The sequence below is a fragment of the Mesorhizobium sp. WSM4837 genome (assembly GCF_055811435.1).
On sequence record NZ_JBVVQE010000032.1, the window covers coordinates 1 to 57,671 of the forward strand.

Annotated in this window: 34 protein-coding genes and 14 pseudogenes (1 of these 48 running past the window's edge); 20 read left to right on the forward strand and 28 right to left on the reverse strand. The window is 61.9% G+C overall.

The window, feature by feature from the left end:
- Nucleotides 1-345 precede the first annotated feature (345 nt).
- The 7 genes and pseudogenes from phnF (AC0L3D_RS19310) to AC0L3D_RS19340 all read right to left on the reverse strand — a co-directional run bounded on the left by phnF (AC0L3D_RS19310) (nt 346) and on the right by AC0L3D_RS19340 (nt 10,449).
- Nucleotides 346-1,047, reverse strand: a complete 702-nt coding sequence (gene phnF / locus AC0L3D_RS19310) for a phosphonate metabolism transcriptional regulator PhnF (protein ID WP_473645495.1) — start codon at nt 1,045-1,047, stop codon at nt 346-348.
- Between the two features lie 43 nt (nt 1,048-1,090).
- Nucleotides 1,091-2,317 (reverse strand): alkaline phosphatase family protein, encoded by a 1,227-nt coding sequence (locus AC0L3D_RS19315; protein WP_473645497.1) that lies wholly within the window; start codon nt 2,315-2,317, stop codon nt 1,091-1,093.
- Nucleotides 2,318-2,492: 175 nt separating this feature from the next.
- Nucleotides 2,493-4,571, reverse strand: coding sequence for a dipeptide ABC transporter ATP-binding protein (locus AC0L3D_RS19320; protein ID WP_473645498.1), 2,079 nt, complete (start codon nt 4,569-4,571; stop codon nt 2,493-2,495).
- A 12-nt stretch (nt 4,572-4,583) separates the two neighbouring features.
- A complete protein-coding gene (locus AC0L3D_RS19325) occupies nt 4,584-5,468 on the reverse strand; it encodes an ABC transporter permease (protein ID WP_473645500.1) in 885 nt (294 codons plus the stop codon).
- 35 nt (nt 5,469-5,503) lie between these two features.
- On the reverse strand, nt 5,504-6,457 hold the full coding sequence (locus AC0L3D_RS19330; protein WP_473645502.1) for an ABC transporter permease: 954 nt from the start codon (nt 6,455-6,457) through the stop codon (nt 5,504-5,506).
- Between the two features lie 76 nt (nt 6,458-6,533).
- A complete protein-coding gene (locus AC0L3D_RS19335; protein ID WP_473645503.1) occupies nt 6,534-8,156 on the reverse strand; it encodes an ABC transporter substrate-binding protein in 1,623 nt (540 codons plus the stop codon).
- 1,068 nt (nt 8,157-9,224) lie between these two features.
- Nucleotides 9,225-10,449 (reverse strand): annotated as a pseudogene (locus AC0L3D_RS19340) (IS3 family transposase).
- Nucleotides 10,450-10,964: 515 nt separating this feature from the next.
- Between AC0L3D_RS19340 and AC0L3D_RS19345 the strand changes: the two are divergent.
- The 4 genes from AC0L3D_RS19345 (at nt 10,965) to AC0L3D_RS19360 (ending at nt 16,960) form a co-directional block, all read left to right on the forward strand.
- A complete protein-coding gene (locus tag AC0L3D_RS19345; protein WP_473645505.1) occupies nt 10,965-11,576 on the forward strand; it encodes a CDP-alcohol phosphatidyltransferase family protein in 612 nt (203 codons plus the stop codon).
- A 19-nt stretch (nt 11,577-11,595) separates the two neighbouring features.
- Nucleotides 11,596-12,510, forward strand: a complete 915-nt coding sequence (locus AC0L3D_RS19350; RefSeq protein WP_473645507.1) for a class I SAM-dependent methyltransferase — start codon at nt 11,596-11,598, stop codon at nt 12,508-12,510.
- A 25-nt stretch (nt 12,511-12,535) separates the two neighbouring features.
- Nucleotides 12,536-14,428, forward strand: a complete 1,893-nt coding sequence (gene asnB, locus AC0L3D_RS19355; RefSeq protein ID WP_473645509.1) for an asparagine synthase (glutamine-hydrolyzing) — start codon at nt 12,536-12,538, stop codon at nt 14,426-14,428.
- A gap of 828 nt (nt 14,429-15,256) precedes the next feature.
- A complete protein-coding gene (locus AC0L3D_RS19360) occupies nt 15,257-16,960 on the forward strand; it encodes a pyridoxal phosphate-dependent aminotransferase (RefSeq protein ID WP_473645511.1) in 1,704 nt (567 codons plus the stop codon).
- A gap of 225 nt (nt 16,961-17,185) precedes the next feature.
- Here AC0L3D_RS19360 and AC0L3D_RS19365 read toward each other — a convergent pair.
- Nucleotides 17,186-17,975 (reverse strand): annotated as a pseudogene (locus tag AC0L3D_RS19365) (transposase); the annotation flags it as partial.
- 124 nt (nt 17,976-18,099) lie between these two features.
- Nucleotides 18,100-19,029, reverse strand: coding sequence for a TauD/TfdA dioxygenase family protein (locus AC0L3D_RS19370; protein WP_473645513.1), 930 nt, complete (start codon nt 19,027-19,029; stop codon nt 18,100-18,102).
- 1,526 nt (nt 19,030-20,555) lie between these two features.
- Here AC0L3D_RS19370 and AC0L3D_RS19375 point away from each other — a divergent pair.
- The 4 genes from AC0L3D_RS19375 (at nt 20,556) to phnF (AC0L3D_RS19390) (ending at nt 24,233) form a co-directional block, all read left to right on the forward strand.
- Entirely contained in the window at nt 20,556-21,038 is a 483-nt protein-coding gene (locus AC0L3D_RS19375) for a GNAT family N-acetyltransferase (RefSeq protein ID WP_473645514.1), read from the forward strand.
- 1,010 nt (nt 21,039-22,048) lie between these two features.
- Nucleotides 22,049-22,285 (forward strand): hypothetical protein, encoded by a 237-nt coding sequence (locus AC0L3D_RS19380; RefSeq protein WP_473645516.1) that lies wholly within the window; start codon nt 22,049-22,051, stop codon nt 22,283-22,285.
- 159 nt (nt 22,286-22,444) lie between these two features.
- Nucleotides 22,445-23,221 (forward strand): class I SAM-dependent DNA methyltransferase, encoded by a 777-nt coding sequence (locus AC0L3D_RS19385; RefSeq protein WP_473645518.1) that lies wholly within the window; start codon nt 22,445-22,447, stop codon nt 23,219-23,221.
- Between the two features lie 265 nt (nt 23,222-23,486).
- On the forward strand, nt 23,487-24,233 hold the full coding sequence (gene phnF / locus AC0L3D_RS19390) for a phosphonate metabolism transcriptional regulator PhnF (protein WP_473645520.1): 747 nt from the start codon (nt 23,487-23,489) through the stop codon (nt 24,231-24,233).
- Nucleotides 24,234-25,470: 1,237 nt separating this feature from the next.
- On the opposite strand, the gene AC0L3D_RS19395 is transcribed toward phnF (AC0L3D_RS19390), so the two are convergent.
- The 4 genes and pseudogenes from AC0L3D_RS19395 to traA all read right to left on the reverse strand — a co-directional run bounded on the left by AC0L3D_RS19395 (nt 25,471) and on the right by traA (nt 31,132).
- Entirely contained in the window at nt 25,471-26,076 is a 606-nt protein-coding gene (locus tag AC0L3D_RS19395) for a TraH family protein (protein WP_473645522.1), read from the reverse strand.
- 14 nt (nt 26,077-26,090) lie between these two features.
- A complete protein-coding gene (locus tag AC0L3D_RS19400; RefSeq protein ID WP_473645564.1) occupies nt 26,091-27,245 on the reverse strand; it encodes a conjugal transfer protein TraB in 1,155 nt (384 codons plus the stop codon).
- A 168-nt stretch (nt 27,246-27,413) separates the two neighbouring features.
- A pseudogene (locus AC0L3D_RS19405) lies at nt 27,414-27,776 on the reverse strand (S26 family signal peptidase); the annotation flags it as partial.
- On the reverse strand, nt 27,773-31,132 hold the full coding sequence (gene traA / locus AC0L3D_RS19410; protein WP_473645524.1) for a Ti-type conjugative transfer relaxase TraA: 3,360 nt from the start codon (nt 31,130-31,132) through the stop codon (nt 27,773-27,775). The gene traA and the pseudogene AC0L3D_RS19405, both read right to left, overlap by 4 nt.
- Before the next feature lie 250 nt (nt 31,133-31,382).
- Between traA and traC the strand changes: the two genes are divergently transcribed.
- From traC to AC0L3D_RS19435, 5 genes and pseudogenes are all read left to right on the forward strand, one after another.
- Entirely contained in the window at nt 31,383-31,679 is a 297-nt protein-coding gene (traC, locus tag AC0L3D_RS19415) for a conjugal transfer protein TraC (RefSeq protein ID WP_473645526.1), read from the forward strand.
- On the forward strand, nt 31,654-31,899 hold the full coding sequence (gene traD, locus AC0L3D_RS19420) for a type IV conjugative transfer system coupling protein TraD (protein ID WP_473645527.1): 246 nt from the start codon (nt 31,654-31,656) through the stop codon (nt 31,897-31,899). Before traC ends, traD begins: the two co-directional genes overlap by 26 nt.
- A gap of 4 nt (nt 31,900-31,903) precedes the next feature.
- The gene (gene traG, locus AC0L3D_RS19425; RefSeq protein ID WP_473645528.1) at nt 31,904-33,811 is read left to right on the forward strand and encodes a Ti-type conjugative transfer system protein TraG; all 1,908 of its coding nucleotides are present in this window, start codon (nt 31,904-31,906) and stop codon (nt 33,809-33,811) included.
- A gap of 509 nt (nt 33,812-34,320) precedes the next feature.
- Complete coding sequence (locus AC0L3D_RS19430; protein WP_473645566.1) at nt 34,321-34,704, forward strand: thermonuclease family protein; 384 nt, start codon at nt 34,321-34,323, stop codon at nt 34,702-34,704.
- An 85-nt stretch (nt 34,705-34,789) separates the two neighbouring features.
- Nucleotides 34,790-35,050, forward strand: a pseudogene (locus AC0L3D_RS19435) (WGR domain-containing protein).
- Between the two features lie 67 nt (nt 35,051-35,117).
- On the opposite strand, the gene AC0L3D_RS19440 reads toward AC0L3D_RS19435, so the two are convergent.
- Nucleotides 35,118-36,296 carry an MFS transporter gene (locus AC0L3D_RS19440; protein ID WP_473645530.1) on the reverse strand — a complete coding sequence of 393 codons (1,179 nt, stop codon included), beginning with the start codon at nt 36,294-36,296 and terminating at the stop codon, nt 35,118-35,120.
- A gap of 103 nt (nt 36,297-36,399) precedes the next feature.
- Between AC0L3D_RS19440 and AC0L3D_RS19445 the strand changes: the two genes are divergently transcribed.
- The gene (locus AC0L3D_RS19445; protein ID WP_473645532.1) at nt 36,400-37,281 is read left to right on the forward strand and encodes a LysR substrate-binding domain-containing protein; all 882 of its coding nucleotides are present in this window, start codon (nt 36,400-36,402) and stop codon (nt 37,279-37,281) included.
- A 63-nt stretch (nt 37,282-37,344) separates the two neighbouring features.
- Here the strand turns inward: AC0L3D_RS19445 and AC0L3D_RS19450 are convergent, their stop codons facing one another.
- The 4 genes from AC0L3D_RS19450 to AC0L3D_RS19465 all read right to left on the reverse strand — a co-directional run bounded on the left by AC0L3D_RS19450 (nt 37,345) and on the right by AC0L3D_RS19465 (nt 40,263).
- Nucleotides 37,345-37,746 (reverse strand): single-stranded DNA-binding protein, encoded by a 402-nt coding sequence (locus AC0L3D_RS19450; RefSeq protein WP_473645533.1) that lies wholly within the window; start codon nt 37,744-37,746, stop codon nt 37,345-37,347.
- Between the two features lie 779 nt (nt 37,747-38,525).
- Nucleotides 38,526-38,798: a DNA -binding domain-containing protein gene (locus AC0L3D_RS19455; RefSeq protein ID WP_473645535.1), complete on the reverse strand. Its 273-nt coding sequence runs from the start codon at nt 38,796-38,798 to the stop codon at nt 38,526-38,528.
- Between the two features lie 105 nt (nt 38,799-38,903).
- The gene (locus tag AC0L3D_RS19460) at nt 38,904-39,830 is read right to left on the reverse strand and encodes an ArdC family protein (protein ID WP_473645537.1); all 927 of its coding nucleotides are present in this window, start codon (nt 39,828-39,830) and stop codon (nt 38,904-38,906) included.
- 247 nt (nt 39,831-40,077) lie between these two features.
- Nucleotides 40,078-40,263 (reverse strand): hypothetical protein, encoded by a 186-nt coding sequence (locus AC0L3D_RS19465; protein WP_473645539.1) that lies wholly within the window; start codon nt 40,261-40,263, stop codon nt 40,078-40,080.
- 686 nt (nt 40,264-40,949) lie between these two features.
- On the opposite strand from AC0L3D_RS19465, the gene AC0L3D_RS19470 reads away from it, so the two are divergent.
- Together AC0L3D_RS19470 and AC0L3D_RS19475 are read left to right on the forward strand one after the other, a co-directional pair.
- Nucleotides 40,950-41,225, forward strand: coding sequence for a hypothetical protein (locus tag AC0L3D_RS19470; protein ID WP_473645541.1), 276 nt, complete (start codon nt 40,950-40,952; stop codon nt 41,223-41,225).
- Nucleotides 41,162-41,323: a GNAT family protein gene (locus tag AC0L3D_RS19475; protein ID WP_473645568.1), complete on the forward strand. Its 162-nt coding sequence runs from the start codon at nt 41,162-41,164 to the stop codon at nt 41,321-41,323. Before AC0L3D_RS19470 ends, AC0L3D_RS19475 begins: the two co-directional genes overlap by 64 nt.
- Nucleotides 41,324-41,480: 157 nt before the next feature.
- Here the strand turns inward: AC0L3D_RS19475 and AC0L3D_RS19480 are convergent, their stop codons facing one another.
- The 9 genes and pseudogenes from AC0L3D_RS19480 to AC0L3D_RS19520 form a co-directional block, all read right to left on the reverse strand.
- Nucleotides 41,481-42,068 carry a hypothetical protein gene (locus AC0L3D_RS19480; RefSeq protein ID WP_473645543.1) on the reverse strand — a complete coding sequence of 196 codons (588 nt, stop codon included), beginning with the start codon at nt 42,066-42,068 and terminating at the stop codon, nt 41,481-41,483.
- Between the two features lie 471 nt (nt 42,069-42,539).
- Entirely contained in the window at nt 42,540-42,872 is a 333-nt protein-coding gene (locus AC0L3D_RS19485) for a hypothetical protein (protein ID WP_473645544.1), read from the reverse strand.
- Nucleotides 42,869-43,739, reverse strand: a pseudogene (locus AC0L3D_RS19490) (DUF7007 domain-containing protein). Before AC0L3D_RS19490 ends, AC0L3D_RS19485 begins: the two are co-directional and overlap by 4 nt.
- 15 nt (nt 43,740-43,754) lie before the next feature.
- Nucleotides 43,755-44,213: pseudogene (locus AC0L3D_RS19495) on the reverse strand (hypothetical protein); the annotation flags it as partial.
- Between the two features lie 91 nt (nt 44,214-44,304).
- Entirely contained in the window at nt 44,305-45,993 is a 1,689-nt protein-coding gene (locus tag AC0L3D_RS19500) for a ParB N-terminal domain-containing protein (protein WP_473645546.1), read from the reverse strand.
- Nucleotides 45,994-46,342: 349 nt separating this feature from the next.
- A pseudogene (locus AC0L3D_RS19505) lies at nt 46,343-51,441 on the reverse strand (N-6 DNA methylase).
- Nucleotides 51,442-51,527: 86 nt separating this feature from the next.
- Nucleotides 51,528-51,926, reverse strand: a pseudogene (locus AC0L3D_RS19510) (DUF3085 domain-containing protein).
- Nucleotides 51,927-51,936: 10 nt separating this feature from the next.
- Nucleotides 51,937-52,535: pseudogene (locus AC0L3D_RS19515) on the reverse strand (DUF1419 domain-containing protein).
- 140 nt (nt 52,536-52,675) lie between these two features.
- Nucleotides 52,676-53,835, reverse strand: a pseudogene (locus AC0L3D_RS19520) (DUF3991 and toprim domain-containing protein); the annotation flags it as partial.
- Nucleotides 53,836-53,908: 73 nt separating this feature from the next.
- Between AC0L3D_RS19520 and AC0L3D_RS19525 the strand changes: the two are divergent.
- The 3 genes and pseudogenes from AC0L3D_RS19525 (at nt 53,909) to AC0L3D_RS19535 (ending at nt 56,742) form a co-directional block, all read left to right on the forward strand.
- Complete coding sequence (locus AC0L3D_RS19525) at nt 53,909-54,709, forward strand: hypothetical protein (protein ID WP_473645548.1); 801 nt, start codon at nt 53,909-53,911, stop codon at nt 54,707-54,709.
- Nucleotides 54,710-55,043: 334 nt separating this feature from the next.
- Nucleotides 55,044-55,432, forward strand: a pseudogene (gene repC / locus AC0L3D_RS19530) (plasmid replication protein RepC); the annotation flags it as partial.
- A gap of 351 nt (nt 55,433-55,783) precedes the next feature.
- Nucleotides 55,784-56,742 (forward strand): annotated as a pseudogene (locus tag AC0L3D_RS19535) (IS5 family transposase).
- Between the two features lie 12 nt (nt 56,743-56,754).
- Here the strand turns inward: AC0L3D_RS19535 and AC0L3D_RS19540 are convergent.
- Nucleotides 56,755-56,934: pseudogene (locus AC0L3D_RS19540) on the reverse strand (class I tRNA ligase family protein); the annotation flags it as partial.
- Here AC0L3D_RS19540 and AC0L3D_RS19545 point away from each other — a divergent pair.
- Nucleotides 56,931-57,671: pseudogene (locus tag AC0L3D_RS19545) on the forward strand (ISKra4 family transposase); its annotated part runs 19 nt beyond the window's last position; the annotation flags it as partial. The pseudogenes AC0L3D_RS19540 and AC0L3D_RS19545 overlap by 4 nt on opposite strands.

The following is a 57,671-nucleotide window of genomic DNA, read 5'->3' on the forward strand; positions in this document are numbered from 1 at the left end:
CAAGAACAAGGCCGCTCTCCGCCGGTCGCAGGCAGACGTAGTCGGGCGCATTCGGCAGATCCAAATACGCCTGTTCAAGCTCCTGGCAGCTCGCACGCGCGAGGGTCGCCATCCATCGCTGCCGTCTTTCAACATCGTTTCGCACTTTGTGGTCACCGCTCTGGTCATCGACTTCACGCCGCACCGTTTGTCACGGTGTCACATAGATGTCTAGGTATCTTGATGCTTTGATACATAACGGTTGCGACAGTTTGATGACAAGCCATTGAGCTTGCCCGGTGAAATCAGCAAAAAAACCGCTTCGCGTGCTGCGAAAGCCCGACAAGCCGAAACGACCGTCGCGCCTCAGCTGTCGGCTTCGATCAGGTATTCGTACCTGTCGCTTCGGATCACGCTGAACGCGTATTTTATCGGTACGCCGTCCGGAGTGACGTCGACATTGGTCTCATAGAGAACGGGGCTTGACGACGATATCCGTAGTAGCTGAGCTTCCTGCTGCGTCGGCCGGCGCGCCGTAATCCGGGTCCACTTCCGTTTGTATTTAGTTATCCCGCAGCGTTTCAGGGCCGCGGTAAAGGAGTTTGATCCCTCAAAGGCAGCCGCGAGACCTGGGACCCTATCGGCAGGATGATAAGCCGCTCCAGTCGCCAGAGGCCAGTCATTGATGAACGAGATCGATTTGACTTCGGTGACCAGCGCAGACGGGGCGATCTTAAGATGTTTGGCAATCTCGGGCTCGACCGAGACCTGGGCGATCGACAGGATCTCGCGCTTAACCGACTTGTTCTGGCCAAGAAGTTTGTAGGTAAATCTTGGGTCGGTGTCCAATTTGTGGGACACGAAATCTTCCGCAACGAAAGTGCCGACACCGTGTTGAACCCGCAGAGCACCTTCGGATTCAAGCGCCTTGATCGCGTTTCGGACGGTGTGGCGATTGACGCCAAACCGCTCTGCCAACACGAGATCGCCGGGGAGGCGCCCATTCTCGAACGCACCCGCATCGATATCACTGAGGAGAGAGGAGCGAACCAATTCCCAACGCTTCATTGATCACCACTGCCCTTGTAGACTCGCCGAGTCATGCTGACTGTCAAAACAGCGGGCGATCGGGGAAAGTGTCAAGTGGAAGTCCAAGCACGCGCGCAAGCGTCGGAGCAAAGCGAGTCGGCTCAGCCTTGTCTACGACCGCATTTGGAATGCCCGGCCCGGACATTATGCAGACGCGATCGTCCGCAGGCATGCCCGGCCGGAACCCATGAGTGGACCTATATTTGGGCTGGCCGAGCGGTTGGTCTGCTGGATGATGGGCCGGTGTCTCCTCAAAATCATGTCCTGCGGGCGCCACGAACGTAGCGATGCGTTCACGAATCTGAATGGGCAAATGGGAATCGGTCCAGGGTTCAGCGCCAAATCGGGCCAACTGCTCCGTCACCTCTTGGCGATCGATATCGTTCTCGACCAGAACATGAAGTGTTGCACCTTCGGATTGCCACACCCTTCCCGGAATAATCAGATCCGGCAAGATCGATGTTTTGATGTTGCCGTGCCCGTGATCGCTGACGATCGCGATCGTGTACTCGTCGCGCCTCCCAGCTCGCCGCAAACTGTCAAGGCAAAGACCGACGAGAGAATCGGCCAATGCAATCGCGAAATGGGCCTCCTCGCTCTCATAACCGAAGTCGTGCTGGAACGCATCCGTGGCGTTGATCTCCGTCACGACAACATCAGGCGGCTCCTCCGAACCGATCAAGTTGGCTGCCGCAGCGATGGTGAGTTGGTCGCCGATCAGCGTCTTCGTAAGGCGGGACACTTCATCAGGCTCCATGGACTCGGGCGTATAAGAGGGTAGCGGGAAAGTCACCAGCCGACCCTGCGGATCCTTCACCTTCAGCAATGGCGGGAGGGATCCGTCCGCGGGGATCTTCGTGAAGCCTGGGCCCCGCAGCCAGCACGGCGGAATGTAAACGGACGTATCTTCCGGGTTAATTAGCGCGTGGCCGATGCATGCCACGTCGTAACCGGCGCGAGAGGCCAGCGTTGCAATGGTGGGGACGAGGACATGTTCGGCCTCGGCGGCGACGAAGGTTCCGTCACTCAAGATCCGGTTGCCAAACACACCGTGTGCCTCGGCTCCGGTCCCTGTAAGGATCGAAGCGCGGCCCGGCATCGAGGTGCCCGGCACGGCAGACAGCAGCCGCCGAACCAGATATCCTTCCTCTGCCAACGACGACAAGGCTGGAAGGCGACTACGGTATTTCTCGAAATAGTCTGCGCTCAAGCCGTCGATCATGATCAAAAGAAGTTTGCGATGTGTCATTTCAGAAAATGTCCCTTCAGATTGAGCGGTTCACGTTTGATACATGCGATCTGACGGCTGACCGTACCTGCCGATGATCTCGCACCGCCGCCAAACACTCCGCGCGAGCAACCGGGCATCATGATCACTCGCATGCTTGAGTTCGATCCTCGAAGGTTCCCCGCGCCGGCGCTCATCAGTCAGACGGGGACGCCTGCACGAGTGACTTCATCTCGTCGTCCGCCGGCCGACCAGCTGTCGCCAGCAATTCCGCCATCGGTCGGTGGCACCAGAGCGCGTGACGCGCGGGATGTCCCTGCAATGGCGGGCGAACGGTCCCGCAAAGGTCGGCGACCCTCCTATGACAAGCGTCGTAAAAGGCGCAGCCCTCGCCTGCGGGCGGCACTTCGGTGCTCGCTGAGACGCCTCCCGGCGCCGGCTGCGGCGCAAGGTTGCGGGCCGCGTCGAGAAGAGCATGTGTATAGGGATGGAATGGCGGGCGGTAGAAGAGATCGGCCGTTCCCGTCTCGCAGGTCCGGCCGCGATAGAGCACGAGCACCTTGTCGGCAATCGCCCGGACCACTGCCAGATCGTGGGACACGAAGACCAAAGCCAGGCGCCGCTCACGCTCTATGTCGGCAAGAAGCTCCAGCACAGCGGCTTGCACCGACACGTCGAGCGCCGAGGTGACCTCGTCGCAAAGCAGCACATCGGGCTCGGCTGCGAGCGCTCGCGCCAAGGCAACACGCTGCTTCTCGCCGCCCGAAAGCTGTCCGGGCAGACGATCCAGATAGCGCAGCGGAAGTCTCACTTGGCGCATGAGATCGGCGGCCTGGACGCGAGCGCGCGCTCCCGTCACCCCGAAATAGAGGCGCAACGGCGCTGCGATGATCTCCGCTACGGTCTGCCGGGGATTCAGCGAGGCGTCGGGATTCTGAAACACGAGTTGCATGCGTCGACGGGTTTCCAGACTTCGAAGCTCGACCTCTCCCGCGAGCCGGACGGGCGCGCCTCCGTCGCCAGCCGCGAGCGCAGCACCCCCGCCGCTGGGGCGGACCAGGCCCGCGATCGCTTTTAGAAGCGTCGATTTGCCGGACCCGGATTCCCCGACCAGCCCGAGGGTCTCGCCGGCAAAGAGTTCAAAGCTGGCCTCCCGCAGGGCGATAGCGGGCAGCGGCGACAGGCCGAGACGGCGCGCCAATCTGCCGGAGCACCCATAGACCACACTGAGGCCTTCTACACGCAGTAGCGGGCTGGCGGTTGGAGCAGCGGCGCTTGAATGGAGAGCAATGGCAGGCAGCGGCTCCGGCGCGCATTCCAGCGCGAAATGGCATCTGGCCTGCCCTGTCCCCTGCGGCAGGACCTGCAAGCTGGGCCGTGTCGTATTGCAGAGTGCTTCAACGCGCCCGCAGCGCGGCGCGAAGCCGCAACCGTGCATCCCCTCCAGGGGCATTGCTTCAGCTGGAGCTGGAGGAATGCCCGCCCCATCCAGACGGGGGATCGAAGCCAGAAGGGCGCGCGTATAGGGGTGTGCCGGCATGGTCAGCAGGCGGTCCACGGGCCCTTCCTCCACGATCTGGCCCCCATAGAGCACCACCACGCGTTGGGCGAGACGGGCGATCGCGCCGATATCGTGACTGACGAGCACCATCGTCAGCCCGGCGGATCGCCTCAGCTCGGCGAGAAGTCCCAACAGATGGCCTTGGGTGGTGGCATCCAGGCCGGTCGTCGGCTCGTCGAGAAGCAGCACATCCGGCTCGGCAGCCAAGGCGAGGGCAATGCAGACACGCTGCTGCTGACCCCCTGAGAGCTCATGGGGATAGCGGCGCAGCATCGTCGGGGCATCGGGAAGGCGAACCTGGCGCAGCAGCTCCAGCGCACGGCATCGACCGCCTTGCATGCCGCGCCCGGCCTGAAGGTTTATCACCTCCTCGAGAAGCTGGCCGACCCGGCGGTTGGGCGTGAGCGAGAGACTTGCACCCTGCGGCACCACCGCGAGCCGGGAGGCGCGTAGCCGCCGGAGGGTCGGGGCGGGCAGTCGTAGGAGGTCCTGCCGGTCGTAGAGGACGGAGCCAACCGTTGCATGCAGGCCACGCTTCAGATGGCCAAGCATGGCCAATAGCAAGGTGCTCTTGCCGCTCCCCGATTCCCCCACGATGCCGAGAACCTCGCCCCGTCTGACCTCGAGCGTGACCTCACTCAGCACCTCTCGCGGGACGCGGCCGGCGGTCGCGCTGACAGTCAGATTCTCGATCCGGATCGCAGTGATGGTCAATTGCGCCTCCAATCAGACCGGCGTGTGAAGCATGCGATCGAGACCCAAGGCCTTGCCCAGAGCATCGCCTAGCAGATTGATGCCGATGACCAGGCTTGAGAGCGCGAGACAGGGCCAGAGCACGACCCAGGGCGTGATGCCCAGATAACCACGGGCCTCGGCAATCATCGCACCCCAGTCTGGGGTTGGCGGCGTCACGCCAAAGCCCAAAAACGAGAGCGAGCTGAAGACCAGGAGCATCCAGCTCCACCGCATGGCCCCTTCCACGAGCAGGACATCGCGGATGTTGGGCAGAAGATCGTGCCAAACGATGGCCAGTGGGTGATGCCCGCGGGCACGGGCGGCTGTTACATAGTCCTGGGCGACCACGGACAGCGTGGCTGCGCGAACGACCCGGGCGAGAGGAATGCCATAGAAGAAGGCGAGAAGCGGGATCAGCACCAAGAGGCTCCCGTCGCTGGCGCTGGCAGCCAGAAGCAGGAAGAGGAGCCAAGGTAAGGCGAGGCAGGCGTCGATGAGCCGCATGGCGCTCTCCTCAATGCGCCCGCCGAGAAAGCCGATCGTGATTCCCAGCGCGCCCCCGCCCAGCACCGCCAGAAGGGTCGCCAAGCCTGTGATGACGATCGCAGCCCGCCCGCCCATCAGTGTGCGCGAGAGAACGTCGCGCCCGAGCTGGTCCGTCCCGAGAACATAATCACCGCCAGCCACCTGAAGGGAGGCGGCCGGATTTTGGAAGATGGGGTCATGGGGCGCCAGCCAGGGCGCCAGCAGCGCCATCAGAAGCTGCAGGACGACGATCGCCGCCCCGATGGCGCCGGACGGCCTTGCCAGGATGGATCGAAAGACCCGCCCGAAACGCAAGGGCCAGGCCGGCGGCGCAATATCCTCCACCAGCATCGTATCGTCCTCCCGCGGCATCGTATTCGGGGCACTCATCGGACCTGCTTCCGGAGCCGTGGATCGAGCGCAAGCGCCAATAGGTCGGCCAGAAGATTGACGGCGATATAGGTCACGACGAAGATCAGCGTGATCGTCTGGATCAGCGCCAGGTCCCGGTCGTGGATGGCCTGGATCATTAGGGTCCCTACGCCGGGGTAGTTGAAGACCTGCTCGATGATCACCACCCCGCCAAGCAGCCAGGCGAGTGTGAGTGCAGCGAGGTTGAGCGTGGGGATCAGCGCGTTGGGCAGCACATGGCGCAGCAGGAGAGGAAGCATCGGCAGTCCACGCAGGCGTGCGGCCTCGACATAGTCGCTGGCCATGACTTCGATAACGCTGGTCCGCGCGATGCGCAGGATATGCGCCGTCATTACCAGCCCCAGCGTGACGACCGGCAGCACGATATTGGGCAGGAATTCGCCGATCGGTGCACTTGGCGGTAGAACGGTGACCGCCGGAAGCCAGCGCAGCCAGATGGCAAAGACATAGATCAGCAAGGTGGCAGAGACGAATTCGGGCACTGTCATCGCGAAAAGGGCGATGCCGGAGATCGCCAGGTCGCTCGGCCGCTCGCGCCGAAGTCCGGCAACAATCCCCAGAACAATGGCGACCGGGATGCCGACGAGGGCGGCGGCGCCACCCAGGAGCGCCGTATTCCGCAGGCGCGGTCCCAGTATGTCGGCGACGGACTCGCCGCGAGATAGCGTGGTCCCAAAATCGCCCCGCAACAACGATCCCAGCCAATGCGCGAAGCGAAGCAAGGCGGGCTGATCGAGCCCAAGCTCACCCCGGCAGCGGGCCAGCGCCAGAGCGTCCCCCTGCTGCTGGCCCAGCATCGCGGTGCAGGCGTCTCCAGGCAGGGCCTGCAAGCAAACGAAAACGACCACGGCCGCAAAGAGAAAGGCGAAAAGAGCACCCATCAGCCGGCGCAGGATCAGCGTTAACACAATGTCCTCCTTACAAGAAACAGCGTGGAGACCCGACCGGCTTTCACGCCCAGCCGGGCCTCCCGGAGTCGCCCGGCTACTCCGCTTTCGCCACCTCGTTCCAACGGATCGAGAAGTCCTGCACCGGCGGAAGCCCGCTGACCTGCTTCGCCGTGACGCGGAAGTTATTCTTCGTGAAGGGGACCATCGTTCCGCCCTCCTCGTAGAGCATGCGCTGAGCCAGAGTGTAGAGTTCTTTGCGCTGGTCGAGGTTCATCTCTCGCCGAGCGGCATCCAGCAGCCAGTCGAAGAAGGGATGGTCGAATCCGGATTCATTCCAATCGGCCTTGGAGCGAAAGACCTCGTTCAAGACCTGGTCTGCCGGCCGCTGCGACCAATCCGTGAAGCAAAAGGGCACCTTGGTCCACACTTTCGTCCAGTAGCCGTCAGCCGGCACGACCTTGATGTTGACCTTGACCCCGATTGCAGCCGCCTGCTGCTGATAGATCTCGGCCATTTGGATCCCGGGGGCGGCCACGTCGGAGGTGTAGAGATCGACCTGCAGCCCGTCGGGATACCCGGCCTCGGCCAGAAGCTTCTTGGCCGTTGCGGGGTCGGCTGGGCAGTCGATTTCGGAACGATAGGGGTCGCCGCTCCAGATCGGGTGGTCGCAAGTGATCGTACCGCCCTCGGCGCCGGCCAGAAGCTGGCGCATGGCCTTGCGGTCCACCAGAAGTCGAAGTGCGCGCCGCACCCTCACATCATCGAAAGGCGGCATGTCGTTGCGCATCACCAGTCCTGACCAGTCGCCGGTGGCGACGCTCTGGACGACAAAGCCCGGCCCTTTGAACAGGGGCAGCTTGGCGTATTGCACCGAGCCCAGCAAATCGATCTGGCCAGCGAGCAGTGCCTGCACCTGGGCGTCATCGCTGGGAATGGCGATGATCTCGATGCGGTCGAGCTTGGGTTGACCTTCCCAATAGCCCGGGAAGGCTTCGACGACGGTCGTACCGGCTGCATCAAGCTTCACCAATTTGAAGGGGCCGGTCCCAATTCCTGTCTCGTTGAGCTCGTCCAGCTTACCCTCCCGCCCCCGCGAGGGAAGGATCCGGGCCCGATAGTCCATCAGCAGGAACGGAAAATCGGCGTCAGGGTTCGCCAGCGTGATCTTCACAGTCGAGTTATCGATCGCCTCCGCCTTGTCGATGAAACCAAGGACAGATCGGGTAGGGCTTGCAATCTTCTCACTCTTGATGCGCATTAGAGAATAGACGACATCCGCTGCCGTGAAGGCCGTTCCGTCGTGGAAGGTAACCCCCTGGCGCAGCTTGAAGGTCCACTGCCTCGCATGGTCCGAGGCGGACCAGGAGACGGCGAGACCTGGCGTCGGCTCTCCATGATCGCCTTGGCGCAATAGGCGATCGTACAGAAGCTCATTCAGCTCGAAGAAGCGGGTCGGCGATATGGGATCGGGCGACTCCTTTCCACCATAGCCGAGAGGATGCGCGATGCGCAGGGTCGCCGCTTCTTCGGCGGTGGCCGCCCCTGCGAATGCCAATAGCACGGCGACAGCCAGCGTTCTTAAGTGTAGCTCCTTTGCCCAGCGCGGCTCCAGAAAGCCACTTAAGAAGAAAAGCATGATGCGTAAGTACTTTGCGGAAGATCTCGGTTTTTCATTTTCATACCGAACTATCGCATGTGGATTGGCCAGTTCTTTCATGAAAGATTCCTTTTACCCCTGCGTGACGCTATTTGAAGAGTTTGTGATCGAGAATGGCATCGAACTGCTGGAACATAGCGCCGGGCCAGGATTCCCGCCTTGACGGAATGGTTCGCATCGCGTCACCGCTCCCCCGTTGATCTGATGCCTCGGTAGCAGCACGAGCTCGCCCAGGTGGTCCCGTCGATCATGATTTTTTCCTGTTCATCAAACTGACTGCCCTCGATGATATCGAGCGGCGCAAGCATGCCAGCGATAGCTGGCAGCGGATGGCCAGATATCTAGGTATCTCCCTAAGGCTCTAACGTTACACTTTGATGACATGGGCGATACGACGATGCTCGGGGCTGCATTCAACACCAAGACTCGAGTGGTCCGTATGGGGAAAACCCTCGGACACGCGCCCCATTTCTGGCATCTTGCGGCCGCACCCGAGACGCTTGATCGCGGCCCCCAGGGGTTGGCAAGAGAGGGAGGTCCGGCGCTCGGGCGGCCCGTCTCGGACGGTGGTCCTGCGGGTCCGGCGGTCCGCAACGGCTGCGCCGTCCTCCACTGACGTTCCGGCCGAGCCCCTCGTCCGTGAGGCGCACTCCCTTCTCCCTGACTTATCGACGAGCGTTCGATGTGGCTCTGCCGCCGCTCATGGGAGGCACGCTGATTGCGGAACGATGAGGGTTGCGATCCGGCAAGCCTCCGACCTGATCAAAGCGATGCCAGCCGGACGAAGAAGGAGATGATAATTGATTGGAAATCAGACTTGACAAGAAGAGCGCATTTAAGCGCGAAACCAAGCTACGCCTCCGATAATGTATGCCATAGGTCAAGGCCATGCTCTTCCGATGAGAAGCGAAACCGACGCAGGTAATGCCAGAACGCCGCCGGCCGACCGAGAACAGACTGATCGCCGACACTGTCTCTGCAACCGGACTGATCAGCGGCGAGCATAGAAGAAGGTACGACATCGTCGGATATCGGACCGCGCGGAACCCGTTGAACGACACGTGCATTCCGCTTCCCAGGGGAGGAGTTGGAGTGGACCCCATTTCACCGGACATGCGGCGGTTGGGTTTAGGCACTGAGGCGCAAGAACTCGCGAGGTGAGCGGAACTTGAGCCGGAGTGCGGGTGGACCTCACAATAATCGTCGATCCATTTGGGCAGCAAGGCCAGGATGGTGTCGGCGTCTGGGAGGATGACGATCGAGGCATAGTCGCTTTTCAGGGTTTTGACGAAGGCCTCGGACATGACGTTGCCCTGTGGGCTTCGAACCGGGGTGTAGAGTAGGTCGATGCCGAGGGCCGCGGCCACCTGTGCAGTCTGGCGGGCGATATAGGCGCTGCCATTGTCAGAGAGCCATTCCAGTCGGTGCGGAACCTTGAGGGTCTGGAAGCGTCGCTCGACCGCCGCGATCATCAGGTCACAGACCATCTGGCCGGAGATGCCAGCATTGGCGAGCGCCGACCAAGCAATGATCTCTCGGTCGCAAGCATCGATGAAAAAGACGATGCGGACGACCTCGCCATTGCGGGCATCGATTTCCAGATGATCTGAGCACCAGCGGATGTTGGAACGCAGGGCAACAACGACACCGTCGTGGGTGCGGGTGGGCCGCAGAGCTGTATGCTTTTGAAGGGTCAGTCCGTTCTGCTGCATGACCCTGAGGACACGCTTGGCATTGACCATGGGCCTGCCATCTTTGCGCCTTTGCCGATTCAGCAATGCCGTCACCCGGTGATGGCCATAGGTTGGCCGCTGGTCGATGATCGGGCGCAGTTCGGCCAGCAGGGCGACGTCTTCGGGCTTGCGATAGGGCCCACGCGGCTTGGAGGGCTTGCTGCTGCGGTCAATCAGATTCGACCGGGAGACGCCCAGCGTCTGGCAATGGCGCTCATTGGGAATCGCCCCCGGGATCGCTCCACGACAGCAAGGGCGACGGCCGTTTTTTTGGGCGAGCGAGTTCAAGGGCTTCCTTGAGGATCTCGGCTTCCATGGTCTTCTTGCCCAGCATGCGCTCGAGATCGCGCACGCGCTTCTCCAGTTCGCGGACCTGGGAAGAGCCCACAACATCTTCGTCGGCCTGAACGGCGGCATGGCCGCCCACGAGCATGCGCGTTTCCAGGCGAAGAGCTGGGAGGGGGAAAATCGGCGCGTCGTGCCACGTAGGAAACGCTCATGCCCGGCTGCATGGCTTCCTCCACCAGCCGAACCTTCTCGGCGACGGACCAGCGCCGGCGGCGCTGCACCGAGGTGATAACTTCGACCCGCCGAAACGGCTCATCGGAACTCTTGGACATAGTCGTACTCATAGGCGCATGCCTATGCCTTATCAGCTATGCCGCCTGTCCGGTGAAATGGGGTGCGCTCCAGGAGTTTGGTCCGCCATTCTTGGGCAGACGCCGGGCAACCGCCACCATTGTTTCGTTTGTCGAGAAAACAACACGGAGCTATTTGGCTCGGCTCTGCTGTACCATCATTAAGCCATTGAATAGCATGTAGAACATTCTTTGTGAGGCTTTTCCTAGGCAATTGGCACGAGTTTTGAGCCTCCCCAATAGCGACGCGGGAGGATCTGGCGACCGATATTCCTGTCGTGGGCAATATCGCAATCAATGGAAGGAGGAGGAAAGCAGCATGTCAGGTTCGCGGCGAATCCACAGAGTATGGAAAAGAGTGCATCGCCAGTGGGATCCAGATGGCAATGCAAGCGAGGGTGTAGAAGACCTCCGCGTGGCCGAGAGTTTTCCCTTTCGAACGGTTTCACCGATACATTGCCGGGACCGTGGCGGCCGCGCGGCAGGGGAGTAAGAGGATGATCCGCTACCTCTTCGATGCTGCAAACGCCATTACCGCGCTTGGGCTGACGTTCGCCACTACGGCGATTTACTTTGCTCTGATCGGACGTTTCGAGGTTGGCATCTGTTTCGCCTTATGGGCTCTTTTGGCGGATGACGCGGATGGCATGGTCGCGAAGAGTTCCCCTAATCGGTCCGCTTTGATGGCACAGGTGGGAGCCGCGTTCGACGGGCTAGCTGATTTGGTCTACGCCGCCGTCTTTCCAGCAGTTCTGATTTTGTCTTTTAACGCGTTCTCCGTTCCCGCACTGTTGGCTGCGGTCTTCCTTGTCCTATCAGGGGCTCTCCGCCTCAGCTATTTTTCGACGTTCGGGCTGGATGCTGACGGATTCGGCAGAGGATTGCCTTTGAACAATGACCTCTTCGTGCTGACGGCACTCTTTGCGATAAACAGCTACGTGGCGATTCCTCAGCTGGGCGCTCTGTTGATAGGCGCGGCGTTTCTTCTATCCGTACTACATCTCTCCAGTTTCAAATTCCCTGGTACCGGCAATGCGTTGCGCCTAGCCAACCTTGCACTCGCTGCAGCCGGCTCTGTCGCCCTGCTTATTAGTGAATCGGCATCCTAGACTGTAGGAAAGGCAATACATGGAAACCTCTTTGGAAATCGAAAGTCGCGCCGTCTTCGATCGCTATCAGCGCGAGCAGGAGAACGACGACCATATTTTTGACAGGCTGGTTTCTCTCATCGAGGAGGAATATTTCGGCCTGGCGACCGGTAGCTTCCACGCCCTTGATATCTTAGACGCTGGCTGCGGCTCTAACGCGAATGCGTCCTATGCCTTTCTTGAAAGGGGGGCACGTAGCGTTGTCTCTCTTGAATTGAGCAGTGATTGGATGGATTGCGCCCGCAAACGGCTTAGCCGTTTTGGGTCGCGTTCGGTACTTGTCACTGGTAGTGTGCTCGATCTACCGTTTGACGACGAGAGTTTTGATTTTGTTCATTGCGCGGGGGTACTGCCGCACACTAGGAATCCGAACAAGGGCTTCCAAGAGCTTGCCCGCGTAACTCGTCCAGGCGGCAGCTTCTTTTTGACAGTCATGGGTACTGCCAACGGCGTCATTTACCAATGCATCAACCATCTGCGAAAACTCTATCAATCCAACGAAGAATTCCGCAGTGCTATCGACAACCTCAATGCATCCACCGCACGTGAAGGCATCGACTGGTTGCTAAAAATTAAGGAAGACGAAGAGAACGAATACATTCACGGCGAAAACGAGTTTTTTCGAAGTCTGTTCGATGATGATTTGTTCGTGACGATACGAGATCGCTTCCAGGCGCCGACCTACCACGAGTTCTCCTTCACAGAGATGCAGATCAGAGGCTGGTATGCCGAGTGCGGTTTCGACAACATCCGCAGGATCTCAAGATATACGAGAAATTTCCATAACCTTCGGCGCTTTCTCGCACCGATGTATCGTCATTATGACCACCCGCTGGCCCGGTTCTGGTTCGGCGATGGCTGTATCCAGATGATCGGCGGAAAGCCAAGCAAGTAGTCGGTGGTACGAGAGAGCGGCCTCAATGTGCGGAATTTTTGGGATAGTTCTCAAAGACGAAAGTGGGCCGGTCCCCGCTGAGGCGGTAGAGCGTTGCGCTGACGCTCTCGCCCATCGTGGACCTGATGCCCGCGGCCTATACATTGATCGTTCGGTCGCATTCGCGCATCGACGGCTATCGATTGTTGATCTTCATCCTCGAGCCAACCAGCCTTTTCGTGATCCTGAAACCGGAGTTGTGGTAACGTACAACGGTGAGATATACAATTGGAACGAATTAAAGGACGAATTGAGGAACTTAGGTTATCTGTTTTCAACAACTTCTGACACTGAGGTACTAGTTGTAAGCTATCTTGCTTGGGGGAAATCATGTTTAGATAAGCTTAATGGAATCTTTGCCTTTGCGCTCTTCGACCCACGGAAATCGCTTGTTATTATCGCCCGAGATCGTTTAGGGGTAAAGCCCCTTTACTATACGATTTGCGATGTTGGGCTTTTATTTGCGTCGCAACCGAATGCTCTCATTCGCTGGCCGGGGATCATGCGCGGGCCTGACATGATCGGCGCGCTCAGCTTTCTATCCTATCGCGCGGTTGTCGGCTCCAGAACGCTATTCGCCGGGATCTCCAAGTTAGAACCCGGCCATCTCCTCGAAATAGAAAACGGACGATACACGTCTGAACGTTGGTGGAATCTGTCCGAGCGCATTTCGCGATCGAAGCCGGACTACTCCGACGTACGCAGGCTACTCGGAAACGCCGTTCAACGTCAGCTGGTAGCTGATGTACCGGTCGCCGCATTGTTGTCCGGTGGCCTTGATTCGAGCATCCTCGCCTATGAGCTATCCGCTCGCTCACAAATCCGTCCGATCTGCTATACCGGCAAGGTCGAGACCCCCGATTATGACGAGACGGCCTATGCGATGGAGGTTGCCGCTGCGCTCGGGCTCACTCACCAGGTCGTCCCGATTGGAGAACCTTCCGATATCAACGACGTAGCAGAGCTAGTTCGTGTGCGTGGACATCCACTTGGAATGCATAACGAAACCGCCATGTTTACGCTCGCAAAGGCGATTTCGAAGGAGCATAAAGTTGTGCTGACCGGCGAGGGTGCCGACGAGATTTTTGCGGGCTACAGCCGATTATTCCGTACGCCGTATGATTACAGTCGGAGTAAATTCATCGCCAGATTGCCACCTGCTCTTGCTCAGATCGCACGCCGGCGGCTTGGACTCGGGATCCATGGCAGTCAGCTGCAGTTCTTCCTCGAGCGTTACACCTACTTTCCGACTGATGAGATCCGTTCGCTTGCTATCGATGGCCAGATGCGAACAGAGCACGAGATGGAGCTCTTCGATCACTTCTCGAATCAATTTGCTGAGGCGGACGGAGATTTCTTTAGCAAGATCTCTTATGTTCTCGTCTCTACACATTTGCCCGCGTTGCTGGAAATGGTCGACAACACCACAATGGCAGCTGGGCTTGAAGCTCGCGTCCCTTACACCGATCACCAACTTGTAACCGCCGCGATGGCGATGCCCGGCTCCCAGCGGTTAAGGTGGAGGTCACCGATCGCTTCTGCCCAAGCGCTTTGGTACCCAGTTGCTTCTTTCAGCGAACGCCTCGACGTCTCAAAATACCCCTTGCGAAGGGAATACCGGAGCGTCTTGCCCAAATCTGTTCTATCTCGGAAAAAGATGGGATTTCCGCTTCCACTGGGTCAGTGGGCCGTGGGCGAGGGAGCCACGGAATATCGAAGGCTGCTGTTTCACAAGGACTCTCCGCTGGGAGACTTGTTCGACCCCGCTGCTTTGCGGCATTGGTTTGAGGCCGGACGACGAAACCCATCGGATTCATTTGGACGGAAGTTCTGGCTTCTGGCCAATCTTGGGATATTCTTCAAGGAGTTATTCTCATGAAGAATATACGAGTCCGAAGTGGGGCGTTCGCGGGCATTTCACAGAAGGCCCTTTGCCGAGAAAATGCGAGCAGGCGGGTTCTCCGACTCCGCCGAGGCACCTGCCGCGCCGATTATGGCATGATCGCAGCCACCGACAAAAGAGGTGCGGTCGGAGCTGCATCGCCACTAGACGGGAAACCGAAGAGCTTGAGCACACCAGCAGCTCGCAACCGCCCACGACGGATCTTTGATGATGAGCGAGCGCGCGATGCCGTTTTCGGGCTGGCTCTCCACCAGCCGGGCATGGAAGTATCTAAATCAGCGGAGGTCCAACCTACTCGGCACCGATCGATGCGACATCAAATCCGCTATTTTGTGGCAAGCTTCGCAAGAATTGGACCGGCAAATCATCCACGTCCGCAGACAACGCGCAATTGCCTACGACGTTGTTTGCGTAGACGCTTTCACTTGACGCGCCGAGGCTCGGCGTCGACATGCCCGGCATTGTTGGGCGCAGACGACTAATAGAACGCCTCCTGCCAGGCGCATGGCGTTGGCAAACCAATTTGCGGAGGCAGCCGTCTGAAAACGAGAGACAGGATCGCCATCTGGCCGACCTGCGGGCGAACCTGCTGAAGTGGGACAGGTTAGTTTGGGTCAATTATTTCGCACTACTTTGGCCAAAGTAGTGTTAGCCCCCTAGAAGGAACCGATCGAAGCCCCCAATAGATTCCGGATGAAATCGATGTGAACGCATCATGTGGATACTTCGATCGCCTGTCTTTCGTTTTGATTCAGGGATAGCCACTTCTACACACGCTTTTCTTCTTGCAAAAAGATACCGGATATGGAAAATATAACTCACGCACTTTTTATCCTCGATTTCAGACGGCCCAAAATACATCTGTGGAGTGGTAGTTACGATGCACCATTAGTCCCGATCAACGGTCAGCCGCTCTTGGAACGCCTCATCAAGGTATGTATCGAAAACGACATTGAAGCTGTCATTCTCGTTGAAAACGCGTGCAGCGGCGCTCTCAATAGATTTTGCTTACACTACAGCACTGCTATTCTTTCGTGGCTGGATGCACATGACAGCGACTTCTTTGAGCGAGTGTGCGATTATCATGGCGATACTCTCCTAATATGGGGAACACCGCTTTTCGACAGTGAGGTTCTTCACGGGATCGATACCGACAGCGGACTGCGTGGCTCTGCTTGGCGGCCTGAAGCACCGACTGGTATTTATCGATTGAGTGCTGATGTTCTACGGAATCTTTTGCTTGAAAGGCGCGTTGGGGCTTCTGAGGTTCAACATCAGGCCTTGAGCAAGTTAGCCTTGGGTCTGTCCCGGCTGGAGATTGCGTTCCCTGAGGATGAGCTGAATGTTGGCTCCGAACTGCTCGACGTTTGCGACGGTGTCGATGTATCCATAGCGGAATTTCGATATGACAAGGAGAATCTACCGCGGCGTCTGGAGAGCAGTGTCGGAGGATATTGGCGTAAGCCAATCGCTGAGCACATGCTTCTGTGCAATACTCGGTTCCCTCCGAAGAGTTTTTACGAGCGGCTAGCGACGAGGCTCGAGGGCGTGTTAACATGCTATCCATCTCAGCAGATTGATATAGCTTCAATTGTTGGCGCGATGACCTCGCAGCAAGCGGACTTTATTGCGGTCGGAAACGGCGTTACCGATCTCATACAGGCGCTCTATTCAACGCTGAACCCCGCAATTGCGATTCCCACCCCGACATTCGCCGGCTTTCAAACGCCACTCGATAATGAACGAAAGAAGAACTTCGTTCTCAGCCCGCCCTATTTCGATCTCGATGTTCGAGCTTTCTTCGAATTCGCAATAGCGACAGGCGCAGATACGGCAATCGTTGTAAATCCTAACAATCCGACCGGCCGACTTGTTGATTATGCTGACATGGCCTGGTTGGCGGAGGCTTTAGGTTCTTGCGGGCGGCGGCTGGTCGTGGATCAATCGTTTATTGATTTTCCCGCTGACGGCCGCTCAAACAGCGTTGAGAATCTAGTGTCGTCCTTTGACAATCTGATCGTAGTGAAGAGCCTTGGAAAGGTCTTCGGCCTCGGCGGAATCCGGCTTGGCTATCTCATGTCTGGCGATACCGAGCTCATTGCTGCCGTGCGCCGGAAACTGCCGATGTGGAACATCAACGGTATTGCGGAATACGCGCTGTTCTTGCTGCCCGAATTCGCAGAGGAATTGGAAGACAGTCTAAGAACGTTGCGAGAGGATCGAGAGCTATTCATCCAGGAGCTACGGACGGTACCGGGCCTCGACGTCGTGCCTTCGCAAACCAATTTCATCTTATGCCGGCTGCCTGAAAATTCGGTTTCCGCTGCTGAACTCAAGCGGTATCTCATCCTCTTCGAATCCGTCCTCGTACGAGAATGCGGCTACCAAGCTATGGACGATGCAGATCGGTATCTTCGCCTCACGGTTCGAAGTCGCGCAGAGAACGAAGAGCTCGCAAGAGTTCTGCGGCGCACGTTGAGCCACTTGACTGTCCTCTCTCCGAAATAAGTAGTCTTCTGTGATTCCCTGGCAATGTGTTGTCAGCTACCCCGCTTGATGCACGCCGATGAGCTTTCGGCGGCCTGAAGCGGCGATCTGGTTGCCTTTCCGGTGCGTTTTCCCAAGCCTCATCAGGCGCCGGCGGTGATCCGTCGTGATGGAAGGCGAGGGTTTGCGGGTTGAGGTCAGCGGGTTTGTTCGTTTGTTCCGGGACGTCTGCGCTCCATTGTTTAGGGCGATGGCCTCGCGATCGCAGCAGTCGAGAGCGAAGGCGAGCGAACCTTCTCGCCATTGTCACAGCCGATCTCGAAGCCGTCGGAACACCAGCGCAGGTTCGAGCGATCGACCGCGACCCGCCCGTCATGGCGGCGTTCTTCATGGCCTCCCGCATGTCGGTTGTCGGTTGAGAAGAAGGCCATGAAGCTTCATGACCCGATAGACCCGCTTGTGGTTCGGCGCCGGTGTGCCTGGGGTGCAGGCTTTCCTGCGCAGCACGGCGTGGACGCGGCGATAGTCATAGGTTGGCAGTGTCCCGATGACCTCCTCGATCCCGGCAACGAGTTCGCCATCAGGCTCGGGAGGACGGCCTACTCGACCCGGTGCCCGTCCCTTCGACCGCTCGGCGATGTTGGAGCGGGCGACACCAATCGTCTCGCACACCGCCTTTATCGGGAACCGTCCTTCGGCCACGACAGCGACCGCAACATCTGTTTTTTGAGCCTGCCGCCACTTCAAGGGCGTCCTTCAGGATCTCGGCTTCCATCGTCTTCTTGCCAAGCAGGCGCTGCAACTCGCGCACTTGGTTCTGCAGCGCCCGATACTCCGACGCTGCTACGACCTCGCCGTCGGCCGACGTCGCCGTTAGCGTTCCCTGCGCGGCCAGCTTGCGCCAGTGGAAGAGCTGGTTGGGCTGGACGCCGTGGCGACGCGCGACAAGGCTTACCGTCACGTCCGGCGCGTAGGTCTCCTCGACCATCGACAGCTTCTCCGCCGTCGAGTGCGGGGGGCCGTCCACCCCCAACATTTTGCGGGGGCCCAAGCGCCGACCGCGAAGCGAGTGACCCACGAAACCACCGAGAAAAAGTGCAGGAGCACCTTGACCTCAACGACGCCAATCAGAGAGGACTTTCAGTCAAAATTGTGCACCGCTAGGCGATGGTTGCGGGCGGCTGCTTGGCTGTCTTGATACGCTTTACGCTGCGGCGGCCGTCGACGCTGACTGGCACCTCACCAGCGATGGTGGCGCGGCGAACGATACGGTGCTGTTCGCCGTAATCAGTAACCGGATAATGTTGCGTGGCGCGGTTGTCCCAGATCGCGACGTCTCCCTCCTTCCAGTTCCAGCGCACTGTGTTTTCGGGCGCGGTGATATGAGACTGGAACAGCGCGAACAGCTGCTGGCCGTCATATTTCGGAATACCAACAAAATGCTGCACCACATCGCCGAGCACCAGTGTGCGCTCGCCGGTTTCGGGATGGACCCGCACGACGGGATGCTCGGTCTCATAGATCGTCTTGGTATAGACGTCGTCAAAATGCTTCCGGTCGGCCTCGCTCGCTTGGGCCATTACGGTGTAGTCGAAGGCGTTGGTGTGAACGGCCCAAAGCTCGTCGGCCAGTCGTTGCACCGGCGGCGGCAGGTCAAGATAAGCGGCCGCGGTGTTTGACCAGATGGTATCGCCGCCGGACGGTGGTGTCACTACGCCACGCAGCACCCCAATCTTGGGATAGGCGTCAACGAAGGTCCAATCGGTGTGCCACATGTCGGCTCGGCGGCCAACGCGGGTGGAATCAAACTCGGTGATTGAAACCGTTCCCTCGACGGCGCCGAGTATCGGATGCGGCACAAGCTGTCCGAAACGAAGAGCAAAGCGCTCCTGCTCGGCGTCGTCAAGATGACGTTGGTCGCGAAAGAAGATGACCTTTTGCTCGAGCAGCACTCTGTTGATCGCTTCAATCGTCTGGTCCGGCAGGTCGCCTGACAGCCTGATATTCCTGATTTCAGCGCCGATACGCGCTGCGCGTTTAACGATGTCAGCACGCGGAATAACAGTATCGATCAAGGCTGCTTTATTCATGGTGGTATTCTCCAGGGCTAAGGTTGTTCAACGGACAAAGCTATTCAGCTGCGCGACACAAACGGGCGAAAGCCTGATTTGCGGATCGCAAGGAAGACCATTTCGGTGACGTTCATGGTTAGTACAACCGTTTCTGCCTGCGCCTGAATCCTGACGATTTTCATCAATGTATCGGTCCCTTCGACGGCTTCAATTTCGCACTAACTCACCGAACAGTGATCATAAGAGGCCATTAACGGCGGATCGAAAGGGCATCCTGGTTCATCGCAAACGGCATATGTCGCTTCGTTGCGATGAGGGAGGAGATCTCGTCCTTGTAAGCCCTGGCGCGAAGCGCTTGGGTTCGAACAGATCGTAAATGAGGGCGCTGACTTTCAAGGCATGCCTCCTATTGCTGAGTTATCCTCAGCAAGCACTGTGCCAGTTTGCAAAACTCACGGGGTAAAACAGGTTCACAGCGACGCAGTGCTGTCATGACGGTGTCGCCTGCAGATGACATAGGCGGTATTGCCAAGTCTGGAACGACCTGCCCGGTGGATAGGTGAGCCGGCAAATAGCGCGTGAATGTTACCTTGAAGCGTTCGCAGTCTCGTTGAGTGGCGAGGTGCCTCCCCTTCCAAAACTGCAGAGCTGCGATCGTGACCCGTTCATTTGGGGACCTGGGACTGTGGTTTACCTTCTTTCGGGGTAGCCGACCTTTTCGTCCAGCGGCAGCAATCACGCAAGGCAACGGGCTTCGCAATGGGTCGGATGTCGCTCTGGTGTGTGAGACGATGTTGACCACAGAAGCCGGCGCATCAACTGGCCGCAATTTGAGACCTAGACAGCACGCTACCGCCTATATCTGCCTGCATCGCTGGCACATCGACACAGGCCCGTCCACGCAAGTTAGTTTGGGCGAACGCCGAATGGCTGAGCTACTCGGCCCACAACTAAATTGTGCAGGAAAGACATACCTTCATGAAGGCGCATATTCTGCTTCATCTCGGCTGGGTTGTGTGCGCCATTCAAGGAAAAGGGGTGGGACACCTGACACGCACTGATGGATTTGTCGCCTAGACGACAGAGTCGTGTTCGGCACGGGCTTCTGCTGCAGTCTCAAATTATCAATCGAATGGCAGGCGGAAATATCCTCTGAGGCTCTTCTTCGCAGTTGGCACAACTTTTGAGACATCCCCCTCAAGAGTCAGGACGGATTATCCGCGTAGCTGACGGGGGCGACAACGCCGGATTGCGGTCCCAGTCCTGACGTCAGCTCAATCTTACCATATCGAAAAACTGACCATCTCGGCAATTGCAGTGTGATCCAAATGTTGGACAAGGCGAACGGAAGTGAAAGATTGCTGCGGGCAGCGACAACGTTGCCCCTATATGTTCCGTACTGTGCTATCGAACTCGGAAGGACTACGACGAGCCCCCCGGCGTTGGAACTTGCTCTCTTCCGTCCATAAGCTACCAAGGTGCATTTCATGGGAAAATCTGCAAGGTCCTGTCCCCGAACGACCAGAGCGACCACGATACGGCCGATGAACGAAAGCGACTTACCGGAGTTGCTTCGGCTGATGCGTGCAATTGTTAGCTTGCATGCTGCCCTCAGCTTTGAGCCTGATCACAACTTCAGCCTAGACGAAGCGGAACTGCTCCGCAGTGGATTTGGTAAGCGACCAGAGTTTGGCGCTTACGTCGCAGACGCAGGCCCAGGGTCACTGGCCGGCATGGCGGTCCACTACGAAATCGCGTTCGTACATACATCGCAACCGCTTCTGATGCTGAAATGGCTCTATGTTGATCCCGAGTACCGAGGTCAGCGCGTCGGCCATAACCTTATGCGAGAAGTGGCCCTGCATGCCCGTGCGACGGGGCGCGAGTGTTTCTACTGGTTCGTGCTGAACGAAAATATGATGGCGCAGTCATTTTACCGCGGCCTCGGCGCAACGGAGGATCCTAAGTGGCAGCGGTGGATCATGCCTGCCGAGGCTTTGAATCAACTCGTAGAAGACCCAAGATGATCGTCACCGCCGATTGACATAGGCTACAGATTAGAGGTTCTGGCTTAAATGCCCCGTCGCTTGACTGTGGCGATCTGCTTGACTGTCAGTCGAACTCCGTTCCAGGTCGGCGTTTCCTGCCGGGAACGAAAATGTAAGCGATCGTGTGGTTGCCGGGTTCGTCGATCGTGAGGCCGGTAGTCACGAAGTAGAGCGATTCCGGAAACGGCGGTGGAGAGTCGCCTTCGCAGCTATACTCAGGAGCCGCTGCTGACAGCGAGGCATAAGTTACGTGAGGAATTCTCCCGGTTGCACAAGAAGGTCCCGGACTCTATACGGGCCACGTCCCGATGCTCTGCGCACCGCCGGACAGGCCGTTCCCGAGCACCTGCTTTCCAGCCTGTCCGGCTCTCATGGGAGCGTGTAAACCTGACCTGCGACCACCTTTGGGAGGACAAGCCCGCTGTTGACGAACACGGCTTTCGCCCCATCTCGTTCGCCCTTTGACCTTCCTACCGTATATCTGTGCCCTTTAATGTGCAGGGCGGTCTATGAGCGTTGGCAGCTGAGGACGCAGCGCGGGGGTCGCCAGCAGCCGTGGCGATTCGGTGAGGTAACCGCGTAGCGGTCTGAAGAGCACTCTCCCGATACCTCATGTCGGGTTTGTCGGGTCCGCGACACAGGCTTTGGGCCAATTCTTGATTTTTCCTCCGATTAACTTGCTGAAAAGCAGTCACAAAAAGTTCGTTCCGGGTCGGGCAGCCAAATTGGCACGAACGTTGCGGGTATCCATGGCGAGTCGGCGGGAGCTGCCGACCGGCATTCATGCCGCGGGTCACCATGGATGGACGAAAGGATGGAAAAACATGTCAGGTCTGGACAGATTGCATTCTCCGGCAAAGTGGCATCGGCAAGTCACCACTCCCCATGAAACCTCGCCGCGCTGTCGGGCAGAAGATCCTCATCGTCGGCTGCGACCGAAAAAGCCGACTCCTTTCGCTTAATATTGAACCCCGAACGCGCAGGATAAGGTGCGGCATCTCGCAGCAAAGGAAGCTCAGCCTAAGACCTTAATCGAGGTCGTTCTCAAAGTCGGCTATCTTCTCGTTGCTGAACTCATTCCCTTCGAGTTAGCCGTTGCTATGCAACAGCATTCGACGAAAAACATCGAAACCCTTCGCCGAAAATCGAGCGAGATCTTGCAAAGAGGACTTCCCGCTATGCTAGGAGCGCCATCGTTGTTCGAGATGGACCAGATCTCCGGATGAAGAAGCTCAGCCTATGTCCGGCAAACATGTGCCCAGGTGCTCCCGAGCGCGAAGCAATGAGATCTATAGAACCACAAAAAAATTATGTGCAACTCTGGTCGGCAAGCCCCGAAAGGCCCGTATCAAGTCACCGGTCGGGCAAGTAACTGAGGAAACGGCATGAAAGATCATGTGCAAGTGACGGACGCGTATACCGGCTATGGTGAAATCTGGAGCGATGTCTATGATGAATATATGGAAGCGCTTAATGGGTCTGTCGAGAACGCGTGGGCAGTCAGTTTTCTAGCGCCCTTGGCAAAAGACGGAACCGCACTGGAATTGGGCGTCGGAAACGGCCACATCGCCTTGCCCCTTTCGGAAACAGGAGCTTCGGTCCATGGTCTCGATAACTCGAAAAGGATGCTTGCCTCGCTTCGCGCAAAGGACGCTGGCGGTTTGGTCACGATACACCTGGGCGACATGACAGAGTTCGACCTAGGCACACAGTATGACTTAGTCTACTGCGTTAATAATACTTTCTCACTTATGGTGACCCTTGAGCAACAACTCAGCTGCTTTGACTCTGTCGCTAAATCACTAAAGCCGGATGGGCTCTTCGTGGTGCACTTGTATTACCCGTATACTGCTGATTTCTCAGGAGCAGGCGTATATGGAGGCCAAAGAACTACGGTTATCCATGTCGACGAGCAGAGAATGATGGTGCGGTTTGCCAGACACGACCGCAATAATCAGCTTTTTATTTCTCAAGATCTTTGGATGACACCGGCCGGAAGCCGGACGATGCCGCTTAAAATGCGATATGTTTATCCCACGGAGTTGGACTTGCTCGCAAAAATTAGCGGACTTGAGCCTCTCCAACGTTATGCAGACTGGAAGCGGCGCCCGTTCGACAATGCATCTGGGCAATACATGTCGGTGTTCCGCAAAAAACCATGAGAATTGCGTGTCGCGACCGAAGACGCTGTGCCACGGCATCACCCCCCGGCAAAATGCTCTTCCGGATGTCCCCAAGTGCACGACAAAAAGCTGCGGGCAATGCCCATCGCACATCGGTGCAGCTGTCTCCCAGCATTACGCCATGACCACGATGCTCGCGGAAATAGTCGACCGCTGAATCTCGGCGGCCCCCCGTCGCGCTTACGCTTTGTTTGTCGTTCGGGAGGAGGTTGTTGACGCCAATTGACAAGGAAAGTCGTGGCCAATGAAGCGTTGGGAAGTAGTTCGCTCTGCTATCCTCAGTGATATCGATGCTGGTGCGTTCGAGGATGGGCGCTTGCCTGGCGATCTCGTTTTGGCAGAACGGTTTGCAGTTAATCGCCACACGGTGCGCAATGCGATCAAGGCCCTGGAATCTGAAGGTGCTTTGCGGGTTCAGCACGGTGTCGGGACCTTTGTTGCGGATGATTTCGTTGCACAAAGGTTGAAGAGCGACCTCAGGTTCACTTACAAGCTCCTCGGCCACAACAAGTCCGTGAAGCGGGAGATACTGTCGGTCAACGAAACTTCCGTCGAAACCGACGTCGCAAAGCGGTTGAATATCGCCCCGCGAGCGTTAGCTACTGAGGTCAGGTGGGTCTCTTTCGTCAACGACTGGCCTTTGGCTACCGGATCCAGCTACTTCCCAGTCGACCGAGTTCCGGGTTTTGCAGCTGCGTTCGCAGCAGTAAACTCTTTCCCTGCCGCCCTGAAGCGCTGCGGCATTCCCGAATACAAGCGGAAATGGACACGGATAACGGCACGAAGACCCACTCAGCAGGAAGCTCAACGCCTACGGATTTCCTCGTCCAGCCCGGTACTATTCGAAACCCATGTCGATGTAACCCTCGATGGCTTGCCGATCAAAAATACATTCAGCGTCATACGAAGCGACAGATACGAATATCTCATCGAAGCAGACGATTATCCAAACATTAATTCATTCGCCGGGCCATCTCCCGCCGCCAGCTAAGGCCACGTGAGCCGGTGACAGACCGAAGTTTCGAATAGCCGTCTTGATCTGCTGGGCGGAAGATTTTGGGCTCATGGATTTTGCCGCCTTTGAATCGAACTTGGAACCTTGGTGGTTCCTTCCGCCGGCAGCTTGACGGGAGTAACAGTTGTCGATGGAGAGGCGACGCAGCATCTCCTATTTGACCTGCACAGCGCCGTGCGGATCGAAAAACTCGCTGCAGCGGAAACTTCGGATCGCGAACCTTCTCGGGGGCTGGATTGAAGGTGCCCTCTTCGATGAGGACATCGGTCTTTGATCGTTTGCTGTCGTACTTCGCAGACATTGTTGGTTCCAAGCGCGTGAAGCGATATCAACGTAAACGTAGTTACGCCGCTTATGGCAATCGCAATCACGAGGTCTCCCGGTTCCCGCGCAAGGAGCGTCCAGTGCCCAGGGTCTGCGACCACGCCGGGTCGGGCGGGCACTTGCGATATCGCACCCTTCCGTATTGCCTTCCGCTGGATGATGGCGTCAGCAACCGGGACAAGATCTGTTTTCGCGGGTGAGTAGGCCGGAGGAATTGCACCCCCGGCCTCTCGCAGAACCCGGCGTGAGACTCTCGCCTCACCCGGCTCCCATCAGGCGAACACGCCAGTTTGACCGAGTTTCCAGTGTACAAAGAGGCTGGGGCACTCTCGCTTTAATCGTGCGAGAAAGGCCCTGGTCTTCACCGTGAAAGTGCTTGCACTTCCGTCATCCAACGCCTGCAGTGTCTGCTCGACGTATCGCAGGAATGGCTCCAGAGCCGATTGTGTGTATCCCCCGTAGTACGCTATCCAGCCCCGAAGGAGTTGATTGAGTGGCGGGCAATCTCCGCTATCGCTACCGAGGTTTGCCGTCGGATGCTCAAGTCCCCCGGATGATGGATTGACCGAGGTGCAATCAGAAACATGGGCAGATTCGACCGAAGCCGGCTTTGCGTGGGCCGGTACACCTGCGGGATTGTAGTTGCGTTTCGGCACGAGATCACCTTTCAACCATAGCGGGCGATGCCTGACATTCAGCGGCTTCGATAGCAGGGGCCACTCTCGCCGGGAGAAAGCCACGAGAGTGGCCTCGCCTGTTCGTCAGCTAAGGCCGGCGATAAGGTCGAACATGGCTCAAGCTTGTCATCGAAAGCTATACAGGCGCCGCCTTGGTTGTGGACCAGCCTATGCCTGTTGCACTCCGTCTTCGACAAGTCGGCACGGTGAGATCAGTTGTTCGGCCGGCTGCCGTCGATCCCGGAAAGATCGACGCGAATGCCTGCCTCGTTGGGATCCTCCGATTCTGTACGAGCCTCTACTGGCGGCTCGGCCGCGGCCGCATCGCGCCTGTCATCATCCTCCTCTGCCGCCGGCACGGCGAGGTTCACGTCGCCCGGATCCGGCTCGCTGAACACCTCCCTCCCCTCGAAATACCCACTCTTCCACGCGAGAATCGCGTCATCGAAGGCCTCGCCGACCGGGTTGCCGTACCATTCGGTGACGATACGGTAGACTTTGCCGAACAGCTTCGTCCCGATGCGGATGTTGGCACAGGCGTCAACCAAGGCGGGCTTCAGCTCCGAGAGGTCAGTGACGCCGAGCCCCGCCGGATATTGCGTCACGCCGACGCGCACGACAGCCTTGCCGACATGTTGCCGCACGAGGGCCATGGCTTCGTCCGGCGTGCTCGGGCGGGGAACCAGCACGACCCTATCACCGGATTTGATGGTGACGGCCAGCGGATCGGGCGAGCCCGCCGCGGCGATGAATCGCTCGACGATCGCCGGCTTCAGGTCGGGATCGGCGCATTGCGCGACGAGGGCGGCGTCGATCATGGGTAGCTCCAGGTTCATCTGTTGAAGGCGGTGACGAGCGGCAGGCCGAAGAGCCGCGCCCAGGCGATCGTGCTGGCGTTCTGAATGGCGATGATGGAGGTGCCGGCGGTCCACCACCCATTGCCGATAGCGACGATGGCATCCGGCCTGTGCAGCATCGATTGCAGGATGGGCCAGACGACGAGTTGCTCGTGGCAGATCAGCGGAGCGATCCTATCCCCGGCGAACTCGACAACGGGATTGGCGAAGAGATATGCCCGTGCGCCGCCGCCTTGCCCCATCAAGCCGCGCCAGGGCTGCCACATGGAAACCGGGACCGGCATGCGCTCGCGATAGAGGACGCCCGCACCGTGGGCGGAGATTTCGACGAGAACATTGTCGTAGCCCTCCGGATCGACGACGGCTGCCCCCGCGATCACGGTGACTCCGGTGCCGCTGAGCGCATCGCGCCAAAGCCGCTCGACGCTCGGGGTCCAGAAGCCGAGCGCGCTCTCGGGAAGCACGACGATGCTGTCGCCCTGCACCGCGGCTCGCGTGACCGTGGCGATCAGGTCACGCTGCCGCTCGAGCGTGCCGTCGCGGCCGAGGCTCCGCCGCATCTCCAGGTCGACGCCACGGAAGTCATCGGGTAAAGCTGGCGCTGTCCACAATGTGGCGGAACAGAGCCAAAGTCCTCCCAACGCTAGGGCGGCAGCCGGCCACCATCTCGTCGTCATGGCGAGCAGGCCGGCTGTTGCGCCCGCCAGGCCGAGCCAGCCCCATCCGGGAAACAGCACGCCGGCGCCGGTCAGCGGATGCGCCCAACCCACGATCCCGAAGGGCGGCACCACCATCAGCACGGCCGCCAACCCGAACCGCGCTGCCTTCCACTCTCCCGGATGCTTCGTCCAGAAAACCGTATGGACAGCAACGAAGGAGAGCGATGCCGCGAGCCACAGCAGCAGGCCGGGCAAGAGATCCGAACCGTAGAAATTGGCGACGCCCTGCGGCAGGCCGCGTGAGGCCGCCAGGAAATAGGCCGCCGAGACGAGCGCGGCAACGATGCGGCTGCGCGCCAATGCCCATAGCGCCGGAAACAGCATCGCCAGCGGCAGCGTCAGCGGATCGCCGCTCCAGGCAACCACGCCGACGAGCGCAGCGCTTGCGATCAGAACCGCGCCGTGCGCCATATCATGGCTCGAAGGTGAGGAGCGGATGGGCACGGCCGAGCAGCCCGCTGGCTGGGATCGGCCCGAAATATCGTGAGTCATAGGAGCCTGCGAAATCGGAGTGGAGGAGAGGAAGCCGGCCGGAACCTGGCCGCCTAGATAAGGCGTTAGCGCCCGGCCCATGGCGTCCGTCGGCCGAACATCGGAATGCGGAAGCGGCCGGCCGTCGATTGAGATGCCGGCGCCGATGGCGACCGTCTGTCCTTCGGTGGCGAGGACCGTCTTGATCAGGGGACTGAACCAGCCCGGGCAGAGGCCGCGGCCGAGGTAGAAGCGCTCACGCGCCATCCGGAATGCAGCGTTGTCGGGCGGGCAGATGAAGACGAGATCGCCGGCCGCCGCGGGCCGCTCGAGCGGCTCGATGCGCCAGAGGCCGATCGGATAGCTGCGCGTCAGATTGACACGAAACTCCCCGAGCCAGGCGATGCCTGAGAGCACGACTAAGCCTGCGGCCGCGATCGGGATGATGACGATGGCGCGGCGCCGCCTCATTGCTTGAGCACCGGCGTCTGGCGTTGCGTCTGACGCAAACTCTCGGTCTGCTTCAGCGTCTCCGCAGTGCGCTCGTGCGCGGCGAGCTGCTGTGCCGCCCGCATCACCGGCCAGGCATCGGCGAGCCTCTGGCGCTCGCCTGTTGCCAGACCCTCAGCCGCCTTGTCGAACAGCTTTCCCGAAGGCTCGCGCGCGGCATTGGTGAGCAGCATGCGCTCGCCGAAACGTTCCGCGATCGCCTTGTTTAAGCCGTCGATTTCGACCTTCGCCTCGCGGTTGGAAATCGCGTAACCGAGGGCGGCCGGAAGGTCGTTGCGGTCGATCGCGTCGCGAACACGTTCGAGCACGCGCAGTGTCGCCGGCGACAGGGCCGGAACGTCGATCGAGACGCGGCGGCGCATCGCCTGTTCCTCGGCCTCGAGCTTCTGCACCGCCGCCTCGCGCAAACTGAGATAGCGCTCGATGTCGCGTTTCAGCGCCGGGAGATTGAGCTCGGCGACACGCCGATCCTCGCGATCGGCCTTGCCGGCGAGAAGGCCGGTCTTGCCCTTGAGCGCGCCGAGCGTCTGCGGTTCCGATACGAGCCGATGCAGCGTCGCCTTCGCCGCGGCCGGATCGGACAGGACCGCGTCGAAATTGATAGTGCGGAACGCAGTCTCCGGATCGGCGAAGACATAGCGGAGGCGTGTCGAGACCTCGTCCCATTGCCTGGTGACGGCGGGATCGGCGCGCAGCTTCTCCTCGACCGTGTCCTGGATCGATTTGGCGAACAGGGTAACGCCGACGACCATCGGTGCGGCCTCCTTCAGGGTGTGGGTCTGAGGGGAAACGAAGAGGCCGAGGCGCTCGCCGACACCGCGCAGGCGGAGCGCCAGAACCGCAAGTTTCTGCTTCTGCCGGATCGTCCAGTCGACGCGGTCGCGAAGCAGCGTGCGGGCAACGCGAACGACATGCAGACCGCGGTTTTCGGCGAAGCGGAGCGCCTGGCGGTAGAGCGTTCCGCGCTCGTAATCGAGCGTGGTTTCCTTGGCGTTGCGTCGGGACAGAATTTTGGCCAGCCCGCCATTGAGGTCGAAGGATCGGCGCCCGTAATAGAGCGCCATGTCTTCGCGATGCCTGGTCATCGCGACATAGGTCAGATGCCGGTCGAGCGAGAGCGACGCCAGCACCTTCACGCGATCGACGGTGGCACCCTGGGCTTTGTGGATCGTGGTGGCGTAGCCGTGGTCGAGGTTGCGGTAGAGCTGCTGATTGACCGTGACCTGACGACGCTGGTCACCTTCGCCGATCGCCGCGACGATGCGGTTCGGCGCGGCCTCGACGACCCTGCCGATCATGCCGTTCTTCGCGCCGAGCGCGCTGTCGTTCTTCAGGAAAACGATCTGGTCGCCGACGTCGAATTTTCGGACGCCGTCCTCGGTGCGGAAGGCATATCCTTCCCCGACAATGCCGCGCGCGACCAGCTTCTCGCGCGCCATCACATTGAGCATGCGCACGTCGCGGCGCAGATGCGCCAGGATCAGCGAGGTCTTGGCGGCATCGTAGTCGCGATCCCAGTCCGCGATCAGCTTGGTAACCGCTTCGGCTTTCAACACGGAGCCGAGCACCCTGCCCTTCCCTTCGTAGGCGGAGATCGCCTCGGCGATCCGGCCGCGCGCCAGGTCGAGGGAGGCGGTGCGCATCCAGTCCTCGCGCTGGCGGTAGATGGTCTCGAGTTCGGCGTAGCCGATGCGTTCGACAATTGCCCGGAACGCAGCACCTGCCTCTATCGGCTGGAGCTGCTCGGGATCTCCCACCAGGACCAGCTTGGCGCCGGCCTTGACGGCGGCTTCGACGAACAGCGCCATCTGCTTCGAGGCGACCATGCCGGCCTCGTCGAGGACGAAGACGGTTTTTTCGTCGAGCGTGTCCCTGCCCTTTTTCCAGCGCAGCTCCCATGACGCAAGTGTGCGGCTGGCGATGCCCGCTTCCTTCTCCAGACCCTCGGCCGCCTTGCCGGCGAGCGCCGCGCCGACCACGCGGTAGCCGGCGAGCTCCCAGGCTTCGCGCGCGGCTTTCATCATCGTGGTCTTGCCGGCGCCGGCGCGGCCGACGACCGCGGCGATCCCGCCCGCTTTCGCGACATGCTCGATCGCCGTTTTCTGCTCGGCCGACAGCCGCTCATGGCGCGCGAAGACGCGCTCCAGCACCTTTTCACGAACGCCATGCGAGCTCCGGTCCGACAGCCAGAGCGCCCGCCGCGCCATGCCGGCTTCGAGGCGCATGAGCTGGCGCGTCGTGTAGCGCGCCGGCATCCTCTCTCCGGTAGCAAACGCCACGCTCTCACGCTCGATCCGCAGCAGCTCCGGGCTCTGGAGGATGCGCGCCATCAGCTGCCGGAAGGCGCCGGCATCGTCGATGTAGCGATGCAGCACCTTGGCGATGTCGCGCTCGTCAAAGACGCTTTTCTCCGAAGAGAGAAGGTCGAGGCCGATCTCCGGCCGGCGCAGGATGCGTTTGCGGTTCTCGGCCCTGCGCTCCTCGAACAGTTCGATGCGTTCGAGCTTCGGAGACCAACCGGCCTTCTCTCCTTTCCGGTCGATCGCCTTCGTCGCCACGCCGATATGGGTCGTCGGCACCAAGTCGATGCCACGCTCCGCATAGGAGCGCCCGTCAACGCGCATCTCCAAACCGGCGAGCGCCAGATGCTGGTTCTGCAGATCGAGCCAGGCATTGCGTTGCTCGAGGAACTCGGACTTCTCGCCCGACCAGAGCCGATAGACGATCTTGCCGGCCTTGTTGCGCAGGACCTCGCCGTCTTCGCCGATTACGGCGACCTTCTTCGGGCCGAATCCATGCTCGGTGAGAGGGCGCAATGTCGTCATCAGATGGACGTGCGGATTGCGCGCGCCGATCCCATCCTGGCGCGCGCCAGGATGAAAGGCATCGGCGCCACCAGGAGAGGTCTCGTCGTGATAGACCCAGTCCGCGACCTGCCCGCGCACCAGCACCTGCTCGGCCACGAACTGGCGCATCAGCGCGACGTTCTGCTCCCTCGACAGCTCGACCGGCAGGGCGATGATGAATTCCTTGGCGAACTGTGCGTCTTCGCGCTTCTCGAAGGCCTCGACCCGATTCCAGAAGGCTTCCGCCGCTCCGGCGACCGAGCGTTCGGCAATCAGCGCCCTCACCCAGGCCGGCGCATCGGGCGGCAGCAGAAACTCCTCATGGGCGAGATTGCGCTTGTTCGAATAATCGACGGTGCGCGCCTCCGCCTCGTATTCCATCCGCGCGCAGTGCCGATACGCAGCCGACAGCACGGCGCTGCGGCCTGAGCCGCGTCCGATGAGCTGGGGTGTGAAATGCGTGATCGCCACGGATGACGGCTCCAGATGGAATCAAAGAGCGTGTTCGTCGGGAGTTGGCCGGCCCCGCCAGGGCCGCCGCTAGCCACGTCGCTCAGCGACGTATTACTGCGCCCTTGGAAGCCGCTCCTTCGGAACGGCCGGGATCATCGCAAGCAGCGTCGGCTCCGCCGACTAGCTTTTTTATGAGTGGCCGCTGTCGCTCATTCGGGGAACGCTGGGTCTCAACCGAGCAGAAGCCGAATGCGAAAGGTCGACCGGAATGAAGAAGCCGTCATCGAAGATCAGGGAAGAAATCGCCCGCCTGCAGGATCAGCTCAAGGCGGCCGAAACACGCGAGGCGGAGCGCATCGGACGGGTCGCCCTCAAAGCCGGTATCGGCGAGATCGACATCGAGGAGGCAGCACTCCTTTCGGCGTTCGAGGAACTTGCCGGGCGGTTTCGCGCGGGCAACGGGAAATCGACCGGAAAGAAAAATGCCGGAGCGGCCAGGAGCGCCAGCGATGCGACCGCGACGGTCGCGTCTGGCGCGGATGCGGGCGGCGATCACGAGGCTTGAGCGCATGCGGCGGTCGAGCTCATCGGAAGCCCGCAAAAAGGACACGCGCGAGAAGATCGAGCTCGGCGGGCTGATCGTGAAAGCGGGCCTGCGCTACGAGAGGCGCGCGCTGCTGCTCGGCCTGCTGATCGACGGGCATCGACGCATCAGCAATGACGAGGCCGAGCGGGCGCGGCTCACGGCGATCGGTGCGGAAGCCTTCGGGCGCGACCATGATTAGGGCGATGCTCGCACTTTCACCGGCGTCGCTGATGCTGGCGGTCTTGATCGGCTTTACCGGCATCGAGAGCTGGCTCGCGAGCTTGGCAACGAGCGAGGGCGCGCGGTTCATACTCGGAAGGGCCGGCCTTGCCCTTCCCTATGCGGCAGCGGGACTTGCCGGGGTGATCTTTCTCTTCGCGGCTGCGGGCGCGCATGCGATCCGCGCCGCGGGCTGGAGTGTGGTAGGCGGAGCCACGGCCGTCGTGGCGATCGCCGCGACGCGCGAAACCGTCCGCCTGATCGCGCTCGCCGATCGCGTACCGGTTGGCCGGACGGCTCTGTCCTATGCGGATCCCGGAACGGCGGTCGGCGCGACAATCGCGCTGATATGCAGCGTGTTCGCGCTGCGCGTGGCGATCAAGGGCAATGCCGCTTTCGCTGCAGCCGGGCCGCGACGCATCCGGGGAAAGCGGGCGATCCACGGCGAGACCGACTGGATGGGAATGGAGGCGGCCGGCAGGCTGTTTTCCGAAGCCGGCGGCATCGTGATCGGCGAGCGCTACCGCGTCGATCGCGACCATGTGGCGGGCCTCGCCTTCCGCCCCGACAGCCGCGAGACGTGGGGCGCGGGAGGCCGCTCGCCGCTGCTCTGCTTCGACGGCTCGTTCGGTTCTTCTCATGGCGTCGTCTTCGCCGGCTCCGGTGGTTTCAAGACGACGTCGGTGACGGTTCCCTCCGCCCTCAAATGGGGCGGCGGGCTCGTTGTGCTGGACCCGTCATCGGAGGTCGCGCCGATGGTCATCGACCGCCGGCGCAAGGCCGGTCGCAAGGTGATCGTCCTCGACCCCGCCGATGCCGCCACCGGCTTCAACGCTCTCGACTGGATCGGCCGTTTCGGCAGCACGAAGGAGGAGGACATCGTCGCGGTGGCGACCTGGGTGATGACGGATACGGCGGGCCGAGCCTCGGCGCGCGACGACTTCTTTCGCGCGTCCGCGATGCAGCTTTTGACCGCGCTGATCGCCGACGTCTGCCTCTCCGGTCATACGGCAGGAAGGGACCAGACTCTGAGAAGGGTCCGCGCCAATCTGTCGGAGCCGGAGCCCAAGCTGCGCGAGCGCCTGACGAAGATCTACGAACAGTCCGAATCGGAATTCGTGAAGGAGAACGTCGCGCCCTTTATCGCCATGACGCCGGAGACCTTTTCTGGCGTCTATGCCAACGCGGTGAAGGAGACGCACTGGCTCTCCTATCCGAACTATGCAGCACTCGTCTCCGGCGACAGTTTTGCCACGGACGAGCTCGCCGCCGGCGAGACCGACATCTTCATCGCTCTTGACTTGAAGGTGCTGGAGACGCATCCGGGGCTTGCCCGCGTCATCATCGGCGCGCTGATGAATGCGATCTACAACCGCAATGGCGCGGTGAAGGGCCGCACGCTGTTCCTGCTCGACGAGGTTGCCCGACTCGGCTTCCTGCGTATCCTCGAGACCGCCCGCGACGCCGGCCGCAAATACGGCATCACGATGATGCTGCTCTACCAGTCGATTGGCCAGATGCGCGAGGCCTATGGCGGCCGCGACGCCACCTCGAAATGGTTCGAGAGTGCGTCCTGGATTTCCTTCGCGGTGATCAACGATCCCGAGACCGCCGACTACATCTCGAAGCGCTGCGGCGACACCACGGTCGAGGTCGACCAGTTGAGCCGCTCCTCGCAGATGTCCGGTTCCTCGCGCACACGCTCCAAGCAGCTCACGCGCCGGCCGCTGATCCTGCCGCACGAGGTGATGCGCATGCGCGCCGACGAGCAGATCGTCTTCACCGCCGGCAATCCGCCGCTCAGATGCGGGCGCGCCATCTGGTTCCGCCGCGTGGACATGAGGGCCTGGGTCGGAGAGAACAGGTTCCACCGGAAGGAGGTGGCGCAATGAGGCTTCGCCGCGGACCGATGCCGGAGCTGTCGTCGTCAGCAGGAGCATCGATGGTCCGGCCGGACGCACACGCCCTGCGAGATGGATCGTCACGCGCATGCGCGGAGACCGCGGAGCGGGCTGCGGGAGCGACGCGAAGGGTCGCGACTAGAGGCAGGCCGCCGCAAGTGGCTCTCCCAAATCCGCTTCAGTCCCAGGTCGCCATTGCTGGCCCTGAGATGCGGGGAAGTTGAACGATGCCCGTAAGACGATCGAAACCGCATCCTGCGAAAACCTCGGAAGCAGAGCAGGGAGACATGCCCTCGTTGAACACCGTCGTCAGGTTCCAGCAGAAGAAACGAACGCGTTTCGGGCAGCCGAAGACGCGGCGCGGGAAACAGCCCGTCTATCGGCGGAAATCATCGCGTCGGAAAATCGGATCGGCGATTGCGAAGTTGGTCGTCGGCGCGCTCGTCGTAGCGGCGACATTTGGCGCTTACCAACTCGGCCGAGCGGGCGGGATCGCGGGAATGCCGGCCTTCGTGTCAGCGCCACAACAGGACACGCTCTCGGCTTCGTTTCCGATATGTGGCGCCGGTCCGCGCGTGACCTGCGTGGTGGATGGCGACACGTTCTGGCATCAGGGTGTGAAGATCAGGATTGCCGATATCGACACGCCCGAGCTGAGCTCGCCTCGTTGCGAGGCGGAGCGGCTCAAGGGCGAGGCCGCGAAACGTCGGCTGCGGGAATTGCTGAACCCGGGAAAGTTCTCGCTGGTGGCCGGCCAGCGCGACGAGGATCAACATGGGCGGAAGCTCAGGACCGTGACCAGGAACGGGCATTCGATCGGCGAGACATTGATCGCCGAGGGCCTTGCACGCCGGGACGGCGCCCGGCGGAGCTGGTGCGACTGACGCATCAGCGGCGTGAATCGGTCGGCCGGGATCGATTCAGGAAAATCGTTGGACTGCGCTTCCGATGGAAGCGAGACTCAGGGCCATGTCGAATAAGGAGACCCTGCCCATCCATCTTCGCCGCATCGACCCGACGCGGAACATGCGGCGCTTCTATGTGCTCTCGGTCTAGCCGACGCTGTTCGGAGGGGCTTCGATCATCCGCAACTGGGGCCGCATCGGCACGAACGGCCAGTCGATGGCGCAGACATTCGATCAACCGGAAGAAGCGGACAGCGCGTTGATCCGCCTCGAGCGCAGCAAGAGGCGAAGGGGCTACCGCGATACCCAACCGCCGGAAGCCTGATCCAGCGTTTGGAGCACTTGCGGGCATTGGCTACCAGTACGATTCGCGATCGAGCCTCTCGCGGACATCAGCGGATCTGATGCTTCTGCCATGCCGGCTCGACCGGCCGGAATAGCCAGACGCCACCGCAGAGCGCCGCCAGATAGACAACCGCTACGGCTCCGAATAGACCCTGCGCGCCGAGCGCGTCCATCATGCCGCCGGCGACGGCGGGGCCGATGATGGCAGCCAGAGCATAGACGGCGGCAAGCGCCGCGATCGCCGCCGTCAGCGTCTCGGCCTGGAAGCGGTCGCCGATCAGCGCGAGCGCGGCGGTGTAGAGCCCGTAGTTCGCGCCGCCCCAGACCAGCATCAGCCCGGTCACGGGCCAGAACCCCATCCCTGATCCGGAGATCAGCGGCAGGGTGCAGGCGAGCGATAGCCCGCAGCAAGAAAGCACCGTGCGGCGGCGGCCGGCCCGGTCCAGCGCCAGCCCGATCAGCGGCTGCCCGATCACCAGGCCGACATGGAACACCGTGGCGAGCAGCGCCGCCTGCGAGACGTCGAAACCGCGATCGAGCATGATGACCGGCATGAGGCTGATGGCGACAGCATCAACCATCGATGCGATGAAGAGAAAGCCAAAGGCCAGGGGAAAGGCTGCGATCGCAGGCAGGATGTGGCGCGCCGATCCCGGCACGACCGCGCGGCTCACCCGCCGTGCCACCACGGCAAAAGGGATCAGCGCCACCAGCGCTATCGCAGCGCAGCCGAGGAGAAGCGCGGCCGGGCGGTCTGGCATCAGAGCGATCATCGCCGGGCCGAGCACGAAACCAAGGGCGCTGGCAGCGGTATAGACGCCCATGATCCGGCCGCGCCGCTCTGGCGCCGCGGCCGCGTTCAGCGCCGTTTCGGCGACGATGAACATGAGACCCGCACCGCAGCCCAGAATCAGGCGCGCCGCGAAGACCGGCCAGAAGTCGCGCAGGAAGGCCAGCGCAACGAGCGCCGCCGCCAGCAGCCCCACACCTGCCAACGCCGTCGGACCTGCGCCCAACCGGCGGCCGAGGCCTGGCAGCAGCACCACACCGGTCATGAGGCCGAGGCCGGTCGCTGCGGTGTTGATGCCAATGAGCACGCCTGACACCTGATCCGAGAGAAGGATACCCAGAAGCGGATAGGTGGTGCCCATCGCGAAGCCGTAGATCGTCACGCCGCAAATCAGCGCGACGATCATCCGGGCTTCGGGGTTCGGCAGTCGGGTCATGGCATCCTCGCGATGATGGGATGTTCGAGGACATGCCGCAAAATGAGTTTTCGCTTAAACTACTTATTTTGCCCCAAGCGAACGCTTTTGTTATGCTCGTCGCATGCGCAAACTGCCCAACCTCAACGCCGCCCGCGCCTTCGAGGCCGCTGCCCGACATGGCAGCTTCGCTGCGGCCGCGCAGGAACTGGGCGTCAGCCATGCTGCCGTCAGCCGCCATGTCCGCAATCTGGAGATGGAACTGGGTGTGGAACTCTTCGAACGCCACGCCCGCCACGTCGTCCTGACCGGCGACGGCAGCCTCTTCGCCCGAACCGTCGCCCGGTCGTTCGCCGATCTGGCGCTTGGCGTTGGGCGTCTCAAGCGCGGCACGGCCAGGGGAACAGTGGTTCTGGATGTGGAATCCGATCTGGCGGTCTTGTGGCTCATGCCGCGGCTGACGGCGCAGGCGCTTGACGCGCTGCGGCTCAACGTCGATCTCCGCTGCCGCCCGGACCCGCCGCGCAGCTTGCCCGGCGATGTCGACCTGGTTTTGACCTGGGGACCGGCGGCCCTGATCGGCTTCCGCTCCGAACCCTTCCTTGACCTCAACGCGTTCCCTGTCGCCTCGCCCGCATTGATCGCCAAAAGCCCCGATCCGGCCTCACCCGGTTTCTACGCGGCGCACAGGCTGATCCACGAGCGCGGGCTCTACTGGTGGCGGCGCTATTGCGAAGCGGCAGGCATCAGGCTGGACGATCTCGACAACCACCTGTTCTTCAATCGCATGCATCTGTGCATCGACGCGGCGCTGCGCGGACTTGGCATTGTAATCGGCGACCATCTTTCCTGCGGCGAGCATCTGCAGTCGGGGCGTCTTGTTCAGCTTCCCGGCCCGGTGCTACCGGGGCGGGAGCGGTATCATCTGCTCACCCCTGACACGCCGCAACTGTCAAGGCCTGCGCGGCAAATGCGCGACTGGTTGAGGAAGGCGGCGCAGAACTGAAAGCGATTGCGGGCAGAATATGCGGAAGGCCCCGCCTCGCGGCGGGGCCGTGCGATCCGCCTCTCAGAAGGGGATCTCGTCGGTGTCCTCGCTCTGGTTGCCGGCGCTGTCGCGCTGCTTCGGCCAGGCGAGGAATTCGACGCCGTCGGCGATGATCTCCGAGCCGTAGCGCTCGACGCCCTCGCTGTCGGTCCACTGCGTGTAGTGGATGCGTCCGCGGACCGCGACCTTCATGCCCTTCACGCAGTGCTTCTGCACCGTCTCGGCGAGCCCGTTGAAGCACTTGATGCGGTGCCACTCGGTGTCCTGCTCGGCGTAGCCGCTCTCGCCCTTGACGACCTTGCCGTCGACGCGGCGGGGGCGGGAGGTTGCAAGCCGGAAGTCGGTGATCTTGGTGCCGCCGCGGGTGGTCGCGGTTTCGGGGTCGTTGCCGATGTTGCCGGCGAGAAGAACGATGTTGGTCATTTCCTGTCTCCTTTGCTCGTCCGGGGGAGAAGTCCCTCCGAACGAGACCCGGCCAAGGCGGTCGGGAGCCGCCTGCAACCGAAGCGGAACGCACGAGGCTTGCCCCCAAGGCCCGGAGTGGTGCGGGCAGGCGCGGCACGCGCCAACACGGTCCGGAGCTGCGGGGGTTGCGAGCGGCGCACGAACGGACTTAGGGGCTTATTTCGTTTCGGAGGGATTTTTTTCACCGGCAGCAGAACCGGAGACGGGATGGCCGCGGACGATTGACGCCGGCAACATCGGCAACGCCCCTCAACGCCGGGCGCGGCGCAGCGGGCCTCATCGCCTCCGGCGACCTCCCGAACCCGCCTGATCAATCGCGGCTGTGCACAAGGTGAACGGCGGCTTCCCAGCAGGTCGAGGGCAATGCACCGCGGGCGCATCGGAATGGCGAGGTGACGAACGCCCCCGCGCGAACGGCGAAGGGATCCCGGTCCGCGGATGCAGCGATCCCCTCGCCTTGCGCAACCGCGATCAAGCCACGCCTCCGTCGCTCGCTGGCGGGGCTCGCACCAGCCCGACACGACCTTGCGACAGCCTATCCCGCCCGTGAACGGATCAGTCCGTCCCGGTTCGGGAGGCTGCCGAACGACCGACCGTTTCTGGTCATCCGGTCCGTCAGTGATGCGGGACAGTGACAGCTCTTATTCCACATCCCGGTCGTACGCCGAGGCGGCGGCCAAGGCCAAGAGGGATCAGAGCTGCGCGATCAGCCGTGCCGGCGCGACCCTGATGGCGCTTTACTGCAGGGCGTCGCGGTCGCCGGCAAGGAGTTTTCGGTAGCCGGTTGTCGTCATCCATTTTGCCCGTCTTAGATGGTCTTCCCAACAATGGCGGGTGCGCTCAGGCTCGGCCACAGGGTCACGGTGAAGGACAATCCGGGCGACTTCCCGCCAGTCAGCGCCATCTGCCTCGGCATCGAGAAGGCGCATATTGGTCACCTTGTGCCGGTCATCGTAAGGGGTGATGGACCACGGCACTTGGTCAGCAACATTTGGGTCCAGCTCAGGCATCAGCTCTCCTTCTCACATGTGCTTTAATATCCCGTCCACAGATAGGACAAACTTGGGCACCATCGGCCCGACATACCATAGCCAGGAGGAGCGAAGAATGGAGCATCAGGCCGCCTCCCCCATCGTATCTGACTGCGGCTGCAGTCCGTGCAGATAGGCGATTGCGCGCTGTGCATGGGCTGCGGCCGTGAAGATCGCCCGCTTGTCCGACCCGAGTACGGTCAGCCAGCTTTGAAGATAGGACGCATGATCCGGCCTCGGCTCCATTTCCGGAACGATGCCGAGGTCAGCGCAAATGAGCGCTGACCCGATCTCCACCAATAATTCTTCGCGCGCCCGGTCCGTGCGATCCTTGTGGTAGCGGCTGAGATCCCGGTTCAGACGATGGGGGGCAGCCGTCCAATGCAGGGTTTCGTGGGCCCTGACAGCGACGAACGACGCCATGTCCCTGAAACTCTCGGGATGGGGCAGCTGCACATGGTCGGACGATGGCGAGTAGAACGCCTTGTCACCGCCATAGCGCACGACCGCGCCGGTGTTGTCGAAGAAGCGATCGGCATGTTCAATCCGCTCGACGGGCTTGGCCGCGGGCTCCGCTGCTGCGTAGTAGCGCGACGGCAGCTCGTCGATCTGGTCCGCGCAAAAGACCGTATAGGTTTTGAGGTACGGAATCCCGCGCTCGACCTCGTCGCCATTGACGTCGATTTCGGTCTTGCTGAAGCTGCCGGCATAGACAACTGTGGTGCCGGTTTCGCCCTTGCGGACATGGCCGCCCAGTTCGACCGATTGCTTGAATGTCATCCAGTAGGGTGAAACAAAGCCCTGCGCGACCGCTTCGGACCACAAAAGCAGCGTGTTTATACCCTGATAGGGCAGCCCATTGTGGCGTAGCGGCCTGTTGACCCTGCCACTCGGATGACCCGCACTCCATGGCTTGACCCAAGGGCGCACGCCATTTTCGAGATCGGCGACGATCTTCTCGGTTATCCTCGCGTAGAGGTTTGCCCGCGATCCTTTTTCTTTCCTGCTCATTTTCCTGAACCTCCATTCTGGAGGCCGCGCCCATCGCGGCCCCGTCACGGCGGTCCATCAGCCGGGGCGATCAGGAGGCGCGGGCACCCGCAGGGCCGAAACGACAGTGGAGGACGGCGAAGCCGTTGCGCGCGGCGCCGGACCCGGCAGGAGCGACGTCCGGGACGGGGCGCGAAGTGCGGACAGGCGCGAAAGCGCCCTGCCTGGCGGGCGCGGTGCGCTCGACGAAGGCAGAGCGAAGGCCGGTTCAATGAACCGACCTCGCGCCCGTGTAGGGATCGTACTCGAACAGTCTGGTAACGTCGGCGTCGTTCAGTTCGTCGGCTGGCAGGACGCCGTACTGGTTGTCGGAGCGGAAGAGGATGACGGTGGTCATCAGGGTGCGGGCGAGGTTCCAGGCGTGCTTTTGCGCGAGTTCTAGATTGTGGGACATGTGAGGGCTCCATCTTCTGCGCGGACCAAATTTCCGCTCGATGGCTCCGTCAGCGTCCGGCTCCGGGCGCGATCACCGCGCAGGCTTCAGCCAAGCGGCCGCACGCTTGCGTAGCGGACCCCCTACGGGTTGATCGTGGAAGATCCGGAGCCGGACCAGGAAGCCATCCCGGGAGAGCGGGATTGGAACGCGGCCCAATGTGAGCCCGGCGATCGCCACGATCCGTTCGGGTCGAAACCCTGGAACACGCTGGGCGCCTTGAAGCGCTCCATGAAAAAACCGCCGCGGCTCAGGAGTAGGGCGCATTTCGGGTACGCCGGCGAGGATTGGCGCACCCGGCTAATTGAAACTGAGATCAATCAGTTAACGGCCGCGCTCGCCAACGGGAGGAGAGGCTGGAGCGCGCAGAAGAAAACCGGAGAAAACCGGGAGCGTCACGATCGAGAGGAACTTTTCCCTTCGTGTCGGTTACCGAATCGGCTTCATTGCGGGCGTTCGAGACGTTCGTGGCACTTCATCGCGCAACACCTGCAGTCGCCCCGACCCGAACCGGCATCGAAGTATGTCGCGCCACGGTCACATCCATCGCGTCACTGCGGTGAAATGCCGGCAAAGGAAATTATCGGTAGGCAAGGATGGAAATAAGACACGCGAACCCCGCTGACATCCCGTCGCTAGCGCATCTCATGACTGAACTCGGCTATCCGACCTCGGCAGATGAGATGATGTCACGGATGGCTCTCATACGCAGCCGGACAGATCACGCCATATTCGTGGCTGATGAAAATGGCGTCGTCGGCGGGATGATAGGTGTTTCGATTTCCCCATCGCTTTACCAAAGCAACCCCAAGGGGCGATTGTTGCACTCGTTGTTTCTTCCGCCTTTCGAGGACAAGGGATTGGCGCCTTTTTGGTGGAGCGTGGCGAAAGCTGGCTTCGTGAAAGCGGCGCCAAATACGTGACTGTGAAGCCCAGTATCCGTCGCGAGGACGCTCATCGCTTGTATGTACGGCTCGGGTACGAACATAGTGGGCTGCGTTTCTCGAGAAGTTTGATCTAGACCTTAAGACGGTCCCCCCGGGTCTCGCGCGGTTTCCGGTCAACTGGCATTGGCAGTCCTCGAAACCGAGTGCAGGCGCATCGGCCTGACGCCGCCGTGCTGGATTGTCCTTAACGAGTACAGATCGGGCGAGGCCGAAGCCTCGCCCGTGAGCGGCCTACCCGAGGGCCGCCAGCTGCATTTCGGCCGCCTTGCGGTCGACGCTCTGGCCGGGGTTTTCGACCGGGCGCTCGAAGGGCTTCCAGCGCTCGCCGACGACCTGCTCGTAGGCGGCGACGGCGCCCTCGGCCGCCATGCGCAGCGCATGGGACTGGAGCGCCATGTCGGCGGCGAACTCGCGCTTGCGCTGGGCTGCGCTGTCGAAGCCGACCGGTCCGTCGAGGTCCTCGTCGCGGGCGTCGTTGGCGACCTTGGCGGTCGCATCGCGGGCCTCCGTAACCGCCCGGCTGTAGAACTGGCCGGCGCCGTGGGCGGAGCCGACATAGGCGCCGACGATCCGCTGCAGGTGGATCTGCATCGCCCTCTCGCCCAGTCCTTCGCCCAAGGCATCGGCCGTCTCGATGATGAGCTTCTCGTGAAGATCGCGGATGCCGTCGCTGTCGAGAACGGGCAGGCCGAAGCTTTCGGAGATGAGGCTGGCCTGGGCGGCGTCGGGGCAGCAGAGCCTGACCATTTCGAGGGTGGTGCCCTTGCGCAGCGGGACGACGCGAGCGGACTGGCGGGAAGTGCGAGCGGTCTTGGTCATGGGATTTCCTTTCCTTTGTTCCGCCGAAGGCCGGGACCGGCTCCTTGCTCGGTCCTCCCTTCGGGCGCGGTCCAGACAAAACCGGCGGAAAGACGGGCGCTTCAGGGTCCGGGAGGGCCAGGTCGAGAAGGGTGGGTTTGCGTCCAAGCAGGGCTGACCAGCCCTCGCGCGGGACGCGGGCCCGCCGTGCCGAGAACGGCTCTACCGGCCGCCCCGCGGCGCGGAACGCGGCCTTGAAGCGGACGGCCGCCGGTTTAGGACCGCACACCGAACGAAGGGAGGCCGGGCAAGGGCCTGACCATCGACACGGGGAACGGAAGGACAGGTTGCCGCGACCAACCCGCCTTGCAAGCAGCCTGATTGTGATTGTGCCGGTTGTGTCACCACCAGATGAACCGGCCTGTGCCCGACGATTTGGCTGGCCGCTCCCGGACAAGGCGCCTGCCTGTCCTGCGGCAGACAGGCTGATCGTCACGCCGCGCGTCCATTGGGACAACCGCCATGCCGCTCGAGGAATCTGGCCATCGCAAGATCCTGTCGCGCGAGCTTTCGGGAAAGGGCGTCGATCTCCGGCTGGCGCTCCGCGGTCAGGGCGGCAAGATGTGACCGATAGCGCTCGAGGAACGCGCCGGGATCCGGCGCCCTCCCCCGACGATAGCCTGACTGGCGCGGCTGCAATTGCGGGATCAGTGCAGTCATGCGCCGGATGATCTGCCGGTCGATCATGTCGAGCTGGCGCTGTGTCTGCCTGCGCGCTTCCTGCATGCGCAAGAGCTCGGTGCGGTGTTCGGGCGACACTGTCATGCCCGCCTCCCTTGCCAGGCGACGAAGCTCGACGGGCCGTCATAGGCATCGTGGCGGTCCGGATCGATGACGAAGCCGAACCGGTTCATGCGGTACTCGTCGGACGGAACGAGAAAGCGTCGCTCCCCGAGTCGGGGACCGCGACGGCCGCCTCGGGTGGCAATGCAACTCGACGAAGCCGTTCTCGTGATCGCAGGTGATCGCCGACACTACGATCCAGTCCTCGGCATGCTCGGCGAGGAACGCGCGCTCGTCCTTCTTCCAGGATTCGCCCGGTTGAAGCACATTGCCCGTGATCGCTTCCCACGCATCCGGAAAGCTGTCCTTCATTGTGCGTTCCGCAGAACGGCGATGGTGAAGAGATGCGGGAAGGTGAAGGCGACGATCGCCCAACACTCGTCTTCCTCATAAAATCCATCCGCCGCGCGAAGCCCGGCGTCGACCTTGCCGTTGCATTCGGGCGAGAGGTGGAATCCGCCATGTCGCGCGGTCGAATGGCAGACCACGCCTTCGGCGAAGACGGTGGCGCCCTGCGATGGCCCCCAGGGCGTGTTCGCAGTGGACCTGATCTCCCGTCGTGCGAGCGCGCGCTTTTCGCGCTGGTGCCCGGCGTTTTCGAGAACCCGCGCCCGGAACGCCGCCTCGTCGGCGAGCTCACCGGAATGGCCGTAGAAGTCGGAGCGGGTCCATTCGGCGATCGGACGACGGAATGCGCCATCCGGTCGCGAGATGGTGCCGCCCGTCGCTCGCGGGCAGCATGGCGAACGCCGTCTCGCCGGCGCGGGCGACGAAGAGGCCGTCGGCGCTGCGGCCGAACTCCACCTCCGGAAGGAGATGGGGTTGGCGTTCGAATTTGCAGGAGCACAAGCCATCACGCAGCCCTCCCTCGACATGATCGGCTGCAATCTGGTCCGCCGTGACCTCATCCAGCACGGGATTCGGATAGCCGTGCCGGGTCAGCCATTCCTCGGCATCGGCGCAATCGCTGGCGAGATAGACCAGCTCCGCGTCCTCGCCGGGCCTGTCGAGCACGCGGACCGCGCCGATGGCCGGGCGTTCGAGCAGGGTGAAGCGCAGCCGGGAATCAGCTGAGAATGTGCGATGAACGCGGATGGCGATGACACCGCCGGAACAGTAGTCGGCCTCATGCAGCGTGAAGCTCGCCGGCAAGCTGATGCTGCCGACGGCCCGTTCCCCTTGCCTGCGGATCAGGCGACCCCTGTTGTTGCTGGTCTGCCATTGAGACAGCTTCCTGTGGTGCCGTTCCGGCGGCCGAGGTGTGTCGTCGGTCCAGGCGATGAGCGAACCAATGGGTGCCTGAAAGATGAGATGCGCGGACATTCATGTCCTCCTTGTGCTGGTTGTTGAAAACAAGACCGCCGCCGGAGTGAGCCGGCGGCGGGATGGCGATCGGAATGAAGATGCCGGCTCGCTACTCGGCGGCCTCGCGGAAAGTCTCTTGGTCGGCGAGCTCAGCGCCGCCAACATCGTCACCGGCCTCCGGATCCTCGACCTGACCGTCGGGATCGTCTTCGCCGGTGGCGGTGTTGCTGGTCAGCCAGGACGAGAGCCTGGCGTTATCCGGCGCGAACAAAGCGGCCGGATGGACGAAGCGCCCTTCCCTGAAGTGTTCGACGAGTGCTGCGCGTGTGTCCTTGACCTTCTGGCGCGGCAGGACCGGGGTGTCCTTGCACGAGCCTTCGAGCGCAGGCCGCGACAGGCAGGACAGGAACTCGTCCGTACCCATGTTCGGCAAGAAGTTGTCCGCGCCAATCGCGGCGCCAGCAATGCGCGCCACGATGCCGCTGTCGGTGCGGTTTTCCCGCGCCGACAGAGCGTCGATCAGCGCGGAACGCGCCGCACTGCGCAGCGTCTCCATGTCGTGGGCAAGTTTGCCGTCGTCGTCGACGAGCCGCACGGCATGACGATCCATCCGGGCAAACCCGTAGACGTCGTCGGAGGCGCCGGACTGGATCGAGATGCTGCGGGCCGCGAGCGCGAGCACGAGCAACGCGATCAGCGTGTCGTCCTCGATCGGGGCGCGGGCAAGCGCCTCGTGGAGCGCGTCTGTGCGCAGGTCGCCGATCATCTCGACGCCCTTGCGCGTCACATCGGGGCGAGTCTTCGACACCACGCCGGCGTCATCGGCCGGGTCGTCCGAACCGGCCGCGGCCTTGCCCTTGGCCTTCTTCGCCTCGGGCATGCGATAGTGGACCGACTGCACCTTGCCCTCGCGGTCGAGATACATGGCCGTGCAATCCGACTTCGCGGGCTTACCGTAGACGCGCTCGGCCTTGGGCGGCAATTTGGGCTCGCCCCACTGTCCGGCCTCGACGATGACGCCCTTTTTAGGCAGGTTGTTTGCCATCCACTCCTGCTGGGCGCCGAGGAACGCCTCGACGTCGGTGGTGTAGCGGCTGTCCTCGTCGGCCGGCGCGAACAGGTCCTCGACCCAGGCGATGCCATAGGCCTGCGCCAGTTCGTCGCCGAAGCTCGCATCGCGCGCATACATCCGGGTCTTGGTCAGGCCCTGCGCCACGCTCCACCACGACACCTGTGGATCGGCCTTTGTCGGCTTGTGCTTCTTCCAGACCTCCTTCTGCTCGTCGATCGCGGCGGCCGCTATCGTGCGCAGCTGGTTCTCGTTGGGCATGTCGCCCTTCGCCATGTGATCGAGCATGGCGGGAAGGACGTTTGCGAGCAGCCTGAGCTTCCTGATCTGCCGGACAGGCAGGGCAAGCGCGACGCCGATCGCCTCCTCGGTCCAGCCGAGCGCGACCAGGCGCTCGATCGCCCGCCACTGATCGACCGGGTTGAGCGGCTCGAAAGCGACATTCTCGACCATCGAGCGCATGGCGCCATTGTCGTTCGTCGCCTCGTCGACGAGGACCTCGATTTCTTCGAGGCCCGCGGCAATCGCCTGTTTCACGCGACGGTGGCCGGCATTGATGATGTAGCCATTGCCGCCGCCGGCCTCGGGCGTGATGACGGGCGGCTGCACGATGCCGACAGCCTTGATCGTGGCCAAGAGCAGAGCGTCGGCCTGCGGCGTGGACTTCGTCTGGCGCATGCGGTCCGGGTTTTCCTTCAGCGCGCGCGGATCGGCCTTGATGAGATGCATGGTATGCTCCTTTCGGGGTTGGGGACCGGCCCGGCCGGGCGGCCCTTTCTCGTCTTCTTCCCGAAGACATCCCCCCGGCCCGCGGAGCGGACGGGCCGGTGCAACTGCGGCCGAGCATCCCTGCCCGGCCGGACCAGCGGGGCTTTCAGCCCTGCGCAGGACGACGGGCCGGGATCGCGAGCGGCGCAGTTGAGCGCAAGCCTCGGCGGCCCGCCCGATCTGCGAGCGGGTCTTCCCTCCCTTCTTAATTTCCCTCCCTCCATACTGGCCTGTAACCGAGCGTCCGGCGGTGCCCCTCCATCCATGGCCTGGCCGCACCTCGCCTGGTTCGGTCGCTAGCCGCATTGGGTCAGGCGGCCACGGCATTCCCGATGCCCTCGACATCCGCCGCCAGCGCCTTGTCGACCTCCGCGAGTTGGCGGCGCTTTTCTGCCAGCTCGCCGGCGCAGGCAAATTCGCCGCCCTCGCGCGACTGGTAACAAGCAAGCCTTCGGCGCGCGTCGGCGAGGCGCTGGCGATAGCGCTCCCGCTCTTCCTCGAAATCGGACAGCGCGTGCTCGAGGCGAGAAACTGCGCCGAGCGGCGTGACCGTGACCGGAAGCTCGATCTCATGATCGGCGCCGGTGCGCAGCAGCGCGGTGGTGTAGCGGTAGCCGTCCCGCTCGAAGCGCTCACCGGAATGTTCGAGATCGAAGCCACCAATCGAGGCGATGATGATCTCGCCCTCCTGCTGCAGCTGCACAAGTGTCAGGATTTCCTTCATCAGCGCACGGCCGGCCTCCTTGCGCTCGACGCAGGATCGTCCGGTCACAGTCATGGCGAAGGCGTCGCCGGCGGTCGGAACGAGCCGTTCGATATCCAGTCCGATCTCGCCGATGCGCCGGGTCGAATACTCGATGTCCCGCTCCGCGTCACGGATCTGCCGGCGGACGGCGTGCTGGTCGTCGGTATGGGCGGCGCGCAGTCGCTCGAGCCGCGCAATATCGGCTTCGAGGCCCGCCTTCTGCATCAGCCGCTGATCGCCGGAGGCGATGGCTTTCGCCATGGCGAACTGGTTGACCTGGCCTTCGCCGAGATCGTCGAGCCGGCGGATCGAGGTATCGCCCGAGAGCGCTGCGGCGATGAAGCGGGCCTTGCGCTCGTTGTTCTGCCACATGGTCGCGTCGAGCGAGCCTTCGGTCGCGTAGGCGAAGATGTCGACCTCGTCCTGCTGGTTGCCCTGCCGAACGATGCGGCCCTCGCGCTGCTCGATCTGCGAGGGCAGCCACGGCACGTCGAGATGATGCAGTGCCTTCAGCCGCAGTTGCGCGTTGACGCCGGTTCCCATCGTGTCGGAGGAGCCGATCAGGAAACGGACTTTTCCGGCGCGCACGTCGCCGAAGAGGCGCTGCTTGGCCTCCGACTTCTTAAAATCTTGCATGAAGGCGATCTCGGAGGGCGGAACGCCTAGGCGGACCAGCTCGTCACGAATCCAGCGATAGGCCGAAAAACCTCTGGTTTTCTCGATGCTGATCGTGCCGAGATCGGAAAAGATCATCTGCGCGGCGCCGGGCAGCTCGAACGGCTTGCCGTCGCCACGCACATAGGTGTTCGCCTCCGTTTCCTTCCAGATGCGGAAGGCGTTCGAAACAAGAAGATTGAGCTTGTTGTCGGGCTCGTTATCGTTGTCGGAATCGACCAGGCGCAGGTCGATCGCGGCGTGACGGCCATCCGTGATAACCGAAAGCAGGATGTCGTCGCCCGGCTCCGGCAGCCGGTCGCGCATCTCGATCGCCTTGATGCGCTCGTCGAGCAGGACCTGGTAGCGCTTGAACGCCGCGGTCGGCTTCGCCGTCAGGATCTGGCGCTTGCCGGTCGACATCGCCGGCACTTTCACGTACCGGCGCAGATCTTCCGGCATCACCACGTCGGCAAAGGTCCGGAACATGGCGATCAGCTCCGGCACGTTGACGAAGGTGGCGAAGCGCGTGACCGGCTTGTATTTGCCGTTAGGCTGAAGCTCGAGCTCGGTCGAGACATCGCCGAAAGTCGACGCCCAGGCGTCGAACTCGTGCAGGCCGCGTTCGAGAAGCGCGTCGTAGCCGAGATACCGCTGCACCGAGAACATTTCACCGAGCGTGTTGGTGATCGGCGTGCCGGAGGCGAGCGCCAGCGCGCGGCCTGGATTCTTCGTCTCGATGAAGCGCGACTTCACATAGAGGTCCCAGGCCCGCTGCGAGCCGTTCGGATCGACCCCCTTCAGCGTCGACATGTTGGTGGCGAAGGAGAGCTTTCGGAACTCCTGCGCCTCGTCGACGATGATCTGGTCGACGCCAATCTCGGAGATGGTCAGGAGATCGTCCTTGCGGGTGGAGAGCGCTTCGAGGCGCTCCTTCAGCCCCTCCTTCAGCCGTTCGAGGCGCTTGCGCGAGACGCGGTCGTCGCTTTCGACCTTGGTCAGCAGGCTCTCATAGAGCTCCAACTCATCCTGAATCATCTGCTGCTCGAAGGTGGACGGCACGCCGATGAAGCGGAAGGCCGAATGCGTGATGATGATCGCGTCCCAGTTGGCCGTTGCAGCCCGGCTGAGAAACCGGCGCCGCTTGGCCAAAGCAAAATTGGTCTCGTCGGCAACGAGGATTCGGGCGTTGGGATAGAGCGCCAGGAACTCGCGTGCCGCCTGCGCCAGGCAATGACCGGGCACGACGAGCATCGCCTTGGCGACCAGCCCGAGCCGGCGCTGCTCCATGACGCCAGCTGCGATCGTTATCGTCTTGCCGGCGCCCACGGCATGGGCGAGATAGGTTGCGCCCGAGGCGATGATGCGCCAGATGCCGCGCTTCTGGTGGTCATAAAGAGCAAAGGCGCTAGAGGCGCCCGGAAGCTTCAGGTGCGAGCCGTCGAAGGCTCGAGGCACGAGGTTGTTGAAGCGGTCGTTATAGACCCGCGCCAGGCGATCGGTCCGGTCGGGATCGGTCCAGATCCAGCTCTGGAAGGCGGTTTTGATTTTTTGCAGCTTCTCCTTCGCCGCCTCGGTGTCGACGACATTGAGAACGCGGCGATCGCTTTCTCCTCCTTCATGGTGTCGAAGATCTGCGGCACCCGGCTGTTGAGCGCATCGGCGAGCAGTTCTCCGGCATGCCGGCGATCCGTGCCCCATTCCGAAGTGCCGGCCGCCATCCATCCGAGGTGGCGGGCTTCGACGGTCCAGGAGGCCAGCTCCGGCACGTGGTGGATCCTGATCTCCGCCCCCATCGTCTCCTTGACGAATGCAACGATGTCGGCGGCTGGAATCCAGGGCGCCCCTAGCCGCGCGGTGATGTCGGAGGGGCTGAGATCGGCGGGCTGCACGCCCTGCAGCGCCGTGACGCTGCGTTCATAGGCGGGATCGAGCGCCGCGGCCGCCTCTGCCGCCTTCAGCCTGTCGCGTACCGCGCCCGACAGATAGGCGTCCGCGGTCTGCCACGAGCCGTCCGCGGGATCGCGAAAGATGGCGCTGCCCAGCTCGGCGATGACGTCGTCGACCTCGCGATGCAGAAGCTCGGCAATGTGGTCGGGATCGACATGGCCGCGCTCGTTCAGCACGAAGGCGAGAGCATCGGCCGCGCTCGCGATGACCGGTGGCGCCGGCGGTGCGATCACGCGCTCGGTGAAGATCGGACCCGGCTTTGCCGTATCGGATTCGAGGTCGTAGTCCTCGATCGAGGCGACCAGCCAGCAATCGGGATCGTCGAGGAAGGGCTGGAGGTTCGGCCGGCGATGCGTCTCGCGGACCTCGCCGGTTTCCTCATCCTCCGTGGTCAAGACGACGGTCGTGTTGATGGGACCGAAGGCGCGGACAAAATTCGACCAGGCAATGCGCAGTCTGACCTGCGCGTCTCGCCAAGGCCGGTCGAGCTCCTGGGCCTTCAGCACCTCGCGCACGGCATCGCGGATCGGGATCAGCTTGCTGACTATGCGGACATGTTTTTCCGGGATGCCCTCGCCGCTGCGGCTCTTACGGACCTTCACCGCGACTGGTTCGCCGTCGACGACCTGCATGAGGCCATGGCGGTTGTCGACGAAGTAGCTGCCCTCGCGGACATGCCGGTCATCGGAACGCTCGCTGGCGATCGGTGCGTTGTCGCCGTCGGGATCTATCGTCTCCGCCTCGCCGTCATATAGGCCCTCGGGGAGGAGATCGATTGCAGCGGTCAGCGCGGCGGCGAGGTCCTCCCTGTCATTCGGCAGGCAGGTGTAGGTCTCGTCGGGACCGTAGATGCCGCGCCTCAGCGCGTGCCTGCCGAACACGGAGGCCGGATGGCGCGCGAACCAGCGATTGACGCGGATGGCGCCTTCGTCCTCCGTCGCCGGCCGGATCTCTTCAAGATCAAGCCAGGAGACATCACCCTCAGCTTCATCGGACATTCTCTTCCGGAAAAAGAGAATGTCGACCACGACGTCCGTACCGGCATCGGCGCGAAAGCTGCCCTCGGGCAGACGGAAGGCTGCGATCAGATCGGCGGACTTCGCGATTTCCTCTCGCGCCGTCGCATCAGCCTTGTCCATCGTGCCGTGGCTGGTCACGAAGGCGGCGAGGCCTCCGGGTTTGAGGCGATCAACCGCCTTCACGATGAAGTAGTCGTGCAGACGCAGGCCGAGGGAGCGCAAGGCGCGGTCGGACCGCACCGTGCGATCGGAGAATGGCGGGTTGCCGATGACAAGGTCGAACTGTGCCGGCAGCTCGGTGCGGGCGAAATCGCCGGTGACGATCCGTGCCCGCGGCTGCAACAACCGGGCGATGCGCGCCGTGACGGGATCAAGTTCGACGCCTGTGACGTCGGAACGGTCGCGAAGCTCTGCCGGCATCAGTGCCGGAAAAAGCCCCGTTCCAATGCCGGGCTCGAGCACGCGGCCGCCGCGCCAGCCGAGGCGCAGCAAGCTCGCCCAGATCGCCCTGACGATGAACTCCGGCGTGAAATGCGCATACTGGGTGCAGCGCGCCAGCGAGGCATAGTCTGCCTCGCCGACCGCATCCTCCAGTTCCGCGCCGACCTCCTGCCAGCCCTTCCTGAAACTGTCCTCGCCGGGAAGGCGGAACACGCCATTGGCAAGCTCCGACGCGCCGAAGCCCGTGAAGCGGATCAGCCGCTCCTGTTCGTCGCGCGTGGCAGGCCGCTCATCGGCCTCGATCTGGGCCGCCAGCCGGATCGCCGCGATGCTGTCGCGGGCCCGCTCCTTCCAGCCGCGCGAAAGTCCACGGTCACCAATGAGATGAAAGTTCCGCCCCCTTTCTCGCCGGTCTCGCGCCGGCGGACGTGCGGTGGCCGCGACCGGCATGGCCGGCGCGGGCGTAGACGGCGGCGGATCGTCGTCCTGGTCTGGATCGGCGTCGAAGCCGGTCGCAAAGGCCGTCACGCCGAGGCCGAGGCCGGACGAGAGCGACTTGTTGCCGAAGAGGTCGATGGTGAAGGGGTCGTCATGCGCCATAGAAATGTCTCCTGTGCTGAAGGCGCGCGAAAACGCCCGGCCGAACAGGGTCGGCCAGGCGATCGGCGCCGCGGTTCTGGGAAAGGTCAGCGGGTGATCAGCGAGAGCGAGATCTCGGTCTCGGTGAGCTGCACGTTGAGGTGGGTGGCTCGGAAATTCCCGTCGACGAGCGGGATCAGCCGCTCGGCCTCGATGAACTCCATGCCGTCGTCGCCGCCGAAGTGCCGGCGCTTGTAGTGCCACCAGTCGGGATTGCCGCCGGGTGGCATTGCACCGAATAGACGACGACCGCGCGGGTGCACTCGGCGAGCGTGCCGTTGGACATGATGTAGACGCCCTCGTCACCAACCACCCAAACGCCGGGCTTCTCAACCTCGCCGGGGCGCGTGCCGTAATAGGGATTGCGGAAGCCGCCATTGGCGGCCTGCATCGGCGATGCCGCGGTCGATGACCTTGCGGACGGCAAGGATGGGAAATGTGAACATCGCCCGCACCTCACGCCGCTGCCCTGACGGGCTGGTGCCTGAGATGCACCGGCAGCTTGGCCGCGATCGCCTCGTCGCTCAGGTGATCGAGCAGCTTGAGCTCGGTCCGGCCCCGGCCGTAGACGAGCACGGTCCTGCCGCGATGCTCGGGCTGCCAGCGCTCGCCGGCATAGCCGCGATAGTCGTCATGGGTGCTCGACCAGATATGCTCGAGGCGTTCCTGATGCGTCATGGCGCGGACCGGCCAGGACTCGCGTTCGACGATGGTGTCGCGCATGCGCTCGGGCGAGCCCCGCTCAAACAGGTCGCAATAGCCGTGGAAATACCGGATACGCCCATCAATGGTCAGCGCGAAGAAGATGCTGGTCACGCTGTCGGTGAGGAACTCGCGCATGGCGAACATGCCCGCGCGCATCCAGAGCGGCGGCAGGATGTCGAGCATGTAATCGTGTTCGGGCCGGGCGATCTCGAACCATTCGCCGGCGAACGCGCGCTGTCGTCGTTCCGCCAGCGATCGGGGCGCTGGGCATGACGGTCGAACAGGCGGAACATCTGACGCCGGTCGGCGACGCTTTGATACACCTTGCGGATCGGGGTGGAGAGGTTCATGGCGGGCTCCTTCAGCCTCGTCGGGCTGGAGCGCGGCTCATCCTCTCGGGACTCGTCATCGTCTTCAGCCCTTCTGACCCCTCCCCCGCGGCCGCCTCTCCGTCCGGACGGGTCAAGGGGCGGCGAAGCCGGGCGCAGCTTCACCCTTGACGCGGCTGGCGGGCATGCGGCAGCCGGGCTTTTCTCTCCCCCCTTCTCACTTCTTCTGGTTCTCTCGCCGCGCGCAGATCCTCGTTCCAGTCATCGGCCGCAGGGCGCAGCCGCTCGAAACCGCACCCCGCCTCCACGGCTATCTGCTCGAGCCGGCCGGCATAGATGTCGCCCTGGTCATTGTTGTCGGTGGCGGCGACGAGAAGCGCGCCGCTTTGCGCCGCAAGCCTCCGGATGGCCGCCACGGTCACCGGCGCCCAGCCGCCGCCGGTGCTCAGATAGAGGCTGTCGGAGCGCACCTGCTCGGTCGCCGCCAGACTCATGGCATCGATCGCGGCTTCCGTGACGCAGAAGCGCACGGCATCGTTACGGCCGAAGCGAAACAGCACCTTTCCGCCTCCGGTGGCAAATCCCCGCCAGTTTGGCCCACGTTCCTCCCAGCCGGTGACCGCGCCGGTCTCGTCGGTGTGCGCGGCCCACATGCTGCCGCGCGGGCCCTCGCAGAGTCGGTCTTGGCGGATTGCCGCGCCGATGACGGTCTCGGGCAGACGACGCTCGTCGCGCAGATAACGCCAGGTCATGGAGCCGCGCCGCGGTTTGCGCCGGCTTTGCCAGCGCTCAGGAATGGAAAGGTCCGGTCGATTCCTGCTGGGCACTTTGGTCCAGATGGGCTCGCTAGGGGCGAACCCGATCAGATCCGCCACATGGTCGAGCGCTGCCACAAAAGGGACGCCCTCGAGGTGCTCGACCAGGCGGAATACGTCTCCCTTGGCGTCAGACAGCGGATCGAACCAGCCCTTGCCATCGTGGATGACAATGATGATTTCGTCACCGCGCCGGAACTTGACGGCGCGTCTCGTGCTCTCCTTCGGATCGACCGCGAAGCCCGCCCGCTCCAGCACCGCGGCACACGACACGCCGTTCCTGAGTTCCTCGACGTCGCTCTTTTCCATTCCACTCCCGGCGCCCATCAGGTTCCGGCCTTTCCTGTTCGGTTTCCTTTCCGCGAATCCCGCGGGATCAAACCCCACCGCCGCGAAGAGCGAAGGGGGCAAGGGCGCGGCTGGCAACTGAGGAATTCCGCAGGGGTCAATGGGATTTTCCAGTCGCGGCGCAGCCTCCCTTGCCGCCGTTCGCTCGCAAGCGGCACCATCGCAGCGCATCGACGGGCCAATCAGCAGGCGGCTGGGAAGCAGTCCGCGCAGCCCGGCAATTCGTACAGGGTGAGCCGTCAGGTTCGAGGCCGGGATGTTGCGGTAAAAGCTGTTTTGGACAAGACTTGCCCGGGCAAATCAGGGCGTTTCGCCCGGCGATCTTGCTGCCAGCAAAAACACGATCGCGGTTATTTGAATCGAAAACCCGTGCAAGACGGGATCATCGAGGGAAGTGGTGCGATGACGATAGTGGACCGGCTGCGAGCCTGCTGGGGGTTCAATCCAAACGTCGATCGAAACGTCGCCCTGGTGGACGGCTTTCTGAATGGCAAGACCGTGACCGAGCTGGCGCAGGAACATGGTCTTTCAAAAACAAGGACGCGCCAGATCATCGAAAAGGCCGACCGGCTCGTGGGCGGGGGTATCGTGACCAAGGCCGAACCGTCCGAGGCTCCGCCACGATCCGATTTCATGGCGGCCTATCGGTACGTGTGGAGCCTGGCGGAGACGCACCGGCTCGGGAGCGTCGCGCCACATCATTTTTTTAAGGAGCTGCAACGCGCGGGATCACTGGAACAGCTTGTTGACCGCATCAAGCGATATCCGAAGCGTGCTCCAATGACATGCGAGCTCATACGCCTCGTGTGGCTGAAGGAGACGGGCGAAGGCCCCTGGCCGGCTATGAAGCGATCGAAGATCACGATTGCGGAACCAGGCTGTGCGGCTGATCATCCAGATCGCGGGCTTCATTGCCAACGCGCGCTGGCACCGGCTGTCCAGGAATTGGTTGAGAGCGCTGCGGCGGCCGGATGGACCAATGACGAGATCGCGGGTGCACTCCTCGAAGTCGCGCGCGCACATCAAGGGTGACTATTGCGCTGAGAGGCTACCGTGCATCCGGGCCGAGGGCGGACGGGAGACCGAGTCGCCAGCTGAAAGACGTTTTTTGCCAGATCGACCCCAATGATGGTAACTTTTTCCATGCATGCCTGCCTCTCCTTTGCGTGGCTCTAACACCACAAACTTGGCACATTGAGATGCCGTCGGAGAAGGCTGGCATCCACCCCATCTTGAGACCATCAGCCAGATGAGCGATGATCCGCTCATCAGTCTGCCCGCAGTGGCGCGCTGATCAGTCCGGCCCATGCCGGAGAGCACGGCAACCAATGCCGTCAGCGACACCACGCCAGTGGGCACGATCTCTAGCTCCGAAACTGAGCAGGGCGAGAGGCCGAACCGAGAGTCGAAGCGACAACGCGAGCCGATAAGATCTTTCCCGCTTGGGATGGTCGTTCGAGCGTGCCCGCAGATATCAGATTACGCCCCCGGCGGGCGAATTGGGCAATGGCGCGATTTAATGACCGCTGCTGTAGTGGTTCGTTCCATGCTGGGTGTTTCGCCGTCGGCATATCAGGAGGCTTGTGAGGTCATGGGGCCGGAACATGCCGCAATTGCGATGGCCTGCATCCTGGAGCCGGCGGGCCACATTAACTCAGCCGGCGCATATCGTCGAGATCTAACCGCGCGGGCGGGAAGGGGCGATTTAGCCTCGGTCCCATGTTGATGGCGCTGATGCGGATCGCTGCGCCAAACGGACCAGGTCGGCGTAGGGATATACCGTTGGATCTGGACGGAAACGCTTTGTTGGGAGCTCCCAAACAATGGAGATATGCAGACCAAGTTATTGGGCGCCGGCATCTCCGATTTTCAATCGATCAACAGGCTTTTAAAAAGGGCCCTGGCACATGGCGATGTTGCTGATAAATATCAGGGCGATCTCAATTTACGTGGTAAGAGCTGATCGAAAGTGCCGAATTGCGTGCCAAGCCTCAAATCAAGGGCGTTGTTGCGTGGATCACCCGGCGACTGATATTGAGCGGTGGTTTTCACTCTCCGGATCCGGATTTCGACGATGCCAAGTTCAATGCCGATCGGCGGGACAAGATTGCCAAGCAGAAATATCAGGTGACGAATTGGCCGGCGTATAGTGAAAGCCTGCGTCAACGTGGTGATTTCACCATCTGGGTGAAGGATGAGGCCCTGTCTTTATGGACGGCGCGGAGGCGGACATCGCGGCGTGGTCAGCCGAAATACTCGGATCTGGCGATTACGTTGTGCTTGACCCTGCGCGTCGTCTACGGGCTGGCGCTGCGCCAGACCCAAGGCTTGATGCGCAGTGTCGCGGCGTTGATGGGGTTTGATATTGCCGTGCCTGACTTCTCCACCCTGTCTCGCCGGAGCAAAGGGCTGGCGTTGCCGTCGACAAAGTCCCGAGCCACAACATCAGGTCCGGTCGATCTGGTTGTCGACAGCACCGGCTCGAAGGTCTTCGGCGAGGGCGAGTGGCTGGAAAACAAGCACAAAACCAAGGCCAAACGCAAAAGATGGCGCAAACTGCGCCTTGGTCTCAATCTTGTCAGTGGTGAGATTGTTTGCCCGATCTGACCGTGGATGATGTCGGCGATCCGACAGCGTTACCAGGACTTCTGGACCCGATCGGTGGCCCCGTCGAGAAGTTCATTGCCGACGGCGCCTATGATGGAACGCCAACCCGAGATCTTCTGGCGACACGCTTTGGTGAGATCGTGGAGGTCATTATCCCACCTCCCAAGACTGCCGTTGCCAGTCCTCAAGCGGTGCTGGTTCCATCTGTCCGCGATCGCCATATTGCAGAAATCCAGACCAAAGGGCGGATGGCATGGCAGAAATCCACCGGCTACAACAAGCGCAGTCGAGCTGAGACCCAGATGGGTCGATGGAAGGCTGTGATCGGGCCCAAACTCAAAGCGCGACATTTTGACAATCAGAAGACTGAAGCAACGATTGGCGTCCGTGTCCTTAACCGGATGACAGAACTTGGCGGCCCAAGTTCGAGCGCGTTGCATGAAAAATGCAGTGGATAGGGTGGCCTCGCCCATCGGATGCAGCAGCTTGTAGATCTCGTCGAGCACGAAGGCGACGCAAGCCCGGCTTTCAGCCTTGGCAGCCTCGCCCGGTCCGGCGAAGACCGGCTTCAGCAGTTCCAGGTACCAGTCGCAGAACAGGTTCCAGACGAAGCGGTAGGCCGCACCCGCCGCCTCGTTGAAGCAGTATGCGGGCGCGGCTGGTTCTGGAGATTATGGGTGACGATGGTGAGACGATTGCAACGGAAACCGTCGCCGATCTGGTGAAAGTGACGAAGGGCGCCGAGGATCTCGGTCTGTCGTTGTCGGAGGCGAAAGGCCTTGTTACGAAATTACAGCAGGCGATGGTGGAGACGCAGGTGGAACTCTGGCTGAGCGAAAACCGCGAGCTGGATGGGGGACGTCGCCTGCGCAGCAAGGGCAGTTATCCAATAACCCTCCATACTCTCTTTGGCGACGTCCGCCTGAAAAGCCCACGATACTACCTGCCGCACTTGGTCGGCGGAAACGGTCCAGCAACGATCTCTCCACTCCGGAAACTGATCCCCGACCACATCGCGCCCGAGCGCCTCTATCTGGAAACGCGGTGGGCATCGCTCGTGCCCTATACCGCCGCGGCCGAGCTGCTGGCCGATGTGCTGCCGGTCGAGAGCGGCGCCAACGCTACGACGGTTCGGCAGCACGCCTTGCAGGCCACCAGGCGCATCGAGCGGGAACTGACTGAAGAGCAGGTTTCCTTCATGCAGGATGCCTGTCCACGCGACTGGATGAACCTGCCCGTTCCCGATGGCCGCATCGTCATCGTCTGGACGGTGGGTATCTCCGGGACCGCAACGATGAAAGAAGAACTTCGAACTGATCGTCGGCCGCTCCTTGCCCGAGGACGGAGATGCCCGTTACATGGGTTTTGCCCATGGCTACGATCGCAA

Excerpts from the sequence above, each read along its gene's own strand:
- phnF (WP_473645495.1), bottom strand. The coding sequence starts at position 1,047 with ATGAAGCGTTGGGAATTGGTTCGCTCCTCTCTCCTCAGTGATATCGAT.
- AC0L3D_RS19315 (WP_473645497.1), bottom strand. The coding sequence starts at position 2,317 with ATGACACATCGCAAACTTCTTTTGATCATGATCGACGGCTTGAGCGCA.
- AC0L3D_RS19325 (WP_473645500.1), bottom strand. The coding sequence starts at position 5,468 with ATGCTGGTGGAGGATATTGCGCCGCCGGCCTGGCCCTTGCGTTTCGGG.
- AC0L3D_RS19335 (WP_473645503.1), bottom strand. The coding sequence starts at position 8,156 with ATGAAAGAACTGGCCAATCCACATGCGATAGTTCGGTATGAAAATGAA.
- AC0L3D_RS19345 (WP_473645505.1), top strand. The coding sequence starts at position 10,965 with ATGATCCGCTACCTCTTCGATGCTGCAAACGCCATTACCGCGCTTGGG.
- AC0L3D_RS19350 (WP_473645507.1), top strand. The coding sequence starts at position 11,596 with ATGGAAACCTCTTTGGAAATCGAAAGTCGCGCCGTCTTCGATCGCTAT.
- asnB (WP_473645509.1), top strand. The coding sequence starts at position 12,536 with ATGTGCGGAATTTTTGGGATAGTTCTCAAAGACGAAAGTGGGCCGGTC.
- AC0L3D_RS19360 (WP_473645511.1), top strand. The coding sequence starts at position 15,257 with ATGGAAAATATAACTCACGCACTTTTTATCCTCGATTTCAGACGGCCC.
- AC0L3D_RS19370 (WP_473645513.1), bottom strand. The coding sequence starts at position 19,029 with ATGAATAAAGCAGCCTTGATCGATACTGTTATTCCGCGTGCTGACATC.
- AC0L3D_RS19375 (WP_473645514.1), top strand. The coding sequence starts at position 20,556 with ATGAACGAAAGCGACTTACCGGAGTTGCTTCGGCTGATGCGTGCAATT.
- AC0L3D_RS19385 (WP_473645518.1), top strand. The coding sequence starts at position 22,445 with ATGAAAGATCATGTGCAAGTGACGGACGCGTATACCGGCTATGGTGAA.
- phnF (WP_473645520.1), top strand. The coding sequence starts at position 23,487 with ATGAAGCGTTGGGAAGTAGTTCGCTCTGCTATCCTCAGTGATATCGAT.
- AC0L3D_RS19395 (WP_473645522.1), bottom strand. The coding sequence starts at position 26,076 with ATGATCGACGCCGCCCTCGTCGCGCAATGCGCCGATCCCGACCTGAAG.
- AC0L3D_RS19400 (WP_473645564.1), bottom strand. The coding sequence starts at position 27,245 with ATGGCGCACGGCGCGGTTCTGATCGCAAGCGCTGCGCTCGTCGGCGTG.
- traC (WP_473645526.1), top strand. The coding sequence starts at position 31,383 with ATGAAGAAGCCGTCATCGAAGATCAGGGAAGAAATCGCCCGCCTGCAG.
- traD (WP_473645527.1), top strand. The coding sequence starts at position 31,654 with ATGCGGGCGGCGATCACGAGGCTTGAGCGCATGCGGCGGTCGAGCTCA.
- traG (WP_473645528.1), top strand. The coding sequence starts at position 31,904 with ATGCTCGCACTTTCACCGGCGTCGCTGATGCTGGCGGTCTTGATCGGC.
- AC0L3D_RS19430 (WP_473645566.1), top strand. The coding sequence starts at position 34,321 with ATGCCGGCCTTCGTGTCAGCGCCACAACAGGACACGCTCTCGGCTTCG.
- AC0L3D_RS19440 (WP_473645530.1), bottom strand. The coding sequence starts at position 36,296 with ATGACCCGACTGCCGAACCCCGAAGCCCGGATGATCGTCGCGCTGATT.
- AC0L3D_RS19445 (WP_473645532.1), top strand. The coding sequence starts at position 36,400 with ATGCGCAAACTGCCCAACCTCAACGCCGCCCGCGCCTTCGAGGCCGCT.
- AC0L3D_RS19450 (WP_473645533.1), bottom strand. The coding sequence starts at position 37,746 with ATGACCAACATCGTTCTTCTCGCCGGCAACATCGGCAACGACCCCGAA.
- AC0L3D_RS19455 (WP_473645535.1), bottom strand. The coding sequence starts at position 38,798 with ATGCCTGAGCTGGACCCAAATGTTGCTGACCAAGTGCCGTGGTCCATC.
- AC0L3D_RS19460 (WP_473645537.1), bottom strand. The coding sequence starts at position 39,830 with ATGAGCAGGAAAGAAAAAGGATCGCGGGCAAACCTCTACGCGAGGATA.
- AC0L3D_RS19465 (WP_473645539.1), bottom strand. The coding sequence starts at position 40,263 with ATGTCCCACAATCTAGAACTCGCGCAAAAGCACGCCTGGAACCTCGCC.
- AC0L3D_RS19470 (WP_473645541.1), top strand. The coding sequence starts at position 40,950 with ATGACTGAACTCGGCTATCCGACCTCGGCAGATGAGATGATGTCACGG.
- AC0L3D_RS19480 (WP_473645543.1), bottom strand. The coding sequence starts at position 42,068 with ATGACCAAGACCGCTCGCACTTCCCGCCAGTCCGCTCGCGTCGTCCCG.
- AC0L3D_RS19485 (WP_473645544.1), bottom strand. The coding sequence starts at position 42,872 with ATGACAGTGTCGCCCGAACACCGCACCGAGCTCTTGCGCATGCAGGAA.
- AC0L3D_RS19500 (WP_473645546.1), bottom strand. The coding sequence starts at position 45,993 with ATGCATCTCATCAAGGCCGATCCGCGCGCGCTGAAGGAAAACCCGGAC.